At 53.9% G+C, this 57,671-nt stretch carries 52 protein-coding genes and 1 tRNA gene (1 of these 53 running past the window's edge); 41 read left to right on the top strand and 12 right to left on the bottom strand.

The annotated features are described in order from the left end of the window. From ACFSW5_RS21960 to ACFSW5_RS21935, 6 genes are all read left to right on the top strand, one after another. Positions 1 to 261: the 3' end of an ABC transporter ATP-binding protein gene (locus tag ACFSW5_RS21960; RefSeq protein WP_379277999.1), read on the top strand. Its footprint begins 1,248 nt before the window's first position; only the last 261 of its 1,509 coding nucleotides appear in the window; the start codon falls outside the window, past its left edge; the stop codon is at positions 259 to 261. Next, the gene (locus ACFSW5_RS21955) at positions 248 to 1,318 is read left to right on the top strand and encodes an ABC transporter permease (protein ID WP_379277997.1); all 1,071 of its coding nucleotides are present in this window, start codon (positions 248 to 250) and stop codon (positions 1,316 to 1,318) included. The genes ACFSW5_RS21960 and ACFSW5_RS21955 overlap by 14 nt, the downstream gene beginning before the upstream one ends. Beyond that, positions 1,302 to 2,219: an ABC transporter permease gene (locus tag ACFSW5_RS21950; RefSeq protein ID WP_379277995.1), complete on the top strand. Its 918-nt coding sequence runs from the start codon at positions 1,302 to 1,304 to the stop codon at positions 2,217 to 2,219. Before ACFSW5_RS21955 ends, ACFSW5_RS21950 begins: the two co-directional genes overlap by 17 nt. Before the next feature lie 27 nt (positions 2,220 to 2,246). Next, the gene (locus ACFSW5_RS21945; protein WP_379277993.1) at positions 2,247 to 2,981 is read left to right on the top strand and encodes a phosphorylase family protein; all 735 of its coding nucleotides are present in this window, start codon (positions 2,247 to 2,249) and stop codon (positions 2,979 to 2,981) included. Between the two features lie 397 nt (positions 2,982 to 3,378). Then, a complete protein-coding gene (locus ACFSW5_RS21940; protein ID WP_379277991.1) occupies positions 3,379 to 4,218 on the top strand; it encodes a hypothetical protein in 840 nt (279 codons plus the stop codon). A gap of 130 nt (positions 4,219 to 4,348) precedes the next feature. Beyond that, positions 4,349 to 4,588, top strand: a complete 240-nt coding sequence (locus ACFSW5_RS21935) for a cold-inducible protein YdjO-related protein (protein WP_379277988.1) — start codon at positions 4,349 to 4,351, stop codon at positions 4,586 to 4,588. Positions 4,589 to 4,748: 160 nt separating this feature from the next. On the opposite strand, the gene ACFSW5_RS21930 is transcribed toward ACFSW5_RS21935, so the two are convergent. After that, positions 4,749 to 5,081, bottom strand: coding sequence for a hypothetical protein (locus ACFSW5_RS21930; protein ID WP_379277985.1), 333 nt, complete (start codon positions 5,079 to 5,081; stop codon positions 4,749 to 4,751). Positions 5,082 to 5,352: 271 nt separating this feature from the next. Here ACFSW5_RS21930 and ACFSW5_RS21925 point away from each other — a divergent pair, with 271 nt between their 5' ends. Continuing rightward, the gene (locus ACFSW5_RS21925; RefSeq protein ID WP_379277983.1) at positions 5,353 to 5,724 is read left to right on the top strand and encodes a zinc ribbon domain-containing protein; all 372 of its coding nucleotides are present in this window, start codon (positions 5,353 to 5,355) and stop codon (positions 5,722 to 5,724) included. 93 nt (positions 5,725 to 5,817) lie between these two features. On the opposite strand, the gene ACFSW5_RS21920 is transcribed toward ACFSW5_RS21925, so the two are convergent. Then, positions 5,818 to 6,996: a GGDEF domain-containing protein gene (locus tag ACFSW5_RS21920; protein ID WP_379277980.1), complete on the bottom strand. Its 1,179-nt coding sequence runs from the start codon at positions 6,994 to 6,996 to the stop codon at positions 5,818 to 5,820. A gap of 134 nt (positions 6,997 to 7,130) precedes the next feature. Between ACFSW5_RS21920 and ACFSW5_RS21915 the strand changes: the two genes are divergently transcribed. Further along, the gene (locus ACFSW5_RS21915; protein WP_379277978.1) at positions 7,131 to 8,294 is read left to right on the top strand and encodes a glycosyltransferase family 4 protein; all 1,164 of its coding nucleotides are present in this window, start codon (positions 7,131 to 7,133) and stop codon (positions 8,292 to 8,294) included. Positions 8,295 to 8,507: 213 nt separating this feature from the next. Here the strand turns inward: ACFSW5_RS21915 and ACFSW5_RS21910 are convergent, their stop codons facing one another. Further along, positions 8,508 to 9,548 (bottom strand): YkvI family membrane protein, encoded by a 1,041-nt coding sequence (locus ACFSW5_RS21910; protein WP_379278032.1) that lies wholly within the window; start codon positions 9,546 to 9,548, stop codon positions 8,508 to 8,510. Between the two features lie 260 nt (positions 9,549 to 9,808). Here ACFSW5_RS21910 and ACFSW5_RS21905 point away from each other — a divergent pair, with 260 nt between their 5' ends. From ACFSW5_RS21905 to ACFSW5_RS21895, 3 genes are all read left to right on the top strand, one after another. Next, positions 9,809 to 10,378: a xanthine phosphoribosyltransferase gene (locus tag ACFSW5_RS21905; protein WP_379277975.1), complete on the top strand. Its 570-nt coding sequence runs from the start codon at positions 9,809 to 9,811 to the stop codon at positions 10,376 to 10,378. 81 nt (positions 10,379 to 10,459) lie between these two features. Next, a complete protein-coding gene (locus ACFSW5_RS21900) occupies positions 10,460 to 10,786 on the top strand; it encodes a hypothetical protein (protein WP_379277972.1) in 327 nt (108 codons plus the stop codon). Positions 10,787 to 10,869: 83 nt separating this feature from the next. Further along, positions 10,870 to 11,061 carry a hypothetical protein gene (locus ACFSW5_RS21895; protein WP_379277970.1) on the top strand — a complete coding sequence of 64 codons (192 nt, stop codon included), beginning with the start codon at positions 10,870 to 10,872 and terminating at the stop codon, positions 11,059 to 11,061. Between the two features lie 73 nt (positions 11,062 to 11,134). On the opposite strand, the gene ACFSW5_RS21890 is transcribed toward ACFSW5_RS21895, so the two are convergent. Then, positions 11,135 to 11,221: transfer RNA gene (locus ACFSW5_RS21890), tRNA-Leu, on the bottom strand. Positions 11,222 to 11,373: 152 nt separating this feature from the next. Between ACFSW5_RS21890 and ACFSW5_RS21885 the strand changes: the two genes are divergently transcribed. Beyond that, the gene (locus tag ACFSW5_RS21885; protein WP_379278029.1) at positions 11,374 to 11,790 is read left to right on the top strand and encodes an Rrf2 family transcriptional regulator; all 417 of its coding nucleotides are present in this window, start codon (positions 11,374 to 11,376) and stop codon (positions 11,788 to 11,790) included. A 150-nt stretch (positions 11,791 to 11,940) separates the two neighbouring features. Next, entirely contained in the window at positions 11,941 to 12,771 is an 831-nt protein-coding gene (locus ACFSW5_RS21880; RefSeq protein ID WP_379277968.1) for a divergent polysaccharide deacetylase family protein, read from the top strand. On the opposite strand, the gene ACFSW5_RS21875 is transcribed toward ACFSW5_RS21880, so the two are convergent. Then, entirely contained in the window at positions 12,736 to 13,467 is a 732-nt protein-coding gene (locus tag ACFSW5_RS21875) for an N-acetylmuramoyl-L-alanine amidase family protein (protein WP_379277962.1), read from the bottom strand. The genes ACFSW5_RS21880 and ACFSW5_RS21875 overlap by 36 nt on opposite strands. A 152-nt stretch (positions 13,468 to 13,619) precedes the next feature. Between ACFSW5_RS21875 and ACFSW5_RS21870 the strand changes: the two genes are divergently transcribed. After that, positions 13,620 to 13,835 carry a YqzE family protein gene (locus ACFSW5_RS21870; RefSeq protein WP_379277960.1) on the top strand — a complete coding sequence of 72 codons (216 nt, stop codon included), beginning with the start codon at positions 13,620 to 13,622 and terminating at the stop codon, positions 13,833 to 13,835. A gap of 11 nt (positions 13,836 to 13,846) precedes the next feature. On the opposite strand, the gene ACFSW5_RS21865 is transcribed toward ACFSW5_RS21870, so the two are convergent. The 3 genes from ACFSW5_RS21865 to ACFSW5_RS21855 form a co-directional block, all read right to left on the bottom strand. After that, a complete protein-coding gene (locus ACFSW5_RS21865; protein WP_379277957.1) occupies positions 13,847 to 14,770 on the bottom strand; it encodes a hypothetical protein in 924 nt (307 codons plus the stop codon). Between the two features lie 170 nt (positions 14,771 to 14,940). Then, complete coding sequence (locus tag ACFSW5_RS21860) at positions 14,941 to 15,888, bottom strand: YqhG family protein (protein ID WP_379277955.1); 948 nt, start codon at positions 15,886 to 15,888, stop codon at positions 14,941 to 14,943. After that, a complete protein-coding gene (locus ACFSW5_RS21855; RefSeq protein WP_379277952.1) occupies positions 15,885 to 17,699 on the bottom strand; it encodes a DEAD/DEAH box helicase in 1,815 nt (604 codons plus the stop codon). Before ACFSW5_RS21855 ends, ACFSW5_RS21860 begins: the two co-directional genes overlap by 4 nt. 408 nt (positions 17,700 to 18,107) lie before the next feature. Here ACFSW5_RS21855 and ACFSW5_RS21850 point away from each other — a divergent pair, with 408 nt between their 5' ends. The 7 genes from ACFSW5_RS21850 (at position 18,108) to ACFSW5_RS21820 (ending at position 28,521) form a co-directional block, all read left to right on the top strand. After that, positions 18,108 to 21,878, top strand: coding sequence for an LAGLIDADG family homing endonuclease (locus ACFSW5_RS21850; RefSeq protein ID WP_379277947.1), 3,771 nt, complete (start codon positions 18,108 to 18,110; stop codon positions 21,876 to 21,878). Between the two features lie 234 nt (positions 21,879 to 22,112). Continuing rightward, positions 22,113 to 22,721 carry a hypothetical protein gene (locus tag ACFSW5_RS21845; protein WP_379277944.1) on the top strand — a complete coding sequence of 203 codons (609 nt, stop codon included), beginning with the start codon at positions 22,113 to 22,115 and terminating at the stop codon, positions 22,719 to 22,721. A gap of 847 nt (positions 22,722 to 23,568) precedes the next feature. Further along, a complete protein-coding gene (locus tag ACFSW5_RS21840; protein WP_379277942.1) occupies positions 23,569 to 23,910 on the top strand; it encodes a DoxX family protein in 342 nt (113 codons plus the stop codon). Between the two features lie 37 nt (positions 23,911 to 23,947). Continuing rightward, the gene (locus ACFSW5_RS21835) at positions 23,948 to 24,715 is read left to right on the top strand and encodes a pirin family protein (protein ID WP_379277940.1); all 768 of its coding nucleotides are present in this window, start codon (positions 23,948 to 23,950) and stop codon (positions 24,713 to 24,715) included. Between the two features lie 37 nt (positions 24,716 to 24,752). Further along, the gene (locus tag ACFSW5_RS21830) at positions 24,753 to 25,202 is read left to right on the top strand and encodes a MarR family winged helix-turn-helix transcriptional regulator (protein ID WP_379277938.1); all 450 of its coding nucleotides are present in this window, start codon (positions 24,753 to 24,755) and stop codon (positions 25,200 to 25,202) included. 224 nt (positions 25,203 to 25,426) lie between these two features. Next, complete coding sequence (locus tag ACFSW5_RS21825; protein ID WP_379277935.1) at positions 25,427 to 27,505, top strand: GDSL-type esterase/lipase family protein; 2,079 nt, start codon at positions 25,427 to 25,429, stop codon at positions 27,503 to 27,505. Beyond that, a complete protein-coding gene (locus tag ACFSW5_RS21820; RefSeq protein ID WP_379277933.1) occupies positions 27,502 to 28,521 on the top strand; it encodes a dienelactone hydrolase family protein in 1,020 nt (339 codons plus the stop codon). Before ACFSW5_RS21825 ends, ACFSW5_RS21820 begins: the two co-directional genes overlap by 4 nt. A gap of 100 nt (positions 28,522 to 28,621) precedes the next feature. Here the strand turns inward: ACFSW5_RS21820 and ACFSW5_RS21815 are convergent, their stop codons facing one another. Together ACFSW5_RS21815 and ACFSW5_RS21810 are read right to left on the bottom strand one after the other, a co-directional pair. Next, entirely contained in the window at positions 28,622 to 29,536 is a 915-nt protein-coding gene (locus ACFSW5_RS21815) for a pectinesterase family protein (protein WP_379277931.1), read from the bottom strand. A gap of 206 nt (positions 29,537 to 29,742) precedes the next feature. Then, positions 29,743 to 30,495: an NAD-dependent epimerase/dehydratase family protein gene (locus ACFSW5_RS21810; protein WP_379277928.1), complete on the bottom strand. Its 753-nt coding sequence runs from the start codon at positions 30,493 to 30,495 to the stop codon at positions 29,743 to 29,745. Between the two features lie 205 nt (positions 30,496 to 30,700). Here ACFSW5_RS21810 and ACFSW5_RS21805 point away from each other — a divergent pair, with 205 nt between their 5' ends. From ACFSW5_RS21805 to ACFSW5_RS21790, 4 genes are read left to right on the top strand one after another with little or no spacing between them, the layout of a single operon-like run. Next, entirely contained in the window at positions 30,701 to 32,263 is a 1,563-nt protein-coding gene (locus tag ACFSW5_RS21805) for a glycoside hydrolase family 43 protein (RefSeq protein WP_379277925.1), read from the top strand. A gap of 29 nt (positions 32,264 to 32,292) precedes the next feature. Then, positions 32,293 to 33,447 carry a hypothetical protein gene (locus tag ACFSW5_RS21800; protein WP_379277923.1) on the top strand — a complete coding sequence of 385 codons (1,155 nt, stop codon included), beginning with the start codon at positions 32,293 to 32,295 and terminating at the stop codon, positions 33,445 to 33,447. Further along, a complete protein-coding gene (locus ACFSW5_RS21795) occupies positions 33,444 to 34,430 on the top strand; it encodes a glycoside hydrolase family 43 protein (protein ID WP_379277920.1) in 987 nt (328 codons plus the stop codon). The genes ACFSW5_RS21800 and ACFSW5_RS21795 overlap by 4 nt, the downstream gene beginning before the upstream one ends. Next, the gene (locus tag ACFSW5_RS21790; RefSeq protein WP_379277915.1) at positions 34,427 to 34,972 is read left to right on the top strand and encodes a beta-xylosidase family glycoside hydrolase; all 546 of its coding nucleotides are present in this window, start codon (positions 34,427 to 34,429) and stop codon (positions 34,970 to 34,972) included. Before ACFSW5_RS21795 ends, ACFSW5_RS21790 begins: the two co-directional genes overlap by 4 nt. Positions 34,973 to 35,048: 76 nt before the next feature. On the opposite strand, the gene ACFSW5_RS21785 is transcribed toward ACFSW5_RS21790, so the two are convergent. Then, positions 35,049 to 36,950 (bottom strand): ABC transporter ATP-binding protein, encoded by a 1,902-nt coding sequence (locus ACFSW5_RS21785; RefSeq protein WP_379277913.1) that lies wholly within the window; start codon positions 36,948 to 36,950, stop codon positions 35,049 to 35,051. Positions 36,951 to 37,166: 216 nt separating this feature from the next. Between ACFSW5_RS21785 and ACFSW5_RS21780 the strand changes: the two genes are divergently transcribed. The 15 genes from ACFSW5_RS21780 (at position 37,167) to ACFSW5_RS21710 (ending at position 55,997) form a co-directional block, all read left to right on the top strand. Next, positions 37,167 to 38,288, top strand: coding sequence for an ABC transporter ATP-binding protein (locus ACFSW5_RS21780; RefSeq protein ID WP_379277910.1), 1,122 nt, complete (start codon positions 37,167 to 37,169; stop codon positions 38,286 to 38,288). A gap of 31 nt (positions 38,289 to 38,319) precedes the next feature. Then, positions 38,320 to 41,310, top strand: a complete 2,991-nt coding sequence (locus tag ACFSW5_RS21775; RefSeq protein WP_379277906.1) for an extracellular solute-binding protein — start codon at positions 38,320 to 38,322, stop codon at positions 41,308 to 41,310. Continuing rightward, positions 41,300 to 42,277 (top strand): carbohydrate ABC transporter permease, encoded by a 978-nt coding sequence (locus tag ACFSW5_RS21770; RefSeq protein ID WP_379277904.1) that lies wholly within the window; start codon positions 41,300 to 41,302, stop codon positions 42,275 to 42,277. The genes ACFSW5_RS21775 and ACFSW5_RS21770 overlap by 11 nt, the downstream gene beginning before the upstream one ends. Continuing rightward, on the top strand, positions 42,274 to 43,164 hold the full coding sequence (locus ACFSW5_RS21765; RefSeq protein WP_379277901.1) for a carbohydrate ABC transporter permease: 891 nt from the start codon (positions 42,274 to 42,276) through the stop codon (positions 43,162 to 43,164). Before ACFSW5_RS21770 ends, ACFSW5_RS21765 begins: the two co-directional genes overlap by 4 nt. 19 nt (positions 43,165 to 43,183) lie before the next feature. Continuing rightward, positions 43,184 to 45,337, top strand: coding sequence for an SMP-30/gluconolactonase/LRE family protein (locus tag ACFSW5_RS21760; RefSeq protein ID WP_379277899.1), 2,154 nt, complete (start codon positions 43,184 to 43,186; stop codon positions 45,335 to 45,337). Beyond that, positions 45,334 to 47,583, top strand: coding sequence for a DUF5696 domain-containing protein (locus ACFSW5_RS21755; RefSeq protein ID WP_379277896.1), 2,250 nt, complete (start codon positions 45,334 to 45,336; stop codon positions 47,581 to 47,583). Before ACFSW5_RS21760 ends, ACFSW5_RS21755 begins: the two co-directional genes overlap by 4 nt. Further along, positions 47,580 to 48,446, top strand: coding sequence for a carbohydrate ABC transporter permease (locus tag ACFSW5_RS21750; protein WP_379277894.1), 867 nt, complete (start codon positions 47,580 to 47,582; stop codon positions 48,444 to 48,446). Before ACFSW5_RS21755 ends, ACFSW5_RS21750 begins: the two co-directional genes overlap by 4 nt. Before the next feature lie 20 nt (positions 48,447 to 48,466). Then, positions 48,467 to 49,435, top strand: coding sequence for a carbohydrate ABC transporter permease (locus ACFSW5_RS21745; RefSeq protein ID WP_379277891.1), 969 nt, complete (start codon positions 48,467 to 48,469; stop codon positions 49,433 to 49,435). A gap of 71 nt (positions 49,436 to 49,506) precedes the next feature. Continuing rightward, a complete protein-coding gene (locus ACFSW5_RS21740) occupies positions 49,507 to 50,199 on the top strand; it encodes a response regulator transcription factor (protein WP_379277888.1) in 693 nt (230 codons plus the stop codon). A gap of 14 nt (positions 50,200 to 50,213) precedes the next feature. Continuing rightward, positions 50,214 to 51,581: a HAMP domain-containing sensor histidine kinase gene (locus ACFSW5_RS21735; protein WP_379277883.1), complete on the top strand. Its 1,368-nt coding sequence runs from the start codon at positions 50,214 to 50,216 to the stop codon at positions 51,579 to 51,581. A gap of 147 nt (positions 51,582 to 51,728) precedes the next feature. Next, entirely contained in the window at positions 51,729 to 53,114 is a 1,386-nt protein-coding gene (locus ACFSW5_RS21730) for an ABC transporter substrate-binding protein (protein ID WP_379277880.1), read from the top strand. Between the two features lie 25 nt (positions 53,115 to 53,139). Next, positions 53,140 to 54,510, top strand: coding sequence for an ABC transporter substrate-binding protein (locus tag ACFSW5_RS21725; protein ID WP_379277878.1), 1,371 nt, complete (start codon positions 53,140 to 53,142; stop codon positions 54,508 to 54,510). Positions 54,511 to 54,590: 80 nt separating this feature from the next. Beyond that, positions 54,591 to 54,989: a hypothetical protein gene (locus ACFSW5_RS21720; protein ID WP_379277875.1), complete on the top strand. Its 399-nt coding sequence runs from the start codon at positions 54,591 to 54,593 to the stop codon at positions 54,987 to 54,989. Then, the gene (locus ACFSW5_RS21715) at positions 54,986 to 55,276 is read left to right on the top strand and encodes a hypothetical protein (protein ID WP_379277873.1); all 291 of its coding nucleotides are present in this window, start codon (positions 54,986 to 54,988) and stop codon (positions 55,274 to 55,276) included. The genes ACFSW5_RS21720 and ACFSW5_RS21715 overlap by 4 nt, the downstream gene beginning before the upstream one ends. Positions 55,277 to 55,604: 328 nt before the next feature. Further along, positions 55,605 to 55,997 (top strand): hypothetical protein, encoded by a 393-nt coding sequence (locus tag ACFSW5_RS21710; protein ID WP_379277870.1) that lies wholly within the window; start codon positions 55,605 to 55,607, stop codon positions 55,995 to 55,997. Here the strand turns inward: ACFSW5_RS21710 and ACFSW5_RS21705 are convergent. Further along, positions 55,960 to 56,811, bottom strand: coding sequence for an AraC family transcriptional regulator (locus ACFSW5_RS21705; RefSeq protein WP_379277868.1), 852 nt, complete (start codon positions 56,809 to 56,811; stop codon positions 55,960 to 55,962). The genes ACFSW5_RS21710 and ACFSW5_RS21705 overlap by 38 nt on opposite strands. A 170-nt stretch (positions 56,812 to 56,981) precedes the next feature. Between ACFSW5_RS21705 and ACFSW5_RS21700 the strand changes: the two genes are divergently transcribed. Further along, on the top strand, positions 56,982 to 57,626 hold the full coding sequence (locus ACFSW5_RS21700; RefSeq protein WP_379277866.1) for a glycosyl hydrolase family 28-related protein: 645 nt from the start codon (positions 56,982 to 56,984) through the stop codon (positions 57,624 to 57,626). Positions 57,627 to 57,671: the final 45 nt, after the last annotated feature.

The raw sequence follows: 57,671 nt of genomic DNA, 5'->3' as shown, positions 1-57,671 counted from the left end.
TCTTTCGTTATTGCCGCCGAGCCGACGCGAGGCGTCGACGTCGGGGCGATGGAGATCATTCACGACGCGCTGCTGAAGCGCCGGGCGGACCGCGGCGCGATTCTGCTCGTATCGTCGGAGCTGACCGAAATTTTAAAGCTGTCGGACCGGATTCTCGTCATGTACGAAGGGAAAATATCGGGCGAGCTGAAGGCCGAAGAGGCCACGGAAGAGAAAATAAGCCTTTTGATGGCAGGAGGTTCGGCTCATGAAACGGCTTAATTGGCTGAATGTTTGGAAGCCGCTGCTCAGCCCGCTGATCGCGGTCGTGCTGGGCCTTGCGGTCGGCGCGATCGCCATATGGACGGTCGGAGGCTCGGTAACGGAAACGTACGCCGAGCTGTGGAAGGGCGCCTTCGGCAGCTTTTATTTCACGACGTCCACGCTGACCCGGGCGACGCCGATTATATTGGCCGGGCTTGGGGTATCGCTTGCGTTCCGCGCCGGATTTTTTAACCTGGGCGTCGAAGGCCAGATGGTGCTTGGCGCGTTGTCGGCCGCTCTTGCGGCGCTTTACGTGCCGGGGCCGGCGGCTGTCAAAATCTCAGCCGCTATCGTTGCCGGCATGCTCGCCGGCGGCTTGTGGTCCGCGCTGGCCGGCTGGATGGACACAAAATTCCGGATGAACCTGCTTATTACGACGCTTCTGCTGAACTATATCGCATCTTTGTTCGCGAGCTATATGGTTACTTATCCGTTTAAGGCGAAAGGCGGGACGGGCGGCGCGCAGACGGAAATGCTGGACAAGTCGGTCTGGCTGCCGAAGCTGTTCTCCGGCATGACGCTGCATGCGGGGTTTATCGTCGCGATCGTCGCCGCCGCCCTGCTTGCGCTGTTCCTTCGCTACACGGCGAAAGGCTACGAAATCCGGATGCTCGGCAGCAATCCGCTGTTTGCGGCATACGGCGGCATCCGCCGCGGCGGCCTCGTATTTCTCAGCATGATGCTGAGCGGCGCGCTCGCGGGGCTGGCGGGCGCTTTCGAAGTCATGGGCAACCAGTACCGCTACATGGACAACATGATTACTTCGCCGGGTTACGGCTGGTCGGCCATTACGGCAACGCTGCTGGCGGGCTCCAATCCGATCGGCACGGTCGCCGCCGCGATATTGCTGGCCGCGCTTCAGACGGGCGGCTCCGGCGTCGAGCGGAACACGGACGTGCCGCTCGAAATCTCGAGCGTCATTCAGGCGTCGATTATATTGTTCGTTTCGGCGCGCATTACGTGGTCTTTTTTGAAACGGAGGAAAGCGAGGGCTGCAGATGGAAACGTTTCTTGATTGGACGCTGCTGACTTCGACGATCCGCAGCGTCGCGCCGCTGCTGCTGGCCGCTCTCGGCGGCGCTTTGTGCGCGAGGGTCGGCATTTTTAACGTGGCATTGGAAGGGATGATGCTGACCGGCGCGTTTACCGCCATCGTCGGCAATTATTTGTTTCACAACGTGCTTCTGGCCATCTTGTTCGCTTGCGCATGCGTAGCCGTCGTTGCGCTGCTGTTCGGCTATTTAAGCATCCACTTGCAGGCGAACGCCATCGTGGCGGGCGTCGCGATCAACATGCTGGCCGCAGGGCTTACGGCGTTCTGCCTGTTTGCGATCTTTGACGTCAAAGGCCAGTATTACGATACGGCGATGAAAGGCTTGTCCGAATGGAACATCCCTGTCGTCAAGGACATCCCGGTGCTCGGAGAGCTGCTGTCCGGCTACACGCCGCTCGTTTATTTGGCTTTCGTCCTTATTTTCGCGCTTCAGTTTATCGTATACAAAACGGTGCTCGGCTTCCGCATGACCGCCGTCGGCGAAAACCCGGCCGCGGCGCAAAGCTTGGGGCTGCGCGTCAAGCAATATCAATACGGCGCTGTCATCGCCAGCGGCGTCATGTGCGCGCTGGCCGGCGCGCAGCTGTCGCTCGGCCAGGTGACGCTGTTCACCGAAAACATGACCTCGGGCCGCGGCTTTATTGCACTGGTCGCAACGATGCTGGGGCAAAACAACCCGTTTGGCGTCGCCGCCTCCAGCCTGCTATTCGGCTTTATGGACGCGGTCAGCACGCGTTTGCAGGGCTTTTCGATGCCGACGCATTTTACGTCGATGCTGCCGTACGTCATGACGATTATCGCGATGTTTTTCTTCAAAGACAAAGCTTACCTGCGCCAATCCGGGCGGATCGGCGGGAAGTAAGCGAAACGATAAAGGAGCTTGATCGAAATGTCCGAACTGCTGCCCATCCTGCGGGTGAATCCCGCCGATATGCCGGAAACCGCGATCGTCGTCGGCGATCCGTTCCGCGCCGAAGCGATATCGCATAAGCTCGCGAACGCGAAGGAGCTGGCTCATGCGCGGGAATACCGCACGTTCGTCGGCGAATACGAAAGCGTTCGCCTTGCCGTCGTCAGCCATGGCGTCGGCTCTCCGGGCGCGGCGGTCTGCTTCGAGGAGCTGGCGAAAGCCGGCGTCAAGACGGTCATTCGCGTCGGTACGGCCGGTTCGCTGTCCGGCGATTACAAGGCCGGCAGCCTGATCGTCAGCACGGCGGCCGCGCGCGAGGAAGGATTGACGCGCCAGCTCGTGCCGGACGGTTATCCGGCCGTGGCGGACGGAGCTGTCGCGGCCGCGCTGTATGAAGCGGCGCTGGAAGCGGGAGCGCCGGGCCTGGTCGGCAAAGGCATCACGGTAACGGTGGATGCCTTCTTCAGCGGCGTCGTCGAGCTGCCGCACGAAGCGTACCGCAAGGCGGGCGCCGTCGCGGTGGAGATGGAGATCGCCGCGCTGTATGTCATCGCTTCGCTGCGCGGCATGCGCGCGGGCGCGATCGTGGCGCTGGACGGCGATTCGACGGCCGTCGACGAAGGGTACGATCCGCATCGCAACGTCGTTGCGGAGGCGGTCGAAGCCGAAATTAACGCGGCGCTCAAAGCCGTTGTAAAGCTCGCGCGTCCGTAACGAGGACGCGCTCGGAGCCGCGAGGGCCGTCGGCAATATCGGAAAAGCCGCCCGTTTCTTTTTCGGAGGAACGAGCGGCTTTTTTTTCTTTTGGGCAGACAAGGGTTGTCAAGGCGCCGATAATCCATTATAATCATAGCAATTTCAGTTGAAGGAGATTTATGCCATGATTCGAAGTACGCTCCAACAACATCATTATTACTTCAGTAAGCGTTAGCACGCCCGATTACGATCAGGGCGGGCTAACGCTCTTCGCGTTGGCCTCCCTGCGGCATATAAACGCGCAGGACCAAGAGGTCCGGCGCGTTTTTTATTTTGCCGCCAAATGGCTGCCGCTGGCGCCCTAAGGGCAAGGGAACCGTTTGTCGGTTATCCATTCAAAAAAAGGAGAGATCGAATGAACACATGGGGACCAATCTGGAATCTGAAATCGGCGGAACGAATGCTGACAACGCTTCAAACCGTCTTTAAGCGTTACGGATACGAGCCGGACGGCGTATGCGGGACGCAAAGCTCGTCCGCCCGTTCGCATCGGACTTACGCTTTAAGAGAGTCGGCTTCCGGGGACGGAGGCTTCGAATGCGTCGCAGCTTCGACGAACGTCCCTTCGCCGCTTGCCGAAATCGAGCTGCTTCTGCTCGCGGTCAGCTGCTTTCGGGAGTTTAATATCACCGTCCGGATCGGATGGAATAACCCGGACGGCCTCGTAGCCGAAGCGCAGCGCGTGCTGCTTCGGGAACTGGGGCTGGAAGAGACGTGCTTCTTCGACCCGGCCTTGGGGAACGGCGATTCCGCAAATCCGAGGTTTGTTTTTGAAATCGCCGGTTTGAATTCATCGGACGTAACCGGTCTAGGTTACGGCGAGCGGATCGCGGACGGCGGAGAGCGGGGCGGCCCTGCGGCAACCTTGACGCTGCTGCTGAAGCCGATTATGGAGCGGCTTGGCTCCGCCGGTACCGCGTCTTCGGAGGTTGCGATCTACAGCTCTGCGCAAAACCTCGCCGTTGCGCTGCTGGCGGCCGAGGAGCTGCGCGGATGCGGCATCGCGGCGCGTCTGGACATCGGCCTCAGCGGAAGGAAACCGTCTAAGGAGGGCGCATCGGAACGGTTTCATATCGTCGTCGGCGCCGATGGACGAGGAGCCGATGCCGTAACCGTCGTGGATGCAAGGAACAAGTCGGAAGCCGTGTGGCAGCTGGACGAAGCGCTGCATCGGCTGGCGCAGGCGATTCTTTAGCCGGGGCGTTTGAATATGCGCGCCTCTTGAACCGAACGGCGGGCGGCCTCCGGACCGGCCCGCTCTTCCATTCCGTCCGGCATTGACTTCGCCGGGCTCGAAATGATATATTTTTTCGGTATCATTTTGCGTGAACGAAAGGATTGTTAAGCGAGTGGCAGCAAAGGAAGACACACCGGTAAAGTTAATTGCTACAAAAATTTGGAGATGCAAAAACCAAGAATGCAAAGCCTGGGTTAGGGACGAGTTCAGCAGCGACAATCCGTCCTGTCCGATGTGCAAAGGACCGATGGGCCGCAGCATACGGCATTTGCCTGCCGTTCAAAACAAAGTGAAGTCCAAACCCCGCAAGCCGAAGCAGGAATGGTAAGACTCGGAGCCGTTCCGTCATTTGCCCGAAAAAAGCAGATGACGGAACGGTTATTTTTGTCGAGAAAAATGATCTTGTCGATTCCGAAACGGCTCTGGTGCACGATCTTTCGGGCTGTTTTCGAAAGGCGAGATTAGAGTCTTTTATGATAATAGCATCCTTAGTTTATATAGATCCTGCCTGCCGAAGCGGCAGACGGAGGCCGCAAAGTCGGCGCGTTCTTCTCCGTTTGCGGGGCTATGAGCTTCCGTTTCCGCTGCAACCGGGCATTCGCGCGCTCGCGCCATAAATGGAGCGCCAGCCGGATGGCCATCGGCCCGGCAATGCTGCCGAGAAAAGCGACCGGCTCCGGCAGCAGCGCTTTCCGTATCGCCCAATAGCAGGTCGTGCTACCTACGTAGTCGATCACGACCGCTTCTCTTACCTTGGACAAGTCGATGGCGACGAACACATAGCCGATGCGGCTTCTGGGGCTGTTGTTCCGGTAAAGCACGGTATTCTTCCCTCCATCATCATCCTTATGCGTCGGGCTGCTTGTTCTACGCCTGCCGCCTTCGCTTGCGGAAACCGTTCAAGCCGTTCGCTAAGATACGTTTTGCCGAAGTGTCTCAAAGTGGCACGACGGCTTTTGGCAACAGTTTTTTATGCCGAACAGACAGTCGGACCGCTCCAAGCTGTCAATATGCCGGCCGGGACGCAATACAATATAGGGAAGAGAAAGGCGAAAGCGATGCCTGGGATGGTCGGAAAGGAGCGGATTGCTTGTGAAGTGCCCCTGGTGTCATGAACATATTGCGATGAAGCGGGACGGTACGTGTCCTGCCTGCAAAAACGATATCGCCGGCTATGCTTCGGAAGACGAAATCGCGGCGGACGGCTATGGGGAAATTAGTCTGGAGGAGCTTATCGCGGATAAATTCCGGTGCTCGAAGTGCAGGGGCAACGCTTGCGGGGTGAAGGAAGTTGCGGTTACAGGATCGGGCTTGGCGAAGCCTCTTGACGCGAATCATCATCATTACTTGTTCGTCTCATGCCTTAGCTGCGGCTTCGTCGAAATTTACGACGCCGAAGTGCTGGGGGAGAGCAGGAGCATAGGAGCGGTGCTGGACGTTCTGTTTTATGACGGCGGTTTTTGAGAGCGGTAAAGGATAGACGGGCACCTTGCGCGCGGCGCAGGTGCCCGTAATCGTCGGAAGCGGAAGATGGAGCGGAAGCCTCCGGCAGCCGCGTTATACCGGAACGGAGGCGGAGCGCTGCTTCGGCATTTTGCCGTATAACGTCACTTTGTTTTTGCCGGTCGTCTTGGAGTGGTACATCGCCTGGTCCGCAAGCTTGACGATATCCTGCACGCTGGCGCCGTCCTTCGAAGTTCCGACGCCTACGCTTACGGTTACGATCGTCTCCGATTCGACCCGTTTGCGGATCGTTTCGGCCACCTCCTGCGCCTTGACCTTATCGAGCGAAATGCAAGCAAGCAGCTCTTCTCCGCCGTAGCGTCCCGCCGAGCCGATGCCGCTTGCTTCTTCTTTAATAATTTCCGCCACCTGTTTCAAAACGCCGTCCGCTTTATGATGGCCTTGCGTATCGTTAAGCTTCTTGAAATTGTCGATATCGCAGAAGATGATCGCCATCCCTTTCGGCTTGCGCAGCAGCTGCTCGGCCTTGAGCTGGAAGTAGCGGCGGTTGTACAATCCGGTCAGACCGTCCGTTATCGAAGATTGATAGGTGACGAGCAGACGCTCGATGACCCATTCGAACAAAAGCAGGAACAGCAGCCCGAAGTAAACGACCGGCAGAAGGTTCGTCAGAACGAGAAGCCACTCCACCGTGTCGCGGAACACGTATTCGGCAGCCAGCCTCGCAAGCCCGAAGACGAAATAAACGATGAGCGACGCGGAATATTTAATATTGAGCTCCGCCCCTCTCGTATCCAGCAGGATCATGAACGTGGCGATCAGCCCGTAAAAGTCCAGCGCCAGAAAATGAAGATCGTCCGCCGCTTTCTCCGTCAGCCCGTTGCTTACGACGAAGACGACTTGAACGGCCGCGATGACAAACGCGGTTACGGTCATAAAGACGAAGGGCAGCCCTCTGGGGCGGACGGAGCGCTGGGCGTACAGCTTCAGGAAAACGAAATTGATGATGATGAACGATACGATCTGAAGCAGCGTTGCCGCCTGGTTCATCCAGGGCCGTACTTGTCCGCCTGCGTAAGGGGCGTATACCAGCGCCGCGTGCTGAAGCAGAAAAAGCGGGATGGACAAGATAAGCAGCCGGTATATTTTTTTGTTCTTGTAGCTGGCGTATAACCGGACGGCCATAAACAGCATAAGCACCAATATGGTCATAACGGCGGCCGAGCAAAAAATTTGGCCATTTGGACCGGCCAGCCATGTTATAATTGTCATTAGCAACCACCATCGTTTACAATAATAAAATAACGGAAACGTATGTTCTACTATATCATGTTTTGGCTGCGGCTGCCAATCGATAACCGAGCCAAGCCGCGGGTCTAAAGCCCGAATCAAGGAGGTCAGGACGAATGAATATATTGCAAGCGTTGTTTTTTCCCCCGGAGCAGCCGGGCGGCGTGTCCTCCATGGTCCCGTATATTCAAGACCGCTTCAACAAGCTGGGCTGGAATATGGAGTTGTTCTCCTTGCCGAAGCGCGTACGGGGAAAGGGACAAGAAGAGGTCGCGTTCGAAACGTTCGACCATACCCCTTTTATCGGCAGCAGCCCGATAATCGATAAATATTTGCAGACTTACAAAGATTACGTCTGGTGGACGAAGCTCCGGATTAAGAAACAATACGATATTATCCATGCGCATCATCCGATCGCGGCGCTTGTGATGAAGCAGCTTTATCCGGATACGCCGCTCGTCATGACGATACACTCCAGCTACGAGACCGAGCTGATGCTGAACGGCAAAATCCAGCCGGGCGGCCCCGAGCACCGGTTTCTTACCTCGCTTTACGGGGAGCTGGAAGCGAAGGTCGACCGGCTGCTGACGGTGTCCGGGTCGTTCCGCAATTATATCGCCCCGTATGTGCGCGAGCCGGAGAAGATTAAAGTGATTCCGAACGGCTTCGACGAGAAGCGGTTTAAGCCGAGCCCGCACGAAAACGCGGTGCCCCAGTTCATTACGGTATGCCGCCTCGTTCCCGCGAAGGGCATCGATATTTTGCTGAAGGCAAGCGCGGAGCTGAAGAAACGGGGATATCCGTTCGTGCTCCATATTATCGGCGACGGACCGATCCGCCGCGACCTGGAGCAAATGGCGATCGAGCTCGATTTGTACGACGACATCATTTTTTACGGGTATATGCTTCATCCCGAAGAATTCATGCCGTTCTTCGACATCTTCGTCTTGCCGTCAAGAGCGGAGGCGTTCGGCTCCGTCTTCGCGGAAGCGGCATTGTGCTGGCTCGCTTTGATCGGAACGAACGTCGGGGGGATCGCGGAGCAGATCGAAGACGGAGTGAACGGATTGCTCGTCCCGCCGGAGGATCCGGTCGCCTTGGCCGACGCGATGGAGAAGATGGTCGCCGATCCGTCCTACCGGTACAATCTGGCGCGGGCCGGCTGGGACAAGGCGAAGAAGGACTACTCGCTCCAGCGCGTCATCTCGCAGCTGAAGAGGGTGTACTTGTCGCTCCAAGCGCCGTCCGAGGAAGAGGCGGTGTCCGAAGCGGAGCGATAAAGGGGCGGCAGGCCCTGACATGACGGAACCCGCTCGAATGAGAATCGCTTGGATCGAATTTCTTTCGATGACGACGGAATCATATCTATTTTATTGCAGTCAAAAGGCAACCTTAAGCCGTCTAGCGGCCTTTAGGTTGCCTTTTGACTTTGCCGGCGATACCGCGCCGCGCCGTGCGGTTATCGCTTCTGTGCTGCCGGGCTAAGGGAAGCGCTACGGGATTTGCAGTTTTTTCTGCCGGGCGATCAAATACAGCCATCCGATGCTGACGAAGCCGAACAGCGGATATAGGGTCGACAGCAATGGGCCGAAGCCGATCTGGCTTGTGAAGTAGCAGAACGCAAGAATAAGGAGAATGATAAGCGTCCGCGGGCCGTTCGTTCTTTGCTGCAGCTGAAGCGTCAAGCCGTAGATGTCGGCAATAAGCGTCGTGAAAATTTCCGCGAAAATAAGGAACGTATAGACCAGCTGGACGCCGCTGCCGAGCTGTCTTGCGATGCCGCCCATCGGGATCGCGTATTGCGTCACGCCCGGCATATGGGCCGACAGCGCGATATGTCCCGCCAGCAGCAGCAAGCCGATGCCGATTCCGCCGACCCAAGCGCCGAGAACGATGGATTTGCGGTCCTTAATTTCCGCTCCGAGCGGCACGAGGACGGCTTGGGACATGGACAGATTGAAAGCCGTATACAGAAGCGGGGCGGCCAGCGCGGACCAGAGCGGACGGTCGGTCGGCAGCGTGAGGAAACGGTCCGCTTCGGGCAGTTGAAACGTCTGGGACATGACCAGGACGGAAAACAGCACCATTAGAGGGACAATGACGGCGTTCACCGCCAAAATCGCCTTCATCCCTTTGCGGAGAAGCAGGAAGGAGCCGAACATCGTGATCAGCAGCCCGGCTTGATAAGAGATATTCCAGTTTTCATAGAAGATCGTTCCCGCGCCGGCCAGCATGACGGCGGTAACCCCCAGCAGCACTACGAGCATGAAATGGCTGACCCAGCGGCCGTAACGCTCCCCGAACAGCACCTTGTTCAAATCCTCGTAGGACTTGGCGTTAATTTCGCTTGCGAGCAGCATCATCTTTACGCCGAGCCAGACGAACAACACGGTCGCGGCCGCGATCATGGCGGTTCCCCAATAGCCGAAGCGGGTGAAAAACTGCAGTATTTCCTGCCCGGTCGCAAATCCGGCGCCGACGATCGTTCCCATATAGGTGGCCGCGATTTGCAGCACGTTAACCGTTCGTTTCATCATGGAAGGGCCTCCCCGGGATTGTCTTCGAGCATAAAAATTTATAAATATGCTCGTCCTTTGACAAGGACATAAGAAATCGTTCCTGCTTGTTTACAGTTATATGTCGCCGGGCGGACGGGCATGACAAGGTTGGCTGGCCGGGCCGGCCTCAGGCGGCGAAGAGCGCTTGCGGAGCGCAATAGTTTCGGTTGCGCATCCCGCCGTTCGTATGGTAAGTTATCGAAAAGGAAATTGTAGTCGAAGGGAATTGAATAGCGATGGACAAGCTGAAAAATAAAATCTTGGAACACGGCAACGTGTTGTCGAACGACGTACTGCTGCTGGACGGCATAATCAACCACCGGGTCGAGCCTAAATTGATGATGGAGATCGGCAAGGAATTCGCCCGCATCTTTGCCGGCGAACGCATTACGAAGGTGATTACGATCGAATCCTCGGGCATACCGGCGGCGTTCGCGACCGCCTACGAGCTGGACGTCCCGATGGTGTTCGCCCGCCGCAAAAAAACGCTCATCGCCGATCCGGACGCTTATTGCGAACGGGTTCCGTCGTTTACGAAGGGGATCGTCACCGACCTGCTCGTTTCCAAGCAATATTTGTCGCCGGACGACAGCGTGCTGTTTATCGACGATATTATCGCCAACGGCGATGCGGCGCGCGGCTTGGTCAAAATTATCGAGCGTTCGGGTGCGAAGCTTGTCGGGCTTGGCGTTATCGTGGAAAAAACGTTCCAAAACGGCGGGAAATTGCTCCGCGAGCAAGGCGTCCGGCTCGAGCCGCTCGTTCGGATTTCGTCGCTTCATAACGGGCAAATTACGTTCGAGTAACAAGTACCAATAGAAACGCCCTTTTCCCATCCGCCTTTATGGCTTATAATAAAGGCAGTGACGAGGGGAGGCAGAAAAGATATGGGGAACATGTCTGCTGAATTTATGAAAGACAAATTGTCAGATGCCAAGATCCATTTCGAGCGGGCGCTCGATTGCAAGCATACGGAGTTCGACGATTTGTATCCTTATATGATCGAGCATCCGCAATTTTTCTGGTACAAACGTTATGTCGCATGGTCCGAGCTGCTTACCATCGTCAAGCTTTGCGACGAGCTGGAGATGGAGTGGCGTTCCGTGTTTACGGCCCGTCAAGCGGAGTATATCGAGAAACGGGTTATGTCTTCGCGCGTATTGGACGAATGGTACGAGACCGAAACGAACGATACGAAAGAGCATGTCGGTTAAGCCGGACTTTAGCATAATGGCCCTCTCTCGCGCCTGAACGGGCCGGGAGGGGGGTTTTTATTTTCGACAGAGGAGGGCAACGCATGATATCCGAGGAAGAGTTGGACCAATTCCGCCAAAGCGGAGAGCGGGTCCGGATTATCCGTGACGGCATCGAAGCGAACGACGTGTACGGCATCATCGTCGCCTGGGACGACGAGTCCGTACTTGTGCGCAAACCAAGCAAGCGGGTCGTCAAGCTTAGCCGAAGCTATACGTTCGTGAGAGCCGAATGATGAGAAAAATATAATGAAGCAACGAAAAAAGAAAAGCACCGGCTCTCGCGCCGGTGCTTCAACATATGAAATATGGTGCGGTCGAGAGGACTCGAACCTCCACGGTATTGCTACCACTAGAACCTGAATCTAGCGCGTCTGCCAATTCCGCCACGACCGCATGTTATTAACTTCAACATTCATTAATATATCACTGGCTTGGGCATCCAGTCAAGCCTTCGCTTCCCAGCGCATATACGCTTCGTTGACAGCGGTATAATCGACTCCCTATAATGGGAGCATCATTCCGTCATGGTCCAAAGGAGGGTGTTCATCATGACGAACAACCGTTTCGCCGTGGCCATTCACATTTTGTCTCTTATCGAACTATTTAAAGACCGGCCGGTAACCTCGGAGTTTATTGCCGGAAGCGTCAATACGAACGCGGTGGTCATTCGGCGCATCATGGGCTCCTTGAACAAGGCCGGCATTATCCGTACAAGCCCGGGCGTTCCCGGAGCGGAGCTCGCGCGCCCCGCGGATGAAATTACGCTGCTCGACGTGTATAAAGCGATCGCTGCCGACAAGCTGTTTGCCGTTCACGAGAAGCCGAGCCCGGCTTGTCCGGTCGGCCGAAACATTCAGTCCTCGCTCGAGGCGGCTTTCGACCAAGCGCAATCGGCCATGGAGCAGCGGCTTGCGGACATGACTTTGGAACATATTGCGGCGGATTTAAAGGCAAAGCTATAGCCTAATCTGAACCGCCAATTCGAGAAACCAACCTGCGGAAACGCACGGTTGGTTTTTTCAGTAGCTAAGAAAGGAATACTTTTCCTCCCGATCACAAACAATGAAGACGATGGAAAAAGCTACACAGCCGAAAGAGGTGCTTTAAGTTTGATGGAGCGAATCATAGAATGGATTGGCGGCTGCAGCCGCCGGGCTATCGCTGTCGGATTCATCGCGGCGCTGTGCTTCGGCGGCGGGGCGGCTGCAGCCGGCCGGGAAGAGCCGGCCGTATCGGCGAAGCGGCATGTCGCCATCGTCATCGACGACTTCGGCAACCGGATGGACGGCACGGAGGATATGTTGAAGCTTCCGGTTAAAATTACGGCCGCCGTCATGCCCTTTATGCCAACGACGAAAGAGGACGCGGAGCTTGCGCACAAGCTTGGCCACGACGTAATCGTACATATGCCGATGGAGCCCAAAAGCGGTTTGAAATCGTGGCTGGGGCCGGGGGCGATCATGACCGGCATGTCCGACGACGAAATCCGCAAGCGGGTCGAGGCCGCGATCGACAACGTTCCGCATGCGATCGGAATGAACAATCATATGGGATCCAAAGCGACCGCCGACGAGCGCGTCATGCGCGTCGTGCTCACCGTTTGCAAGGAACGAGGGCTGTTTTTCCTGGACAGCCGAACGACGTGGAAGAGCGTTATTCCGAAAGTTGCCGCGGAGCTTGGGGTACCGCTTGTGTCGAACGAAATTTTTTTGGACGATGTTTATTCCGAAAAACATATTGCCGGACAGCTCGCATTGGTCCGAAAATTTTTGGAAACGCACGACGCTTGCGTCATGATCGGCCATGTGGGCGTACCGGGCAAAAAGACGGCCGGCGTTCTTCAACGGTCGATACCCGCAATGCAAAGCTCGATCGAATTCGTCAAGCTGAAGACGATGGTTTCGCCTTTACCGAGTGATCCACTTATACTGCCGGATGCCTGAAGCGATCGCAGCGGCGATGCGGTTCTGCATAAGCGGGTCGGTCAGCATCGCTTTGTCCCGCTCGTTGCTCAAAAATCCCATCTCGACGATAACCGCCGGCTGATGGACTCTGCGCAGCAGGTAAAACGGTTTTCCTTCTTTGGGGAAATAAGCGGTCTGCTGCAGCCGGTTTAATGCGTCCTGGATGCAGAACGCCAGCAGCGCGCTTTCTCCTTTCTCCTGATGAAGCACGAGCGGACCGTGCTCGCTCCGGTCTTTCGTCCAGTTGACATGAAGACTGACGAGCAAATCCGTCCGAACCTCCTCCGTCAGCTGACGCCGCTGGGACAGGTCGCGCCGATGCCTGGAACCGCTAATATGCCAGCGGTTATCGTCGCTGAGCGCGTAGTCGCCCGTCCGGTTCAAGATGGCCGGAATGCCTTGGCTGCGAAGTAATAAATAAAGCTTTTTGGCAACGGCAAGGTTGATGTCTTTCTCCACAATCTCGCCGCTGAAGGTTCCTCCGTCGATGCCGCCGTGACCTGCGTCGATCAGAATGCCCGCATGGGGCAGATGGATTCGATCCATCGTCTGGACGCGCGCGGAACCGTCGGCTTCCGGCGTGGCTAAGACAGGAGAAGGATTGATCCAGCCGGCCGCGCAGAACGCGATAAAACCTGCAAGCGCATAACTCCCTAACTTCCGATACCGTTTCATCGCACTACCCTCCGCTATTAGACTCAACGGTTGTAGAGTGGCTTATAACAGCCAAACTCATACATGTTTACGGCCGGCCGGATGCGGGAAAACTTGAATTAAACCAAACGGATTGCAATCCGCGATTCAGGAAAGAAAGGGGAGTTCTTTCGATGGCGGGAGAAAACGAATATATTAAATATTTGACGCAGCGTTTTGTCACCTATATCGATACGCCGCGCGACGAACGCAAGCAGCATAAAGAACGGGAAAAAAACCAGCGCGAGCATTGGATGTCGCGCTGGTTCGGCTGGGGCGGCTACGGCATCGTCCTGTGGTGGCGCAAGATTGCCGGCCGTCAGCGGTATAGCGGGGAGACGGAGCAATAGCCTTAACGTTCTTAACGATAAAATGAACCAAGCTTGTGAAGCAGCTGCAGAGGGACATATCTGCGGCTGCCTTCCGTTTCGTCGGCTTCCAGCGCGATGAAGACGAGGTCGCCGTTCCAACGGTGGTACCCCGTAACGGACCAGACCTGCCTCAAGGCGCGGTCGAACCGTTCCGCCGTATAACGGAGCGGTTCTCCGTCGTCCAGCCGCGCTTCGATCGAAGCCGCGCCCGAGCCGTCGGGGAAGGATAACGGCTGACCGGTTAACCAAGGCAGCGTATTATAAGGATAAAACGAAGGATTGCTTGTTGCCCGCTTAATGTCTGCGGCAACGAGGGACGGCATTTCGTCCAAAATCGATTTCCATAAGGAGGCTTCGGCGGTAGCTTTCGTCCAGACGGCTTCGTCGACGGGAAGCGATTCGCCGCTGCTTGCATCCGCAAATTTACCGTTAAACGACCAAGCGGCCAACAAGGGATGAACGTACATTTCCCGCTGCTTCAGTTTCCCCGCTTTGAACAAAGACTCCAGCTCCAAGCGCCGCAGAGCCAAATCCCGTGCGGATGAATCAAACGGCGGCCTGCCGAGGCCATACTCGCCAAGCCGGTAAACCCGGCGTTCGTCCCCTTCTTCTGCGGCCTCGAGCGCATGGACGACCAAATACCCTAGAACCGTTCCGTCCCCGCCTTTAACGAGCACAAGCCAGCCGTGCGTCCCCGGACCAAGCGCGCTTGCTTCCAGCGACGCATTCTTCCAGCTTTCGAAGCCCGGCTGCTTCGAGATGGACTCCGCCCATGCTTCGGCTTGGTCAAGCATCGCAGAAGCTCCTTCTCCTTCGGCATGAACGACCGGCTTCGTTTCCAGCGTATAAGCAAGCAGCATCGCGGCCGCCAGAACGGCCGACGTCAATATACGAATCCTTTTTGAAATCACCATGGGGATCCCACCTCCTGGGCAAGGCTTGTCTATGTAAACCCTCTCATGGCTTTCATTGTAGCGGCAGCCCGCGAAAAAAGCTGTTGCAAGCTGTCAACGGAAAGCCGGAGAGGGTTGTACTATTTTTGTTGGATCGGTGCGAATAAAGTCTGTATACGTCTTATTGCGGCTTATTCGATCCCTTCCAGATGGAAGATGCCGCAATTAATGGCGGATGCGGTCACGCGCGGCTCGTATTGCCACCGGATTTCGGACTCGCGCTGGGCGAATTGCTCTTGAATCGCATTCTTTCGGTCCGCTTCGGCATGCTTCAGCAGCGGCTCGTAATAGGATCGCAGCTGCCGCAGCTCCTCCTCCAGCCGGGCGACGGCGCTTTCCGCCCAGCTATAGTCGTAATCCTTCAGCTTGCGCTCCAGCGATTGTTCGACGATCGACAACGCTTTGCCGTAGGAGAGGCCGTTTTTCGTAATATATACGTTGGCAGGCAATCGAGGCGTCAGCTTCAGCCCGAGCAACCGGTCGTGGAACTGCTCGACGATGCGTCCAGTCGCCAGCGAAACGCCGAAGGAATGAATTTCTTCCCGCTTCCGGTCGCAGGCAAACTGAACCCGCATGTTGACCCCGAGCCACGCCGTATAAGGCGTGGATTGGAACGGATTCAGACGGCGCTTGTCCGGCTCCTGGAACATGTACACGTAGCTTCCTTGCGAGCGGGCCGCGCCGAACATCTGTTCCAGCTTGCGCGAGCCGAAGTACAAATCCTCTCGCGGCATGCGCATGCCGGATGCTGCAGACGGATTCAGAAAGCCAAGCGAACGCGCCAGGGCCGAATCCGCAGCGGCGGTATCGGGATCGGCTGCCGGCCGCTGCGCTTCCCGGGCCTCTTTCGTTTGAGCGGCATCATATTTGTTTTTGTCGGTTACGAACAGAAAGGTCATCGTTTCGGGCGGGGTGCCGGTCCGGTCGACAAAGCTCCAATAATACGGCCGGTTCGTCAGCTCCCGGTCCGCTTGCGGCGACAGCTTGGCGACAAAATGGGAAGGCGATTTTTCGACGATTTGGCATTCGGTCGCCTCCAGGTATCGCTGCACGAACTTGTGCACCTGCTTCTCGTTCACGGCTGCACCTCCACCGTCTGTCCGAGCCCGTCAAACGCCCGGAAGGTTGACGAGTTAAAGCCGGCGTTGCTGGCCGCCGGATTCGCTTCACTGCCGCGCAGCTGGCTAATGTCCGAGCCTAGCTGGCTGATGCGCTCCCGCAGCTCGATAGGGCTGCCCGATTCCAGCATCGCCCTGGCCAGCCGCTGCTCCAGCGTTTCTTCGCCTTTCTTCTCCAGTCTTTCGAGAATATGGTCCAGCTCGCCGATAACCGTTTCGAACAAGTTGATCTTCTCGTGAAGCAAATGGACGATATGCTCTTCGATCGTGCCGAGCGTGCACAGGTTGTAAATTTTCACATCCTCCGTCTGGCCGAGCCGATGGACGCGGCCGATTCGCTGCTCGACCCGCATCGGGTTCCACGGCAGGTCGAAGTTGATCATATGGTGGCAGAATTGCAGGTTGATCCCTTCGCCGCCGGCTTCTGTCGCGATCAGCACTTGGGCCCGCCCGCGGAACAGGTCCATCATCCAATCTTTTTTGCCGCGGTTCATGCCGCCCCGGTACGGAACGGCCGTCATGCCGTTATCCCGGAAAAACTGCAGCAAATATTCCTGGGTCGCCCGGTACTCGGTGAAAATGATGACTTTCTCGTTCATCTCTTGAACGAGCTCCATCGCTTTCTCCGCCTTCGTATTCGCCTTGATCTGACGGATAAATTCGACGAGCTCCCATATGCGCGGGCGGACCGGGGAATCTTCCGCCGTCTTCTTGAACAAGTTGACAAGGGTGACGAAGACGGCGTCCCGGCTGCTGCACACCTCGCGCTGAAGCGTAACGAGAGACAGCATGCTGCTCAGATCGCCGCCGCTTTCGTCGAACCGCTCTTTGACAAAGCCGGTGACGGCGTCGTACAACGCCTGCTCCTCCGCCGAAAGCGTCAGCGGCACGTTTTTGACGTAGCGCTTCGTGAAATGGATGTCGCCGTCGCCGCGCCGGTTGCGGATCATGACGCCCGAAAGGGCTTCCTGAAGCTGATCCTCGTTTTTGGACAGCCGCTTGTCGACGACGAAGTTGGCGGCAAATTCGCTTTGTCCGCCAAGCTGTCCCGGCTTGAGCAGCGTGATCAGATTGAACAGCTCGTCCAGATCGTTTTGCATCGGCGTGGCGGTCAGCAGCAGGCAATATTTTTTGCGAAGCTGGCAGGCGAACTGGTAATTGGTCGTTTTTTTGTTTTTCAGCTTGTGCGCCTCGTCGATAATGATCATGTCGTAGTCTTGGCCAAGGACGATGTCCCGGTGAGGGTCCCGCTTGGCCGTGTCGATGGAGGCGACGACGATATCGTTCTGCCACGTATGTTCCCGCTTCTGGGCGATGGCGGGTATGCCGAGCTTTTGGTTCAGCTCGCGCACCCATTGCAGCACCAATGAAGCGGGTACAAGAACGAGGGCACGCTTGACGAGCCCTCTCACCATATATTCTTTCAGCACGAGACCGGCTTCGATCGTCTTGCCGAGGCCGACTTCGTCGGCCAGTATCGCGCGCCCGCCCATTTCGTGCACGACTTTGCGCGCGGTGCTGATCTGATGGGGCATCGGCTCCAGCGAAGGAAGGGTTCGCAGGCATTGGAGCTGGTCGAAGCTTTCGATCCGTTTCGCCTGCTCGGCTTCCATGCACAGCTGATAGAGATTCCAGTCGTCCCAGGGACCGTTCTTCGCGAGCCGGCTTTGCAGCTCCTCGAACCAGCTGCGGTCGAACTGCAGGTCGACCTCCGGGTGCAGCTTGCGTTTCGCGTTCTGCGGAGCCGGGGGAGGCGCTGAAGATAATGTCATCGTTGATGCTCTCCTTTCGCGCGGTTCGTAGGTTCATAATATGTGCCTTTTCATCCATTCTTACTAACAATGAGCCATATTAAACGTAACCGGACGAACTTCGAAACGGAGAACGACGGACGGGAGAAATGCGCAAAAGAATCCGCAAAATGAATCGCAACACCTTTTATCCGAAGCTGCCGGAAGAACGAAATTTTCTGGCAATCAAACACACTTGATTAGCGGTCGCGCGACCGAAAATGCTTCGATAAATTGTTTTTCTTATCAATATATAGTGTATAATAGAATACACGGACACGATATATAGTTATAGCTTGCAGGGAATTGAGTATTTCACCGCGAAACGTAAGCTCTGCCGCTAGAGGACGGCGAAGCCGTATACGCTTATGGGAACGGAGGTTGAAGCGAATGGAAGGACGGAAGGGAACGAAACGGCTTGAAGGGTTAAGCGAAAAAATTTTTTTGGACCGGTACGCGCTTAAAGCGGCGAACGGCGGCGGGGCAATGCCGGGCGACGTCGTATTGGTCACGACGAAAGAGGACACGAAGTTCCCGTCGAAGGAAGTCGGCGAAGTGATTGCGAGGGAAGGCGAACGCGTCCGCGTCCGTCTTCGAAGCGGGGAAATCGTCGACGTCGAGTCGTCGGCGAGCCGGATTCAGCTCACCGCGGAGACGGAGCCGGAGCAAATGTGGGACCGTCTCGCCGGCGTTATGGCCGCCGTCGAACGCGAGCCGGACAAGGTCCGGCTATGGAAGGAGCGGTTCCGATACGCGCTGGACGACTGGAAGCTGGTCCCTGGCGGACGCATTGCGGCGGGAGCCGGAGCGGGCGACGAGCTGACGCTTTTTAACTGCTACGTCATTCCGTCGCCGGAGGACAGCAGGGGCGGCATTATGCGGACGCTTAGCGAAATGACGGAAATTATGTCCCGCGGCGGCGGCGTCGGCATCAATCTGTCCACGCTTCGCCCTCGCCATACGATCGTGGCCGGCGTCAACGGCAAATCGAGCGGCGCCGTCTCGTGGGGGGGCTTGTTCAGCTACGCGACAGGGCTTATCGAGCAGGGCGGAAGCCGGCGCGGCGCTTTGATGCTTATGCTGAACGACTGGCACCCGGATTTGCTCGAGTTCGTTACGGTGAAGCAGCAAATGGGCGAGGTGACGAACGCCAACCTGTCCGTTTGCGTCAGCAACGGCTTCATGAAGGCGGTGAAGGAGGATCTGGACTGGGAGCTCGTATTCCCGGACACGAAAGATCCGGAATACGACGAGCTGTGGCGGGGCGATCTGGCGGATTGGAGAAACCGCGGCAAACGGGTCGTCACCCATCAAACGATGAAAGCCCGCGACATCTGGCATACGATAATCGAATCGGCCTGGAAATCGGCGGAGCCCGGCGTCGTATTCATGGAACGGTACAACGAGATGTCGAACAGCTGGTATTTTAATCCGATTATTTCGACCAATCCTTGCTTCCACCCGGATACTCGCATTTCGACAGAATATGGCTTGATCCGTATTGAAGACTTGGCTGGCAAAGTCGGAGAGGCACGTTTTCTTACGGCTACGGACAATCGGTTGGTGGAGGCGGCGAGAATCGTAGGCGGACGTTCGTATGAAATTCCCGGCGTTCAATACCGCTCGGCGACCGTTTTTGCGACGGGGAAAAAAACTACGGTTGCGGTTGTTTTGAAAAACGGCATGGAAATAAAAGTAACTGCGGATCATCGATTATACACGGACTCGGGTTGGAAAGAAGCCGGAAAACTTCAGAAGGAAGATATGGTCTATATTCAGTCCGGCAAAGGCGTTTTTGCAATGGAGGATGAGCTTGGCGAGCAATGGGGCTTGTTTCTGGGTTGGTTAACCGGCGACGGATGGATTTCGAAACGGGGCGACATCGGAATGGTCTTCGGTAAAGATGATCAGGATGCGCTCCGGCATATCTTGGATGCCGCCGAGGCGATAACCGGAACAAAAGCAAAAGTGTACGAGCGGGAAAATGGGACGAAGCAGGTATTGTGGTGGAAGAAATCTTTCCTTGCCAAGTTGCTTGAGATAGGCGTTAAACCAGTTAAGGCGGCTGAAAAAAGGGTTCCTTCAACAATATTTACTTCCACCGAGAGGACGGTTACCGCATTTCTGCAAGCTTTGTTCAGCTCAGACGGGACGGTATATGAAGGGGATGAGATGCATCGAACCGTTCGGTTAACGTCCGTTTCAAAAGGTTTACTGCAGGATGTTCAATTGCTGCTGTTGAACTACGGCGTTCATGGCCGGATTTATGCCCGTAAGAAAACGAATCAGCGCTTATTCGAATATGTTCGCAAGTCGGATGGACAGAAAAAGACTCATAACAGCCAGCCGTTATACGAGCTTATTATTAGCGGTAACAATCTTGTCGTTTTCAAGGAGCAAATAGGATTTAAGCTTGTAAGCAGAAAACAGGAAGCGTTAAAGCGGATTGCAAGGCCATCGAGGAAACAAGAAAAATTCGTTAGCCAGGTCGAATCCGTTGTACCAAACGAGACCGTTATGGTTTACGATATTTCGGAGCCGGTAACCCATTCGCTCATCGCGTCGGGTTTTGTGGCCCACAACTGCGGCGAACAAGGCTTGCCTGCCTGGGGCGTTTGCAATTTATCGGCGATCAACTTGTCCAAGTTTTACGACGAAAAAGCTGATGACGTCAATTGGGAGGAGCTGGCGAAGGTAACGAGGTGGGGCGTTCGCTTCCTCGACAACGTCATTGATGCGACGCCTTACCATTTCGAGGAAAACGAGCGGAACCAGAAGCGGGAGCGCCGGATCGGGCTTGGCTCCATGGGACTCGCCGAGCTGATGATCAAGCTCGGCATTCGGTACGGCAGCGCGGAGTCGCTGCAGTTTCTGGATAAGCTGTACGGCTTTATCGCCCGGGAGGCCTATCTGGCTTCCGCGGAAATCGCGGCGGAGAAAGGCTCGTTCGAAGCGTTCGACAAGAAGCTGTTCGTGCAGAGCGGCTTCATGCGGAACATGCTTGAACGGTTCCCCGAGGTCGGCGAGGCGATAGAGGCAAACGGCATGCGGAACGTGACGGTATTGACGCAAGCGCCGACGGGAAGCACCGGAACGATGGTCGGCACGTCGACGGGCATCGAGCCATACTTCGCCTTCGAATATTACAGGCAAAGCCGGCTTGGCTTCGACAAGCAGCTGGTGCCGATCGCGGCCGAGTGGCTGGCCGAGCACCCGGGCGAAGAGCTTCCGGAATACTTCGTCACCGCTATGGATTTGTCGGCACAGGATCACATCCGCGTGCAGGCGGCGATCCAGCGTTGGGTTGACAGCTCGATCTCGAAGACGGCGAACGCGCCGCACGAATTTACCGTCGAGGAGACGAAAGAGCTGTACGAGCTGGCTTACGAGCTTGGATGCAAAGGCGTCACGATTTACCGAGACGGCAGTCGGGATGTGCAGGTGTTAACGGCGAAGAAGGAAGACAGTACGGAAGAGGAAAAGGCGTCGCTGCCGGCCGAGAAGTCGTCCGTTGCGATCGAAGCCGCAGCGGGCGAGGCATTGGCCGGGCCGGGAGGGCCCGGCGGAGCTGCCGGAGAAAGCCATGACGGCTCGCAGTCCGGCAAGGTGATCGACAATGAATACAAGCGCCGCCCGCAAGTGCTGCGAGGCGCGACTTATAAGCTGAACACACCGTTTGGGATGGCGTATATTACGATCAACGATATCGACGGAACGCCGGGCGAAATTTTCCTGAACGTAGGCAAAGCGGGCTCGGACGTGTTCGCGATGGCGGAGGCGCTTGGACGCGTATGTTCGCTGTTCCTCCGCTACGGCAACCACGGCAATAAGGTAAAGCTGCTTATTAAGCATTTGAAAGGGATCGGCGGCACCGGCGCGATCGGCTTTGGCGCCAATCGGGTCGAGTCGATCGCCGACGCGGTCGCCAAGGCGCTGGAGATGCATACGGAAGCGGGCAGCGGAGATTCCGCCGCGTATGCTTCGGCAGCTGTCGGAGGAGATGGGAACGGGACGCCGGCAGCACCGGCTGGGGTGTCGCAAGGGCATGCAAGCGGCGGCAGAGCTTCGCTTGACCTATGCCCGTCCTGCGGAGCCGCGTCATTGATCAATATCGAGGGCTGCAAGCAATGTACAAATTGCGGCTATAGCAGGTGTAACTAAGGAGCGTGTCCGCGCTCCTTTTTTTGTGAGAAATGTCGGAAATTGTACTTGCAAAAGAAGGAATTACGAAGTTAGTGTTGCACCTGAACCGACAATGGTTCGAGCGTACGAGGAAATAGAATATCACGCAGAGCTATCGAGTTTTCCTGAAAGCTCGGCTTTGTAATAAGATTGAGATTATGCAGCTATTTAAGTGATAAAGCGATGAAAGTGAACTATGTCGAGTATAGAGTAATGGAAACGGAAATTGTCCCGTATGAGTTGTCTTTGACGTTGGAAGCGGGACAAAAGCAGGCTTTTGCACATAGCACCGTTAATATTGCCGAGGTTTTCTATGAGAATAATGTTGAATACGGTTTTTGGGGCAGAGCGGTGAAGAGCATAGAGACCGACGGAGTAGTAACGATGAGCATGAACTTTGATCACTTCGATGCTATGTACCAATCAGATTCCTTTATAGCTTCTTACTTAAAAGCACTCGATGACGAAAGAAAACGCTTATTCGTTGAAAACAATTATGTACCACTCAAAGTCAAGAAATCAGAAGTGCTGAATAATGGTTACTATCCAGAAGTTAAAGTATACTTTATGAACCTCTCCGAGAAAAATATTGCCTATTTTGAAGTTGCTTTCAATTGCTACGATGCGAATGGCAAGACTTTAGTCAATCCTTACACCGGCAGAAATCGTTTTTATGGCAATACCGATTATATGGATCTAACGTCGGGAGGAACGATGTATATTCACTGGGACCTTAGCGATTTTTCGCTTGCCAAATCGGTTGGGAACTTTAAAATTGTAAGAGTGATTTATACTGACGGCACTTCATGGACTAACGAATAAGATCTTCATCTGTTCTTGTCTAGTAGAAACCGCCCAACTATCTAAACGCAGCATAATAATCAGCCGTTCCGAGATTCGGGCGGCTTTTTTTGCATTTCGTAGGGAAGTCAAACGTTACTTTTATCATCTAAATTGGGCCAAATCTGAACAAACCTAAACGGAACAAATAAATGGTTTCGTTATCCTCTGTCCAGACGGATCTCATCCTTAAACTCTTCAGGGTTTTCTTCAAACATCTAATTTTCTCTCTCCCATGCCACTCGATGATATTTACATGGTTTAATTATCGGATTTATAGTTCATAAGTTGTAGACATATCCAATAAACAAACCTTATTAATGTAGATGGTAAATCACGTCTGTTCCGATTTGGTAACTAATGGTATGATTATTAATTATTGTGTGGGAGGCCGTGAAGCCAATTCTATGCTCAGCTAATTCCCCTATGTACTGGAGGTTGTACCTCTATTCGAACTTAAGCGAAACGACTTTTGTCTCGCGGGAAAGTTCCACGACCTCATTCATCAACTCAACGTTTATACTCGGGAAAAGCTCCGCTTTGTTAATCCATTTAAGATCCATTGTTGTTTCCTCGCCTTCGGTTATTTGAATGTTAAAAAGGCCTTTTTTCCTTCAAAGACTCCGCGACAGAGAGATGAGAGAGAGAAAGTAGTCAATATTGGCAAGGAAGGATTGGATTTTTCAGAATTGATGAGATGCCGTTTTATACGAAATGGGCACTGGACGCCCGCGACACGGGCCATTAAATTATCCTATTGACATATATCCTAAGTATAGGATATATAATAATAGGGAATACACAAACTAAGAAAAAGAGGAGAAGTGAAATGAGTATTTTATCCATCGTTCTTCAAGCTATTTTGGGGTTAGGTTTTCTGATGTTCGGGTTCATGAAGTTCGGATCGAAGCAAATGGTCGAAGGTTTCAAGCATTATGGCTATCCCGCAGCGTTTCGATACTTCACGGGAATAGTGGAGTTTATTGCAGCAGCTTTAATGATTGCGGGCATCTGGAATCAGACCTATGCCGTTTGGGGCGGGCTGGTCATCGCTGCAACGATGATTGGAGCGATTCTTACTCACATCAAAATGAAAGATTCGGCCAAACAAATGATGATGCCGATTATTTTGCTGGTATTGGGATTGGCAGTGTTCGGTATAAACTTTTAACTCTTGTTTTATCCATTGCTCTTGAGGAGGGTGCAAGATGGACATTCAAATTATTAAACCTCAGGATCAGGCGATTGGTGAGTTTGACGGAGGAAAAATAAAAGAGCAAAAGCCGATTGGCTTTCCGAGAGAAGGATCCTTAATCAATAGGCTTGGTCCTTTATTCTATTGGGCCTGGGCAAGCTCCCAGGAACCCGCAGAGATTGATCTGCATCCTCATCAAGGATTTGAAATCATCACTTATGTGATCAAGGGTAAAGGTTATCATCGGGACACGCTTGGCACGGAGAGCGTTGTATCCGAAGGGGGAGCCCAACTTATGCAAACAGGCTCCGGCGTGTATCATGGAGAAGCTTTAAAAGAACCGACCGAAGCTTTTCAAATCTGGTTTGAACCGCATTTAAGCCAGGCGGTAAAGCGTACGCCTACTTATGCGCAATATAATTCCGATGATTTTCCCGTTTTCGTTAAAGATGGCATGAAAATTAAAACCGTTCTAGGCAACGATTCGCCAATGAAAATTGTCACTGACGCGGCGATGTGGGACGTCTCCATTCCAAATGGAACAGAATATACCTATAGGCTTCTGCCCAACCGAACATTAGCCGGTTTAGCGATAAGAGGCGGCGGAACAGTATCGCCGGACACAACTGGTTCAACTCGTTTTGAACATAAAGATTTTGTTGTCGTCCAAACCGACGAGGGCGGAGAAGTTAAGATTAATGCGTCAGAAAAGGAACTTAGAATCTTTATCATTGATATTCCGTCCCAAGTTGACTATCCTTTATTCAGAAAACAAAGATAATCGAGGTTTCTGGCTGAAGGTATAGGAGGTTTAGCAAGTGCATCAAAACGATGAGGAAAGTCAAGTTGATCTAAGGCTGTTTCGGGTTTGGCTTAAGGCCAGCAGAACGATTTTTGACCATGTCGTAAAAGATATACAAAGACACGGAATTAGTCCTGAAAATTTTATGATTCTGGAGCTCCTTTATAATAAAGGGCCCCATGGGATTCAAAAAATTAGCGAGAAATTATCCATCCCCAGCGGAAGCATTACTTATGTGGTGGATAAGCTTGAAAAAAATGATTATGTAAAAAGGGAGCCGAGTCCAACCGATCGCAGAGCTTCAGTTGTGGTTCTAACCGAGAAAGGACATCAATTATTTACAGAAATTTTTCCTCAACATGTCGAAGTTATTTCCAAAAATTTGTCTTTCTTAAGTATGGAGGAAAAAATTCAGTTAACGGAACTTCTCAAAAGACTTGGACTGGGCGCCAGTGAACTTAAATAGTTAACACTTGCAGTATCTCAACAGGCCGGGAACACCCAATAGGGTGTTCTTTTTTATTCGATTCCTTCCGTCATAGCAAGCTCAACTGACTTCATTTGGGCAAAGATGTTCAATTTTCATCCCAAGAAGTCAAAAACATAAGAAGAAACCACCATTATAATGTACTAATATTAGGTTATACAATTAGCCCTAGACTGGAGGCCGCTGACGAATTGGGGATGAGGATGGAAAAGAACGGAATGGTTTCGTATAATTTTACCGCGGACCAAAAACCGGGTGAGACGAGCGTGGAGCTCGATGAGAACCGGCGTGCGCCGTTATATAACGATTCGGCAGGTTATGGCTTTGTAAACCGGACCTGCGCGTTTCCCGGCAGAGAAGTGCATACCGCGCAGATCGTATCGGACGATAACGGCTTCTTTATAACCGAACCGGATTTTTTCGAGGAGAAGGGCTTTGAACAAGAGAATTACAACAACTTCGGCATGGCGTTTCGCATTCAGGTCCCTCCCGGCGCTTATCGTATTTACGTTCAAACCGCGACTCCGGCCGACCAGACGGCCGTATCGGTTTCAGCCATGCGGGCAAGCCGGTTGCTCGAAGGCGGGTTCTGGGATGCAGCGGGGCTTATTCCAGTGAAGACGACCGCCTTGCTGAAGAACGACTGCGAATGGTCGTTCACTTACGCGAACGGCCGGGAATATATCGATGTCGAAGTCGAACCTAAGGAACGAGGGGTGCCTGTCGGCCTTAAACGGATTACGTTGGAACCGCTTGCACGGAATCTTCGCCGCGAAGGGGAACGACCCGCTATCTATCTGTTGGGAGATTCGACGGTCAAGTCGTACACGTTCGACGAAGCGCCAATGAGCGGATGGGGTCAGATTTTCTACAAAATGTTTGATGAAAACAAGGTCAAGGTACTGAATTATTCCATGGGAGGAAGGTCTTTTAAAAATGCTTACTGGGAAGGACGCTTAAACGATATTCTCATATCCGCCCGCGAAGGCGATTATCTGTTTATCCAATTCGGCCATAATGACGAAAGTGCGGACGAGTTTAGGCGCTACGGAAGGGGATCGACGGAGGAAACGTACGAAACATTTATCCGTGAAGTTTATTTGCCCGCTATACGTGCCAGAGGCCTCATTCCCGTATTTGTGACCCCGATGTCCAGAGTGAACGGAGAAGCGGCGGACGGACAAGTTTACGAGAACTCTTTTCGAGAGCGAAGGTTCCCTGATCTGTTAAAGAGAGTTGGCGCTGAACAAGGTATTACGGTGCTCGATCTGAATTCGGAAAGTTTAAGGTACTATAACCGGATCGGCGTTGAAGCAACGACGGCAATGTTTATGTCCATTGAAGCGGGAGAATCGCCCGGCAAAACGAATGACGGCACTTATGCAAACGGCCATCCGGCGAATAAAATAGACGGCACGCATTTTAAAGAAGCATTGTCCAAGCAATTCGTGAAAATCATGGTGACCGAACTGGCAGCCAAGGGGAGAGACGGGGATGGCATTGCCCACGGTCTCGCTTCTTATTTTAAGAAAGACGTGAAAGATGCCGTCGTATCCGGCGACTGGTCCCGGGTTTTCCCCGAAACGGTTAACGATGCGGCAAGCGGGCAAGGCGCTTATTACCGGAACCAGATCGAAAAGATGGTGCAGCTTGGGTGCATGGCCAAGGATCATGAAGGCAATTTTCATCCGGATGCGGTGATGTCGGTTCAGGATTACATAACGGCCGTTTGTAAACTGGCGAAGCTGAATTCCGGTCTTTTGAAGGGATACCCGGACGGCGGTTTGACTCGCGAAGTGATGGGGGCGATCCTGGCGGACGTCTATCATGCTTTGTTCCGCGAGAAACCTATCTATATGACGGATTACAATGGAAAGGTCAGGATACCTGGGAATTCCCAATACGATCCGAACCTGGATTCGGGAGCGCAAGGGTTGTCGTACGATCCGATCGTTCCGTTCGGGAATCTGAAGGATGCGGACGAAGCGGATCCGCAATGGGCGGAGAAGCTGAAGGACGCATACGAGCTCGGGCTTATTCGTTCCGAGAAAAACATTCAAAGGGGAAAACTGCGGAACGGAACGGAGCTGGAGCCCAAAGCGGCGGTTACCCGAGCAAAGGCGGCAAAATCTTTATATTTCATGTGGGTTTTGTTCAATCCGGCAAAAGCGGAGAACCATGCGCTCTTATCCGATGTTCCGGCATCGGTTCTGTCCGATCGGGAAGAACATTCGGGACAAATAAACCCCCTCTTTATGGAAAGGAGCAGGCCATCTTCATGAAACTCGAACATTATTTGGACTTTCTGGTCAGCCAGGCGGCTGGAGAAAGAGAGGCTGCGGCGGTAAGAGACGGACACGCGAGACGCCTTAAAGTTGCTGCGGATTTTCGGCGTCTTCTCGGGGAATTTCGAGCGGAAAAGCGGGAAACGGAGCCGCTTTTAATCGAGAGGGCCGAATACGACGGTTACGTGCGCGAGCATATCGAAATCGAAACGGTGGAAGGCCTTAGGATGAGGTTATACGTGCTTATTCCGGCACGCTCGCAAGATCGGCCATGTCCTGCGGTTATTGCCCTTCACGGCCATGGCTACGGCAGCCGTCAGATCGTCGGGCTGGAGCCGGATGGAACGGAGCGTACGGCCGATCCGGGGCTTCATCGCGATTTTGCGGTATCGCTTGTCAAGGAGGGATTCGTCGTCGCCGCTCCGGAGCTGATCGGCTTCGGCGACCGGAGGCTGGAGGAGGATCGGAAAGAAGATCCCGGGAAAAGCTCCTGCTTCAGACTTGCCGCACATTTGCTTATGACCGGTAGGACGCTGGCCGGACTCCGCATTGCCGAAACATCGAGGGTCGTTGATTATTTAGTAAGCCGCAGTGACGTCGATGCCGGCCGCATCGGCATGATGGGCATATCCGGAGGCGGACTCGTGGCGGGATTCACGGCGGCTCTCGACGAAAGAATCCGGTGCTCGGTCGTGAGCGGATACGCCAGCCTGTTCGCAGAGAGTATATTAAGCCGCAACCATTGCTTGGACAACTATATCCCCGGAGTGCTGACGATTGCGGAAATGCCGGAACTGCTGGGGTTGATCGCGCCAAGAGGGCTTTTTTTGGAATCCGGAGACGCCGACCGGGTATTCCCTCGCGAACCGGCCGTGAAGGCTTATCGTTATCTAAAAGAGATCTACGCTTCCGCGGGAGCTCCAAACGGCGTACAGGCGGATTTTTTTGCCGGGGGCCACGAAATAAACGGCGGACCGGCGTTCAGATGGCTTCGCGACCAACTTCAAAGGTAAAAAGGCAGCTTATCCTGAAGTGCCCCTCCATTGTTAGCTGTGTCTAACAATAGGGGGCACTTCATCCGATGGCTGCTTTTTTCCGTTGGGGCACAATAACTTATGCCTTCATGATGCTGGCAAAGGAAGGAGTCCATCCGTCTTGGCCGCCAAGAACTTCATTAACGGTGTATCGCATCGCCTCTTCATCCGACAGCCGTTTAGCCCAAGACGCTCTTGCTTCCGGATTAGCTCCTGCCCCCCGGCTGCCGAATTCGGCGTACCTCGAGGTCGCTTCCCTTTCCGGCTTGCCCCAGTTGTGCCAGCCTTCGGGGATGACCGACGCATCCATGTCGGTCCGGATAAACGCGACGGCGGCGAAATCCCTCCATGGACGGCCCAAAAAGACGCGTTCGACGTCCTTGCCGCCTCTTACGAAGCAATCCAGAAACACAAAACCGTACGGCTCGTTTTCCGGTGTGTTGGCGGCGGTCAAATATCCGCCCGTTCGCTTGCAAACGATCGTGCAGCCGTTAAAGACGGCGGTGGCCGGACCGAATATAAAGTCTACGTCCCCTTCGATGCAGCAGTTCTCAAAATATTGACGCCCGCCAGCAATATAAAGCGTATCTTGATCGCCTTCAAACCGTACGTTGCGGAAAGCCGCCCTATCGGCTTCGATGAACGCGGCTACCGCCTGACCCGTGCGCGGGCCGGAATCGTTGCGGATCGTCAAGTTCTCGGCAATAAAATCGTCGGCATAATTATAGAAGCTTCCGCTGCGGAACGTGCCGAGAGGCTGTCCGTCCGAACCGAGCGTATGCGCATTGTTTGAAAATACCAAAACGGTGCTTTCCGGCGATTCCCCGATCAAACGGATGCCCCTCTTGTTGCGGCCGATCGTAATCTTTTCCCGATATACGCCGTTTCCGATTTCGATAATGACCGTTTCCGGACTATGGTCGGGTACGGCGTCAACGGCCTCCTGCACGGCTCGATAATGGCCGCCGCCGTTACGGTCTACGATTACCTTCAATGATAACGCCCTCCTCGCGCTTTCCTGATTTTGAGACCCGAACCCGCACAAAAGCCGTATTTCGCATCAGGCTCGCGCAGGCTGGTTGTTCTTGTTAAGAATAGCGGAAACAGGACGGGAAATGTTTCGTTTATTTGCCGAAATAAACGGAATCCTTTGCTTTATTTGCTCTCGTTCATCTAATAGACCGATTCCATTCGAGTGTTTTATTCATCGTCCAAGGATGACGCGATATCCTCCGCATTCCGTACCGATACGAACCCGAGCTCGCTCCGCGCGTTCGCCGTGTCCCATGGCTTGCCGGGATTATCCGAAACGCCGTAATAGGTGCCGCATCGCACATTCGCTTCGATGGCCGCCTGGAACAACGCGGCAACGTCGGAGCGCGTCAGCAGCGTACGCCGCATCCGCCTATTGTCCTTAAGGGCTTGTCTCTCGTCCCGCGGCACCGAACCGATGCGGATGTTCAGGACGGACAGCCCTTTTTTCGCGGAAACCATATACCCGACATTCTCCGACGCCAGCTTCAGAATGCCGTACATCGACATGGAATAAGGATAGTCGCGCACATGGATAGGCCGGCCAAGGAGAGACTCGCCTTCTTGTTCATAGGCGTCGGTTACATGATTGCTGCTCGCGAAGATAACTTTGGGGATACCGAGTTCGGCCGCGGCGTACAAAATATGGACGGAGGCTTTCAAATAGACGTCGATCATTCGGTCGAGATGCCCGATCTCGTCTCCGGTATCGATTTTTAACAGATTGACGACGGCATCCGCGTCTTGCGGGAGCTTGCCGCGAATGTCCCCGTAGTTTGCGGCGTCTGCCCGAATATAGCGGCAAGGCCGTTCCGGTTCTTTTAAATCGATGACGGTTATGCGATACCTGCTCTGCAATTCCTCGGCAAGAATCGAGCCGATAAGTCCGGAACCGCCGACGAGCACGATATGTTTATTCATCTTGTACTCCTTCGTTTGTTTTCTACCTAATTTAACCATCTAGTTCGGCCATCAAACTTTGAAAGACAAGAAAGAACAATTTTTGCGGGTAAGTGAGCATGAAGGGAGAAAATTTTAAATGTTTTCATCTCTATAATAGGGGGGAACGATGTTTTTTTGCTTCGTGCTTGAAAGGGAGAAATCGAAACGAAGGGGAGAGAAGGTTATGGAAACAGCCGCTTTAACCGCCGCATGGGTCGCCGACCAAGGAGACGGAACGTTTATTAACCCCGTGCTCCACGCGGATTATTCGGACCCGGACGTCATTCGCGTCGAGGACGATTTTTATATGACGGCCTCCAGCTTCGGGCATATTCCGGGGCTGCCTGTTCTTCATTCCAAAGACTTGGTCAATTGGAAAATCATTAATCACGTCATTCCGCATATGGGCTTGCCCGGTTATGACAAGCCCCAGCACGGCAACGGCGTATGGGCTCCGTCTTTGCGATACCATGACGGGAAGTATTGGATTTTTTACGGCGATCCGGACGTCGGCATCTTGATGAGCACGGCGGAAGATCCCGCCGGAGAGTGGACGCCTCTCCATCTGGTTCAGGAAGGCAAAGGATTGATCGACACTTGCCCGTTCTGGGACGACGACGGCAGCGCCTATCTGGTGCACGCGTTCGCCAGAAGCCGCTGCGGCATCAAGCATCTGCTGAGGTTATGCCGCATGTCCCCGGACGGCACGCGGCTGCTGGACGAAGGGCAAATCATCTTTGACGGAACCTCCGATCATCCGACGATGGAAGGCCCCAAAATGTATAAGCGCAACGGCTACTATTATATTTTTGCCCCAGCGGGCGGGGTGGCGAAGGGATGGCAGACGGTGCTGCGCTCCAGATCGATTTACGGCCCATACGAGGATAAAATCGTGCTTCATCAAGGCGATACGCCGATCAACGGTCCGCATCAAGGCGGTCTCGTGGAATTAAAGTCGGGCGAAAGCTGGTTTATGCATTTCCAAGATAAAGACGCCTACGGCCGAATCGTCCATTTGCAGCCGGTTCGATGGTCCGACGATTGGCCGATGATGGGCGAGGACGCAAACGGCGACGGCATCGGCGAACCGGTGCTTCGTTATCCCAAGCCGGACGTCGGCAAGGTCTACCCGATCGAAACGCCGCAAACCTCCGACGAATTCGAGACGGAGCGGCTGGGGCTGCAGTGGCAATGGCAAGCGAATCCGTCCGCGGAATGGTATTCGTGCCAAGCCAAGCCGGGTTATTTGCGCCTGTTTGCGAGGCCGATGCCGGAAGAGGCGGCAACGTTATATGGGGCGCCGCAGCTGCTGCTGCAGAAGTTCCCGGCTCTCGCATTCGCGGCGTCGGCCAGCGTAGATTTTGGCTCGCTGGCAGCCGGAGACCGGGCAGGACTAATCGTATTCGGATACCAATACAGCTTCCTCGGCGCGGAGATTGGAGCGTCGGGCGAACGGTCGCTCGTCTTGGCATCCGGCGACAAAGACAAGGAATCGGAGCTTAGACGGATAAACCTGCCTTCGGATCGGCTTGTCCTTCGGGTTTCCGTCAATGAAGAAGCGAAGTGCCTGTTTGAGTACAGTCTGGACGGCGAGCGCTTCGAAGCGCTCGTTCACGAGCGGTTCCAAGCGACAAAGGGACATTGGGTGGGAGCGAAGGTCGGGTTGTTCGCGGCACGTTCTTCCCGCGAAGATTCCGGCGGTTATATGGATGCGGACTGGTTCCGCGTGCAAGCGCTTCAAGCTTGAATGATACGCATCCGCAGGAGGCGACCCTAATGGCTACGAACGCGATACCCGGCATTTTGGCCGGCTTCGACGAATTGTTTGCGGGCTATTACCTATGGCTGGCGGGCCAATACGACCGCCGCTCGGGCGGGTTTTATTACGCCCGCAGCTCCTTTGACATGCCGAATTTTCGGCACGATATCGAATCGAGCGCGATGGCTCTCAACATTTTGGACCGCTCCGGACTGCTTGGCGGCATGCCGGAAGCCGTCCGCGGCCGAATGATTTCTTTTTTTCAGAGCAAGCAGGACGAAAAGAGCGGATTTTTCTACGACGAGGACCCGAACATGCGTCTGGACGAAGTGATGGTGATGCGGGCTTTCGGCTATTGCACCGGCTCGCTTCGCAAGCTGGGGGCGTCTCCTCTGCACCCGCTCCCGACCGGTACCCACTCCGCTCCGGATTATTTGGCTTCGCCGGACAGCTATGCCGCTTGGCTTAGAAGCGTCGACCTGCGGAACAGCTGGCGGGGCTGCGATTTAATGGGAACGCCCAATCATCATTTGCTTCGAATGGCGGAAAGCGAGCGCAAGCCCTATGTGGAAGCGGCCTACCGTTATTTCGCGTCGATTCAGGACCCGGAAACCGGCTTGTGGGGGAACGGCAATCTTTACGTGCGAATTTCCGGCACCTTTAAGCTGCGCAGTTTCTTCCGCACGTTCCGCCTGCCGGTGCCGAACGTCGAGCGGATCTATCGGTCGCTGCTGGAATGTCTGCGCGGCGAGGAGGCGATCGACATGTGCTGGGTTCGGAATCCGATGGACCTGCTGCATTCCTTCCGCGGAGAACTAACGATACCGGACGGCGAATGGCGGGAAATTCTCGAGATTACGTACGGGAACATGAAGCGATTTCTCAAACCGGACGGAGGGTTCTCGCGCGAGCGGCTCTTTTCCCCTCCGGCTCCGAACGTCGCACAGGTGAAAACGGGCGAATATTACCCGTATATGCCGGCTCCGGTACGAATCGGCGGGGGACGGGCCGAAGGCGACATGAACGCCGGAACCCAAGCGCTGTGGATACGCGAAATCGCTTATCAGCTTTCCGGAGTCCGAAGCGAGCCGCTCGCAAGGTTTAGCGGGGATTTCTGGGAGCGCGCCGCAAGGATTGAACATGAACGGATAAGAGAAGAGGGGGAATTATGACGGCAAGAACGTATGCCAATCCGGTCCTTTCCGGTTTCCATCCGGACCCTTCCGTCGTGCGCGTCGGCGACAACTATTATATGGTAAACTCCACGTTTCAATATTTTCCGGCTATCGTCATTTCCCATTCGAAGGATTTGGTTCACTGGCGGTACATCGGGCACGCCATACAATCGAGCGACTTTCTCGATTTAACGGGCCTGCCCGACTCGTACGGCATATGGGCGCCGGATATTTCGTATCATGACGGGACGTTCTATATTTGCGCGACGCTGAGGCTGAACGGCTCGGGCAGGGCGAACCTGATGATGAGGTCGGAGCGGCCCGAAGGCCCTTATTCCAAGCCGGTCGTCATTAACGAGGAAGGAATCGATCCTTCGCATTTCGTGGACGACGACGGGAGCCATTACATGCTGTACGGCAGCAAAGGGACGAAAATCGTCAAGCTGAACGAGGACTGCACCGCCGCCGCGGGCGAGCCCGTCCAGTTATGGGAAGGAACCGGGAGAGCCGCGCCGGAAGGTCCCCATATTCTGAAGCGGGACGGCTATTATTACATCGTCATGGCCGAAGGCGGCACGGAGTACGGGCATTGCGTTACGGCGGCGAGATCCCCGAATTTGTTCGGCTCTTATGAGCCTTGTCCGTTTAATCCCGTGCATACGCAAAGCGATCCGAAAGCTACGATCCAAAGAGCCGGCCACGGCAAGCTCGTAGAAACCCAAAGCGGTGAATGGTGGATGGTATATTTGGCCGGTCGCCCGCTGGAAGGCGGATTTTGCACGCTTGGCCGAGAGACGTATTTGGATCCGGTACGCTGGCGGGAGGACGGCTGGTTTGAGGTGAACGAGGGGCGCGGGCCAAGCGTGATTCAGCAAGCGCCGCTGCTGCCCGAATTCCCGTACGCGGAGCCGCAGGCGGATCACTTCTGCCCCTGCACTGGCAGTTCGTACGGAATCCCGATCCCCGGCATTGGTCTTTGACGGACAGGCCGGGTCATGTGCGGATATGGACGGGCGACGCGGATTTATCGTCGACGGAAGCGCGGAACGTGCTTGTCCGCAGAGAAAGGCATCATGTATACACGGCTCGTATGAAGCTGGATTTTCGTCCCGAACGAAACGGGGAGCAGGCCGGCTTGATATGTTATTACGACAGCCGCTGTTATATTAAGCTGTGCCTAATCTATGAGAACGGGCTTAAGCTTAAAGTGCAGGGGAATCGGGCCAGGGAGCCGTTTACGATCGCGGAGCGCGGCGTGAAACAAGAGGACGGCATCTATTTGCGGGTCGACGTCGATCATGAGGCCAGACGTTTCTTCTACAGCCCGGACGGTCTGGCATGGATGGAAGCCGGCGTCGTGCAGGACGCGCGTTTCTTGAGCGATGAGGGGACGCGGGAGAAAAAAGCGTTCACCGGCACGATGGTCGGTTTTTACGCCAACAACGGCGGCTCCGGGCGCCGGATTCCGGCCGATATCGATTGGTTCGCCTATGAGGGGCAAGCGGGGGATGCGCCTGGCTGAACCGCGGAAAACGAGAAGGGCTGGTCGCGGCGACCGGCCCTTTCGTTCTCGCTTTTTGCCGTCGCGGCTTTCCGCGCTAAGCCTTCAGCAACTGTTCGGGCCGCATCGCCTTCAGCTGCTTTTCGTACAGCTTGCGGTACAAGCCGTTCAGCTCCAGCAGCTCCCGGTGCGTGCCGCGTTCGACGATTTGACCCCGGTCCATGACCAGAATCTGATCCGCCCGGACGACTGTGGCTAACCGGTGCGCGATGACGAACGTCGTGCGGTTTTTCATCAATCGCTCCAACGCTTCCGTGACGAGATGCTCCGATTCCGCGTCCAGCGCGGAGGTGGCTTCGTCCAAAATTAATATCTGCGGATCGATGAGCAATGACCTGGCGATGGCGATCCGCTGCTTCTGACCGCCGGAGAGCCTGACGCCCCGCTCGCCGATAACGGTATCGAAACCGTGTTCCAGCTGCATGATGAAGTCGTAGGCGTTTGCGGCTTTGGCCGCTTCCTCGACATCGCGTTTGTCCGCCTTGAAGCTCCCGTAAGCGATGTTATCGTACATCGTGCCGGAGAACAAAATATGATCCTGCAGCACGACGGCGATTTGCCTGCGGACATCCGCCAGCCGGTAATGGGGAAGCGGGATTCCGTCGAGCAACACGCGTCCTTCGTCCGGGTCGTAAAAGCGGGGAATGAAGTGGATCAGCGTCGATTTGCCCGCGCCGCTCGGGCCGACCAAGGCGATAACCTCGCCGGGCTTTGCATGCAGACTGATATGGCGAAGCGCGACGTTCGACTCTTTGATCATCGGGGGCGGCGCCGGCTTCGTACGCGGAGGCAGCAGGTAGAACTTTTTCCTTGCGGGCATCGTATATTTCAAATCCGTCTTGGCCGGGTCCGGCCGCTCCGATACATAAGTAAAGCCGACATTCTCGAACACGATGTCTCCTTTGCATTTTTCGATGGCAATCGGGTCTTTGCCGTCCTTGATTTCGGGCTCCATGTCGAATATTTCGAAAATGCGCTCTACGTTCGCCATCGAATTTTGAATCGTAATATTCACTTGCGAGAATCGGCGGATCGGATCGTACAGCTGCGACAAGTAAGCCTGGAAGGCGATGAGGCTGCCGAGGCTGAGGCTTCCGTTCAGAACGGCGTATCCGCCGGCCAGCCATATGAGGATCGTCCCCGCGTGGTTGAACGATTGCACGATCGCGCCAAGCGTATTGGACAGCACGTTCGCGGACATCGAATGCTTGTAATGGTTGATCGCTTGTTTCTCGTAGCGGTCCAATTCGGCTTTTTCTTTGCCGAACGCCTGCACGATCTTTATGCCTCCGATACGTTCGACCAGCAGGCCCGATATTTTCTCGAGCTCGCGATGCACGTAACGATAGGCGAACCGGATGCGCACGTTGAGATTCGTGAAGGTCAAATAAAAGAGCGGAAGAAGCCATAGCGACAACAACGCAAGCTTCATATCCAGCGCAAATAGCATGGCCGCGGCAAAAACGACCATAAACACGTCGATGACGAGGTTGATGACGCCGCCGCCGATCATATTTTGAGCGCCGTTGACGTCGTTCAGCACTCTGGAGACGATGCTGCCGGTTTGCCGGCTTTCAAAAAAACGTTGTGACAGCGTTTGCATATGTTGGTACAGCTTGTACCGGAGATCGACGACGATACGGTTGCCGAGCTTGGCCGTATAGTAGTTTCTTAGAAATTGGAGCAGCACCCCGAAGATTTGGGCGGCAACGAGAACGAGCACGACGGATTCGAGCGTCCATTTGCCGTCGCGGCCGGGCAATACGTCGTCGATCAATATTTTGGTCATCCACGGAATGACAAGAGGGACGCAGTAGCTTAACATGCCGAGGGCGATAATCCATAAAATTCCGTACGTATAAGGCTTCAAAAAGGACATGTAGCGCTTGAAGAGGTGATACTTGGAAGGTAAATCGGGCTCGGAACGGTTCGATTTCATCGTCGGACCTCTCTTCGTTTATTTTGGTTCATCTATATTGCCTCTAGTTTTCGAAAAACGCAAGACCGGCGGGGAACTCTTTACACCGTCTTTACACGGACGCAAGCTTTGCCGGCGCGGGGAGCCGCATGACAATCTTTACACGGCGTTTAGATGGGCCCCTTTATAATTTTATAAAAAGTAACCGCTTTCAAATTTATGGCCAGGAGGAAGGTCATGTCGAACATTTTATTCAATCATGTCTATAAAACGTATGGCAAGGAGAAGAAGCCGGTCGTGCAAGATTTCAACTTGAGCGTGGACAACAAAGAATTCATCGTCTTCGTAGGCCCTTCGGGCTGCGGCAAATCGACGACCTTGCGGATGATCGCGGGCCTCGAGGATATCAGCGAAGGCGAAATTTTCATCAACGACCGGAAAGTAAACGATTTGCCGCCGAAAAACCGCGATATCGCGATGGTGTTTCAAAACTACGCCTTATACCCGAACATGAGCATTTACGAAAACATCGCTTTTGGGCTAAGGCTTCGCAAAATGCCGAAAAGCGATATCGACCTTGCCGTGAAACGGGCCGCGAGAGTACTCGAAATCGAAAATTATTTGAATCGCAAGCCCAGGCAGCTGTCGGGCGGTCAACGCCAACGGGTCGCCCTCGGGCGCGCGATCGTCAGGGAGCCGCAAGTATTCCTCATGGATGAGCCGCTCTCGAATCTCGACGCCAAGCTACGCGTGCAGATGAGAACGGAAATTATCCGCCTGCAGAAGCAGCTTGGCGTGACGACGATCTACGTGACGCATGACCAGACGGAAGCGATGACGATGGGAGACCGGATCGTCGTCATGAACGACGGCGTCATTCAACAGGTGGATACGCCGGAGCGCATTTACAATAACCCGGTCAACCGGTTCGTCGCCAGCTTCGTCGGTTCCCCGCCGATGAATTTTATCGACGGCTCGATGCTGACGGAGAACGGCAAGCTTTATTTCCAGACCCGCAGATTCGCTTTGGAGGTTCCCGAAGGGAAAGCGAAGGGACTCATAGCCGAAGGGTATTCGAACAAATCGATCGTGCTCGGCATTCGTCCGGAGAACGTAAGCGTCGATCCGATCATGTTCGAAATGTACCCGGGGGCCGTGATCCAAGGCGTTTACAAGCTGGATGAGCTGATGGGAGCGGACCGTTATTTGTATGTCGATATCGGAACGAAGCAAGACCTGGTCGTTCGGGTCAATCCAAGAAACTTTTTCCAACCGGATGAGAAAATCCGATTCGCGGTCGATATGAACAGCGCGTTGTTTTTTGATGCGAAAACGTCGCTTAGCGTCGGCGGATCTTGAGACGTTAAGCAGTTTAAGGAGGTAGGAGCGGGTGACACGGAAACAACGCTACCCGGGAACGATACAGAAGCTCTGCGGCATTGCGATCGCCGCCGTTATAGCGACGGCGTTATCCAGCTGCGGCGGCGGCACAAGCGCTTCGGTCGGGCCGGTTCAGGAAGACGAGGCGGAAGTGCAGCGGTTGCTGGGCGAATTGACGGCGGCCAGCAACGACTTCGAGCCGTATTTCTCCGAGAAGCTGAAGGCTTGGACGGAACAAGGCGCGAAGCCGGCGTCTCGGACGATTACCGTACCCGGAACGGACGTGGCGGGCCATTCGGAGCAATCGCTTCACCGCGCGGGCCGTTATGCGGGCAAGGATAACGTTCTGATCTGGGACAATTCGTCGACGAATTGGATCGAATACGAGGTGGAGATCGGGGAAGCGGGGTTATACCAAATCGACTTAAGCTACCATGCTTACGATTCCTCTAACGGAAACGCCAAAAATTACCGCCCGGCGGTTTTTGCCGTCACCGTAGACGGCGAGTTCCCGTTCATGGAAGCGAGATCGATCGGCTTCCCGAGGCTATTCCGGGACGCGATGCCGATCCGGAAGGATGAATATGGAGACGATATCCGTCCCCGGCCGGAAGAAATCGACGCGTGGATCGATCGGCCCTTCCGAGACAATTCCGGCTCATATGCCGCGCCGCTGCAATGGTATCTGGACGAAGGCAAGCATACGATCCGCCTTCAAACGCACGGCTCCATCGTCATCGACAAGCTCGTATTGGGACCTCCCCAATCGGCTCCGGACTATGAGCCCGTCTCGGGAACGGATGAACGTTCCGCCGGAAAGACGGCCGGAGAAGCCATCGTGGTCGAGGCCGAAATGATGCACGAGAAGAACGACGTCTCGCTGCAGATGGATGTCGATCAAGACGCGATGACGACGCCTAAAGCGGGAGGAAGGCAAATTTTCAACGCGGTGGGCGGCAACCGCTGGGAAACCGGAGGAGAAGCCATCACGTGGAAGTTCTCCGTGCCGGAGGACGGATACTACAAGATCGGAGCGCGCGTCTTCCAAGGTTATCAGCTCAATAAGCGAGTATTCCGGACGATTTACATCGACGGCCAAGTGCCGTTCCAGCCATTTTACGAGTATCCGTTTGAATACGCCTCCTCTTGGCAAGGCACCGTCCTTCGGGACGGCAACAGGGAGCCTTATCGCATGTACCTGACGAAGGGCGAGCACACGATAACGATGGAAGTGACGATTGCGCCTTTTGCCGACGTTTTAAACGATTTGAACGATGCGATTTTAATCTTTTCGGGCGTATCCCAAGATCTTTACAAGCTGGTTGGAACGGAAGAGGACCAGAACCGGACTTGGGACGTCGAGAACAACTTCCCGGAAATTCCGAAGAAGCTGAAGGTCGTTCTTAGCCTGTTGAAACGGATGGAGCAGAACCTGCTCGGCATTAACGGAGGGGACGACAACAATTCCCAGACGATTAGCGGAGCAATCCGCGATATCGAGGATATTCTCGAATATGCGAACGACATTCCGTATAAGCGAAAAAGCATCTCGACGGTTCAGCAAAGATTGGCTTCGATCCAGCAGCCGTTAATGCAAGCGCCGCTGATGATCGACAAATTGTACATCGTGCCGGCGGACGGGGATTTTCCGAAAATGGAAGCGGGGTTCGCGGAAAGCGTAGCGAACAATGTCAAGCAGTTTTTCTTTTCGTTTGACGAAAGGGCGCGTCTAAGCGGGGACGACGAGGAAGTCGTGAACGTGTGGATGAATTACGGGCGCGACTACGTCAACGTCCTGCAGGATTTGGCGGATCAATATTTTACGCCGGAAACGGGCATTAAGGTGCGGGTCGACCTATTGCCGAACGAAGACTTGATCGTAATGGCGAATGCCGCAGGGAAGGCGCCGGACGTCGCCATCGGCCTGACGGAAGGGAGACCGATCGAGCTCGCGATTCGCGGCGCGGCGCTGGAGCTTAACCAATTCGAGGATTTCGCCCGGCTGTCGGAGCAATATGCGCCGGGGGCGATCGTGCCGTATTATTTCGACGGGAATTATTACGCCCTGCCGGAATCGCAGAAGTTCAACATTTTGTTCTACCGGAAAGACATTATGGACCGTTTAGGCTTAAAGGTTCCCCAGACGTGGGATGAAGTGATGGACATTTTGCCGACGCTTCAGCAGAACGGCTACGATTTCAATATTCCGCAAGATTATTTGACGTTCTTCTTCCAGAACGGGGCGGAATTTTACACGAAGGACGGCCTCGCCACCGGACTGGATAGCCCCGAAGGCTTCCAAGCCTTCAAGCAATATACCGACTTTTATTCGGTGTACGGGATCGAACGGCAAATTACGAGCTTCTACCAACATTTCCGCGACGGAGACATGCCGATCGGCATCGGGGATTTCAATATGTATTTGCAGCTCGCGGTCGCCGCGCCGGAAATTAACGGCTGGTGGGGGATCGCGCCGCTGCCGGGGCTGCAACGCGAGGACGGGACGATCCAGCGCTGGTCGGGCGGGGGACAGCAAGCGTCGATGATTTTCGAGAAATCGAAAAACAAGGAAGAAGCTTGGCAATTTATGAAATGGTGGCTGTCCGCGGAAACGCAGGAAAGGTTCGGTTCCGACCTGGAAGGGTTCTACGGCATCACGTTCCGCTGGAATACCGCCAACGTCGAGGCATTCAGCCATTTGCCGTGGACGCCGGAAGAGCTGAACGTCTATCTCGAGCAATGGCGCTGGTACAAGGATATGGCGAACGTGCCGGGCTCCTATTTCATACCGCGCGAGATCAATAACGCATGGAACCGTACGGTGCTCGACGGGCAAAATTACCGCGCCGCTTTGGAGGAAGCCGTCTTGAACATTAACCGCGAAATCAGGCGTAAAGCGATCGAATTCGAATATATCGACAAAGCCGGCAATGTGCTGAAAACCTACGATCCGCCGGTCATCGATAAGCCGTGGGAAGGAGCGAGTAAATATGTCCGATGAATTGCAGCTTTCCCATAAACCGGAGGTCAGACCTTTGGCGCTAACGGGCGGAAAGCTCCGGCTGCTGCTGACCGGAATATGGCAATACCGACTTAGTTATTTGTTTATCGCCCCGTTCCTGACGGCCTTTATACTTTTCATCCTGATTCCGGTGCTGGCGGCGTTCGGCTTAAGCTTTACGTATTTCAACACGATCGAAACGCCGCGGTTCTCGGGATGGGACAATTATCAATATTTGTTCTCGCAGGACATTCTCTTCCTAAAATACGCGTTGCCGAACACGTTGACGTTTGCCTTAATCGTCGGACCGGGCGGATATATCGCCGCGTTTGTTCTCGCGTGGCTGATCGCGCAAATTCCCGATCGCTGGAGGCTCCTGTTCGTTCTGGCCTTTTACGCGCCTTCGCTGACCGGCGGCGTCGTCATGAACATCATTTGGCAGCCGATGCTGTCCGGCGACCGGATCGGCTACTTGAACAGCGTGTTATTAAAGCTCGGCTGGATCGACGAACCCCAGCTGTGGGTAACGGACCCCGCGTATTTGATGGGCTCCATGGTCGTCGTGACGATGTGGTCGAGCATGGGCGTCGGGTTTCTGGCGATGCTGGCGGGCATTTTGAACGTGGATAAGCAGCTGTACGAAGCGGCCAGAATCGACGGTGTCAAAAGCCGGCTTCAAGAAATCTGGTATATCACGATTCCGTATATGAAGCCACAGATGCTGTTCGCTTCCGTCATGGCGATCGTCGGCGCGTTCAAGGCCGGCGATATCGGCGAGCAGCTGTCCGGCATGAAGCCGACGCCGGAATACGCCGGCCATACGATCCAAAGCCATATTTCGGATTACGGCTTAATCCGTTACGAGATGGGCTACGCCGCCGCGTTATCCGTCATGCTGCTGCTCATGATCTATTTCTTCAACCGGCTCAGCTGGCGGCTATTCGGAACGAAGGGGGACGACCAATGAAGGCGCTCGCAACGCGGCTTAGATGGAGAAGAAAGTCGAGGCTGTTTCGCATGGACCGGACGCAAATCGTATTGACGATTCTGCTCGCCGCCGGCGGTTATTTCATGCTTATGCCATTAATTTATATCTTCAATCATTCGCTGAAGCCCTATTCCGAGCTGTTTCTGTTCCCGCCGAAAATATTCGTCCAGGAGCCGACTTTATCCAATTTCACGGAATTTTTTGTCGTCATCCAGGATTCGACCGTGCCGGTGACGAGATATTTGTTCAACAGCGTCGTCGTCACCGGCCTCGGGACGTTGTGCGTGGTCGTCATCAGCGCATTATGCGCCTATCCGCTTGCCAAGCATAAATTTCCCGGCCATAATCTCGTTTTTGCCGGTATCCTACTATCGCTAATGTTCGTTCCGGAGGCGATGCAAATTCCGAGATACGTGGTCGTGGCGAATTTGGGCATTATGGACACGTATTGGGGCCATATTTTGCCGCATGTCGCGGCTCCGGTCAACGTGTTTCTGATCAAGCAGTTCATGGATCAAGTTCCGAACGAGCTGCTGGAAGCGGGCAAGCTGGACGGCGCGAGGGAGTGGACGATTTTCAGCCGGATCGTCATTCCAATCTGCATGCCGGCCATTGCGACGACGGCCATTCTTTCGTTTCAATCGATATGGAACGATGCTTCGACATCGGTATTGTTCATGCAGAACGACGCCATGAAGACGTTTCCGTATTTCCTGAGCACCATCACGAACAATCTCGCCAACCAAGTGGCCCGCCAAGGGGCGGCGGCCGCGGCCGGTCTGGTCACGTTTTTGCCGACGCTCATATTTTTCTTGGCGTTCCAGCGCAAGGTGATCTCGACCATGGCGCATTCGGGCATTAAGTAGCAGGATCGGAGGATTGGTAATGAAGCACTTAAGGTCGATCTTAACCATGCTGCTGTTCCTCGCGGTAACGGCCGTCGGCATGTCCGCCGCGCCTCGCCACACCTACGCGGACGTCATGTATAACACGTTTACGCGCGACGGGTTCGGAAAGCTGGTGTGGGGGATACAGCCTTCCTATACGCCGGAAAAAATTATCGGCCACGACCTGTTCGCGCCGGACCCGAACGACCCGAACAAGCTTGCCGCTTCGCCCATGAGGGGGCCGCAGGACGTATTCGTAGCGGGCAACGACGAGATTTACGTCGCGGACACGGGTAATAACCGGATCGTGCATTTTGCCGCGGACGGAGCGTTCATTCGTTTCATCGCGCCGGAGGACGATCCGCTGAGCAATCCGCAGGGCGTATTCGTAACCGAGGACGGGCATATTTATGTCGCGGACACGGGAAACAAAAGAATCGTCAAGCTGGACCCGGAAGGACGTTTGCTGCAAACGTTCGGCGTGCCCGATTCCAGATATATTCCTTCCGACTTGAAATTCGATCCGATCAAGCTGGTCGTCGATAAACGCGGATATATTTACGTGGTGACGCTGGGCGGTTACTACGGCGCCATTCAATTGGACGCGAACGGGCAGTTTGCTAAATTTTACGGCATGAACGCAGCCCCTTTCTCGGCGATCGACGCGATCAAAAAAGCTTTATATACGAGAGAAATGTACGAGAACGAGCTTAGCAAGCTGCCGCCGCCGATCAACAATATCGCGGTCGACGCGAACGGTTTCGTGTATACGGTGACGAGCGGGGAAGGAGTATCGAGCGATCAAATTAAAAAGCTGAATTTCGAGGGGCAAAATATTTTGTCGAAGTACAATTCGCTCGGGCAGCAGAACAGCTCGTTCGGCGAATACACGTCCAGAGATTTCAGCGCCAGCAAAGGCTTGCCCGTAAACCTGGTCGACGTAGCCGTGGACTATCAAGGCAATTTCGTCGTGATCGACAAACAGTATAAATACGTAAGCCAATACGACGCGAACGGGGAGCTTCTGTTTTTCTGGGGTGGCCAATCCGCGAGCAGCATTACGCAGCTCGGACTCGTCAAAAGCCCGGTCTCGATCGCGATCAATTCCAAGCAGGATCTTTTCATTCTGGACGATCAGGAAGGCGTGCTGCAAAAGTTTCGGTTATCGGAGTTCGGCGCTTTAGTTTACGAAGCGAACGGATTGACGCTGCAAGGCAAATACTTGGAGAGCGAGCGGTCGTGGGAGGAAGTGATCAAGCTAAACGCGTTTTATACGCCCGCGTTGCGGGGGCTGGCCAAAGCCGCTTATAAAAAAGGCGATTATGAAAAAGCAGCGGAGCTGTACCATCAAAGCGGCAACGAAATCGGATATTCGGAGTCGTTCTGGCAAATTCGGCTGCTCTGGATGCAAAAAAATTTCTCCGCGCTCGCTACCGGTCTGGTCGTCGCCGCGGTTGCCTTGATCGCGCTCAAAAAAGGATGGCGGTTGGTCCGTAAACGATTGAACGTTCAGCCCCGGAAGCGAAAATCCAGCCCATACGCGGAGCAATTAAAGCATGCCTTCTATGTATTGAAGCATCCGCTCGACGGGTTGAGCGCTTTGCGGTTCGAGTATAAAGGCAGCGTTCGGAGCGCGCTCACGATCTATTTTGCCGGTTATTTGGCCATCGTCGTAACGGTGTTGTACACGAGCTTCTCCTTTAACAAAATCAATTTGAGAGAAATCAATATTTACATGATTTTGCTGCAGTACATCGTTGCGATCGGAGCTTGGGTCGTCTGCAATTATTTGATCAGCTCCATTTACCGGGGGGAAGGACGATTCCGCGATACGTTTATCGGTTCGGCTTATGCCTTGGTGCCGCTCATCGTGATCGGCGTCCCGCTCGCTCTTTTATCGAACGTCATGACGTTGTCCGAAGCGCCGATTTTCTATTATATCCGGCTGGCGATGTACGTATGGATCGCGGCGCTGTTTTTTTGGAAAGTGCAGTCGCTGCAAAATTACAGCGTAGGCGAAACCGCGATCAATATTTTTTTAACGGTTTTCGCGATCGCGGTGTTGGCCGTATTGGCGTTGATTATGGTCGGGCTGACCAATGAGCTTCGAATATTCCTTTATGAAGTGTACCAGGAGGTGACCTTGCGATGAATTGGATATGGCGGCATAAGAAAGCGGCCGTTTATGCTTTGGTGGCATTCGGAATTCTCCTCCTGGTCAGCCAGGCCAAAATTACGTTCAAGCAGGACAGCGCCTATGCGGAGATGCCGTCCGGGCAGGAGCGACAGGGCGGCAGCAAATCGAAGGCTTTGCCGGACGAATCGAATTTCAAGCTCATCCAAGAAAACGATACGCTTCGGTTAAAGTTCGACGAGAGTTCCGGACATTTTATCGTAGAGGATAAGCGAAGCGGGAACGTATGGCGTTCTTATCCGAATCCGGACGATTGGGACAATCCCGGAATCGCCGGAAGCTGGATCGAGCATATGCAGTCGCCCGTCATGCTTCAGCATATCGATTTTTATAACCCAAACGCGAAGCCCAAAGAAACCAATTTCGCCAAAGAACAAGGAACCGTTGTCAAGGCGGCTCCCACCGAAAACGGGATCGAATTCGTGCTGGAGCTGCCGACGCTTGGCTTTCAAATTCCGGTCCGGTTAAGCTTGCACGACGACTATGTCGAAACCGCGATCATCGACGAAGGCATTCAGGAAACCGGGACGGAAAGCCTGCTATGGCTCAGACTGTATCCGTTCTTCTCGGCCGAGCAATCAGGGAACGAGGAAGGATATTTATTTATTCCGGACGGCTCCGGGGCTCTTATCTCCTTTCAGAAGCAGGAATCCGCCATCAAGCAGCTTTATCAGGAACGGATATACGGTTCGGATGCTTCTTTCATCAACAATCCGTCAAGCCGGTACAACATTTCCATGCCGGTATACGGGATGAAAATCGGGAAGAAGGCTTTCCTGGCGGTTGTCTCCGGAGGGGCCGGGTATAGCGATATCGTCGCTTCGCCGGCCGGCGTATACGGCAATTACAACTGGATCGGCACGCAGCAGCATTACCGGATGAAGTTTATGCAGATTACGAACCGCGCCAAAAACAACGGGTTCGAGACGTATACGAAGGACAGCCGGTTCGGAGACGACCGGGTGACGCGCTATTATTTTCTGAACGAGGATGCGGCCGATTACGTCGGGATGGCTTCGCGTTACCGCCAATATTTGATGCAGGAACAGGGACTGAAGCGTATTTCTCCGCGCGACTCGAATATTCCGTTGTTCTTGTCCATTCTGGGCGCTGACCGGCATAACGGCGTGCTGACGGACCGGTACGTGAAAGCGACGACGTTCCCGGAAGCGATGCAGATGGTTCAAGAGCTGTACGGGCTCGGCATTATGAACATGGATATCACCTTGTACGGCTGGCAAGAGAACGGCTATAGCTCGCTTGGCGGCTATCTTCCCGTCGACCGGAGAATCGGAGGCGAAAGCGGCTTGAAAAACTTTATCGAGTTTGCCCATTCGCTTGAAATTCCGGTATCGCTTGAAGTCAATTACGAGTTGAATAATTCGGGCATGAACGGCTTCGTCGGACGGTATCACGGCGTAAGGGATTTGGCCGGCTCTCTGATGAGCTTTACAGCCAACAGCGGGGACCAGATTACGGCCGCCAGCCGGAAGTTTATCGAGAAAGCGGTGCGGGACGATATGGTCCGGTTCAAGAAGCTGGGCATCGACGGATTGCTGATGGAAGGAATCGGACGGTACGTCAATACCGATTACAACACGAAATACGGCGGAACGCGTTCCGAAGTCGTTCAATCCGATTTGAACATTCTCGGCGAGGTCAAAGAGGCGGTAGGCTCTGTCCGGGTCAACAACGCCGGCTTCTACGCGATAGGCCGATCGGATCACGTCGACCGGCTGATCGACGATCATTCCTACGATTTGTTCTCCACGGGACCGATACCGTTTGCGCAAATTGCGCTTCACGGCTTGAAAACGTATACGTCATTGCCGGAAAACGCCAGGAGCCAATACCAAATCGAATTTTTGCGCGATATCGAATACGGCTCGTACCCGTCCTTTGATTTTACGATGGCCGAAACGTCGGAATTAACGGGCGCCTATTGGTATACGCCAAGAAGCTCGGCCTTTGACGATTGGAAGATGGAGGCCGTCGAACAATACCAACAATACAACGAAATATTCGGCGAGCTGCAGGATCAGTTTATCGTCGGCCACCGCCGGCTGGACGCGGGCGTATACGAAACCGTCTATGAAAACGGCACGAAGGTGTACGTGAATTATAACCGGGAAGATTACGACCGGGACGGAATCCGCGTGAGCGCGATGGATTATGCGGTGGCGAAAGGGGGGAGGGACCGTTGATCAAGACGAGAAAGCTGAAAGCGTCGACCTTGCGCAATATCGAAGGCACGATCTTTCTTTTGCCGTGGCTGTTCGGGCTGTTGGTATTTATGGCGTTCCCGATTGGGTTTTCGTTCTACATGAGCTTCAATCAAGTGAAGATCGTGCCGGAAGGATTGGATATTCAATATAAAGGCCTTTCCTATTACAAGCTCATCTTGTTCGAGCAGGGAAGCATTTTATATAACGATCTGATTCCGTTTTTGCGGCAGGCGCTGTTCATGATCCCGATAATCGTCATCTTCGCCCTGCTGGTGGCGATTATGCTCAACTACAAATTTCCGGGCCGGATGATGTTTCGAACCGTTTTTTTCCTTCCGGTCATCTTCTCCAGCGGGCAAATCATTCAGGAGTTTTACGACCAGGGCGAAGGAACGCTTGGTTTTCTGGAGCAATACAATATCAGCTCGTACGTATCCATGGTGTTTCCGGGAGCGTGGGGAGCGACAATCTCCTCCGTATTGAATTCGTTCGTCTTGATTTTATGGTACTCGGGCGTTCAAATTTTGATTTTCCTGGCCGGCCGGCAGACGATCTCTTCATCCGTATACGAGGCGGCGCGTATCGACGGGGCGAGCCCTTGGGAATCGTTCTGGAAAATTACGCTGCCGGGCATGGTGCCGTTTATTTTTCTGAATACGATCTATACGCTGGTCGATTTGTTTACGTTTCCGAGAAACCCGATCATGCAAAGGGTGAACACGGAGGATTACGGGTTATCGAGCGCCCTCGTATGGATCTACTTCGCCATCGTATTGCTTTTCCTGGCCGTCATTATGCTGGCCTTCGCCAGAATAAGCAGATCCTATCAACAAACCAGATAACCTAAAGGAGGGAATGAGAGATGAACAGATGGATTACGCTTGCCCGAAGGGCCAAAGTGGATCAAGCCGCTTTTACGTCGGCCTTGCTGCGCACGAGGAACGTCATCTTCGGCATTGAGGTCGATAAGGGGCTGTTCTTTAAGTTCTTTCTGTACGTCCTGCTGATCGACACGGCTTTTATTTACATGAATCCGATCTTCAAGATGGTATCGACTATGCTGAAAAACGCCGAAGATCTGTCGAATCCGTCCGTCATATGGATTCCGAACGAAATATACCTCGGCGTTCTGCAGGATGCCTGGAGCAAGCTCCAATATTCGGAAAGCTTCTGGGTTAGCGCCGCGCTGTCGACGACCGTCGCTTTGCTGCAGACCGTTTCCTGCGCGATAGCCGGTTACGCCTTCGCCAGACTGCACATTCCGTTTAAAAACTTTTGGTTCTTTTGTTTGCTACTCTCCTTTATCGTGCCGCCGCAGGTTACGATACTGCCGAACATTATCGCCTCGAACCAGCTCGGCTTGATGCAGACGTATTGGCCGATCGTGCTGCCGGCCGTTTTCGGCCACGGCTTGAAAGGCGCTTTGTTCGTTATTATTTACCGGCAGTTTTTTATGTCCCAGCCCAAAGAATTGGAGGAGTCGGCCAGGATCGACGGCGCGAGCGTGTTCAAAATCTTTTTCAAAGTGATGTTTCCGCTTGCACGCCCGGCCATGGTTGTCGTGTTTTTGTTCGCCTTCGTCTGGACATGGAACGATTCCTATTTGCCGAGCATGTTTTTGTACAACAGCGACCTGAAGCCTCTTTCGCAGGGGATGTCGATCATCGCGGCCGATCTGACGGCGGAAGCGGAGCTTAGCGGGCCGAGCGTATTCCAGGATTCCATCAAAATGGCGACCGGCTTCCTTATGATCATGCCTTTATTGATCCTGTACATGTTTACGCAAAGATGGTTCGTGGAAAGCGTCGAACGGACGGGTCTCGTGGAATAAGCGGATGTTCCATCCATACGGTCAGTCGATATAATAGAGGAAAATTTAGTAAGGACAGGGGTTTGATTCCTATGCGAATTTTGCTCGTGGAGGATGAGACGGAAATTCGGGAAGTTCTGGCCGCCTATTTGCGCAAGGAGGGATGGGAGGTCGATATGACTCCTAACGGCTTTGAAGCTTTTCAAAAATACGATTATATGAAACACAACCTCATTATATTGGATTTGAAGCTGGAAGGGATGCCGGGCGAACAGGTATGCCAATTAATAAGAGAGAAATCGAACGTCCCCGTCATTATTCTGACCTCGAAGTCTTTGGAAAGCGATGTCGTGAGCGGTTTCGACATGGGGGCGGACGATTATGTCGTGAAGCCGTTCCGCGTCAAAGAGCTCGTCGCACGGGTGAAAGCGCTCATGCGGCGGACTTCGCAGGACGGGGGCAAAGCGGGGACGTTGTCTTTCAATAACGGAGCCTTGATCATCGATCCGGCTTCGGCCGCAGTGTTCGTCGACGGGAAGCGGGCGAGCTTGACGTCCACGGAGTTCAAGCTATTGTCGGTATTGACCAGCAAGCCGATGAAGCTGTTCAGCCGAAGCGACCTGCTCTATCAAGCGTTAGGCTACCGGTTTCAAGAGGAAGGCAACCGTTCCTTGGACGTTCATATTAAAAATTTGCGCAAAAAAATAGACAACAAGCATCCGCAATATATCCAAACGGTCATCGGCATGGGGTACCGATTCGGATACGAAGCGGATCCGAGTTAAGCGGGAAAAAGCGCATGATTGGGCTGGCGTTCCGGTTTCTCAACAGAATGTATGTCGTATTATTCGTGAGCTTTTCCTTGTTCTCTCTATTTTTTATCGTGCTGATTTCCATGGTTTATAACATTTATTGGGACGGTTTATTTAAAGATTATCACGTGCAGACAATTAAGTCCCATGCTTACAAGCTGCTGGACGATATGAGGGAACGCGGCATTCGGACCGGTCCGCTGACGGTCGAAGATGCGGAATGGCTGGAGCGAAGAACACGGCTGTACGGCTTATTGGTCGAATTTACGGATGGATCGGGTACGGGCGTATGGTACAACTCGATTGACCGTACCGGCAGCGAGTCGACGATGATCGAGGAAGTTCCGTATATCGTGGGCGGCGAACCGGCAGGCCGTCTGCGGGTTGCGTTTCTGGAAGCGTCGAAGGAACTGAATCCGGCGATGGTCAATTTCCGCGAAACGCTTGAGACCCGCTCCAAATATTTATTCGGAATCATTCTGATTCTATCCGTTGCCATCAGTTTCTGCCTGGCGTTCATGCTGACCAAGCAATTAAAACGATTGGACCAATACGCGCAAAGCATCCGCCAGGGGAAGTGGGTTAAGCATATTCCGAAGAAAGGCACCGAGGAGATCCGCTGCTTGGCGCTGACGTTAAGCGAGTTGTCCGCGGAATTGCAAAAGCAGGAAGAATGGCGCAAAAACTTGATGGAGGATATTACCCATGAGCTGCGAACGCCGATTACCTCGATCATGACGAAGCTCGAAGCGATTATTGACGGCGTATACGAAGCGGATCAGAAGCATCTGGACAAAATGTACGAGGAATTGGAGCGGCTGTCGAGGCTGGTAAGCGATTTGCAAAGGCTCTCCGAGGCCAAAGGCGCACAATTCGCCATGAACAAGAAGTGCACCGACATGACGAAGCTGGCCAAGCAAGTGTACGTCAATTATCATCCGCTCGCCTTGAAAGCCGGCATACGGATGAGCTTCGAGCCCGCCCATACGCCTGCATATGCCAACGCCGATTTCGACAAAATGTATCAGGTCATCGCCAATATCGTCTCGAACGCCATTAAATATACGTCTCCCGGCGGGAAGGTTAGCCTTAAAGTGAAATGGACGAAATCGCATATCCTGATTTTATGCCAAGACGACGGCATCGGAATCGGAGAAGAAGATTTGCCGTACATCTTCAACCGGTTATACCGCGCGGATAAATCAAGGTCCCGGTTTACTGGCGGAGTAGGCTTGGGACTAAGCATTGCGAAGGCGTTGATCGAAGCCCATGAAGGCTTCATCGAAGTGGAAAGCAGGCTGGGGGAAGGCTCGACGTTCGTCGTTGTCGTTCCTAACTTTACTCAGGCGAATTAAGAACAAAAAAGGAAAAGAATAAAGCGGATTCGAACAAACGCAAGCATAGAACTGCTCGTAATTTGCGGATACGATAAAGATGTAAGCGCTAGCATGAAATCTTTTTTTATAGTCTTTTATCCATTAGAGATGGGGAGGCATTGAAACGTGAAAAAGGGTTTGGTCATCTTGCCCGCAATCGTCTTCGTATTCGCATTGGCCTTGTCGGCTTGTTCGGGCGGCGGCAGCGGCACCCCCCCGGCCGAAAGTGCAGCGCCGAGCAGCAGCGCCGGAGGCAACACGGGAGAGGGGAACGGGAATGAAGGGAACGCCGGAACGGAGACCGCTTCGGAGTACGATATTCCGGACGGAACGACGATTACGATCGTCAACGGCGGAGGAAGCAGCGTCGAACAGCAAATGGCCATGTACGGGGACTTGTTGGTCGAGAAATTCCCTAACGTGAACTTCGTGTTCAAAGGAACGACCAGCGAATTGAAGATCGACAAGATGATTCTCGGCGGCGAAAAGTTCGATATTTATCTTCGTTCCGTCGGTTACTTCTTTCAAGAGGTTCCGGACAACGGATTTGAGTACGATATGACGGAACTCATGAGCAAGCATCAAGTGGACCTCAGCGGTATCGACCCTGTCCTTATGAAATCGATGACGGATAACGCCGGGGGCAAATTATGGGGCGTCCCGGTCCTTAACTCTACGATCGTGATGTACTACAACAAAGATCTGTTCGATAACTTCGGCGTCGATTACCCGACGGACGGTATGACGTGGGATCAGGTGTTTGAAATCGCCAAAAGCTTCAATCAAACGAAAGACGGCGTGAACTACGTAGGACTGGCGGTGTCCGACCATCATATGACGAAGCTGAACAACTTCGGCCTCTCGTACGTGGATTCGGCAACGAATCTATCCACTTACGACGACGAGCGCTGGAAAGCGATCGCGGAAATTTTCCGCAAACCTGCGGAGGATCCGGGCTATCGGGATTTTATGGCGAAATACGAAAACAAAATCGCGGATTCGAAAGTGTTTTATGAAGGAAGAGCCGCTATGTTTGCGGCTTTGGTGCACCATACCGGCAACGAAAATTTCGAACGCGCCGATTTCAACTGGGATATGGTGTCCATTCCGACCTTTAAAGAAAACCCGGGGATCGGCGGTCAGGCCTATCCGGAGTATGCGGCGGTCGCGTCGTTCTCCGAAAACAAGGACGCGGCGGTCAATGTCATCAAGTATATGATTTCCGAAGAATTCCAAATGAAATACGCCAAGAAAGGGATCATGCCCGTCTTGACGAGCAAGGACGTGCAGGCCGCGTACGGCTCCGAATCTTACAAGGATAAAAACAATTTGGCCGTGTTCTACAATCCGTTCGCGCCGGTAATGGTCAAGACGAAGTTCGACGGCGACGTGGAACGCGCGTTTACGGGCCAGAAAAACGATCTGGCCTTGGGCAAGATCGACGTGAATACGATGCTGCGCACGGCGAAGGAAGAAGCGGACAAAAAAATCGCCGAAAAGAACGGCAACTGAACTAAAAAACAAAGGAGGAATACCGTTGAAAAAGAAATTTAATTTGGCCGTCGCGCTTGTCCTGCTGTTTGCGTCGCTGTTGTCGGCATGCTCGGGCGGCACCGGCGGCAGTACTCCTCCGGCCGAGAGCAGCTCTGCTCCAAGCGCCGGCGCCGGTTCAAACGAAGGCGAACAGCAAGCGGGAGGCGAAGCTTCCGCATACGAGATTCCGGAAGGAACGACGATTACGCTTGTCAATGGCGGCGGCACCTCGGTAGAGAAGCAGATGGAAATGTACGGCAATGCGTTGAAAAAGAAATTTCCGCAGGTCAATTTCGACATCAGAGCCAGCACAAAGGAACTGAATATCGACAAAATGATTTTAAACGGGGATAAATTCGATATTTTTGTCCGCTCTATCGGCTCCATTTTCTATGAGATGCCCAAACACAATATTCAGTACGATATGACGGAGCTGATGAAGCGGCATAATGTCGATCTCGGCGGAATCGATCCCGTGCTTGTCGACTCGATGACGACGAATGCCGGCGGACAGATGTGGGGAATTCCGTTCCTTAACTCCACGCTGGTTCTTTATTACAACAAAGATATGTTCGACGCTTTCGGCGTCGAGTATCCGAAGGACGGCATGACCTGGGACGAAGTTTACGAGACGGCGAAGCAGTTTAACCAAACGAAAGACGGCGTGCAATATATCGGCCTGGAATATTCCAACCATCACATTGTGAAGTTGAATAACCTCGGTTTGTCTTATGTGAATCCGGACACGAATTTGTCCACTTACGACGATGAACGGTGGAAAACGGTGCTGGACGTCTTTTATAAGCCGACGCAGGATCCGGGTTATCAAACCTTCATGGCGCAAAACGAAAACAAGATGGCAAGCGGCCAGTTTTACGAAGGAAGAGCGGCGATGGTCGTAACGCTTGTGCATCATGCCGGCAGCGAGGATTTCGAGAAATTCGATTTCGATTGGGATATGGTTGCCGCCCCGACATTTACGGAAAATCCGGGCGTTGGTGGCCAGGCTTATCCGGAATATGCGGCTATACCGGCGTTCTCCGAAAATAAAGACGCGGCGATGGAAGTCATCAAGTATTTAATTTCCGACGGGTTCCAGCTGGAATTTTCCAAGAACGGGAATATGCCGGTCTCGTTGAACAAAGACGTCCAAGCGGCCTACGGTACCGCCAAATACGAAGGGAAAAACCAAACCGCGGTCTTTTACAACCAATTTGCGCCGGTTATGCGAAAGTCGCCTTACGACAACGACGTCGAGAAGAAATTAACCCAATATATTAACGATCTCGCATTAGGAAATATGAACGTCAACACGCTGCTGCAAAAAGCGAAAGAGGAAGCGGATAAAGTCATTGCGGAGAAAAGCGGACAATAAAACGCCGAAGAAAAGATCGAGGGGTGCCTTATTCGGCCCCCTTTCGTTTTTTCTAATGGCTGAAGGGGAATGCAAAAGGGATGTTAAAGCTAGCTCCATTGCGGGTGGAGAACCCTCATTCTCATGATTATCGAAACGCTCCGGTAAGCTCCGGTTTGCCGGTCCCGCCGGACTACGATTTGCGCGATACGAACCGGCTTCAATTGCTCGACGAGTTGGGGCGGCGGGTTCCGGCCCAGTTCCTGCCGCTGGCATGGTATGCGAATGCCGCATCGATCAAATGGGTGCTGGTCAGTTTTTTGGCCGACGTACCCGCGAATGCGGAGCGGCTATTTTCCCTGCAAATATCGGAAAGCAAGGACTCGGCACATCCGGTACAAAGCCTGATTGCCGAAGCGAGTGAGGCCGCCGGTACGGTAGATACCGGGGTTCTCCGCTTGTCCATCGGTAAGAACGAAGGCTTATTTCCAATGTCATGAAAGCGTCGGGCAGCTATGCGCCGTCCGGCTGCGAAAGCCCCTCCGGTTTTTCTTACGTGCTGCGCATCGAGGCATGGCGCGGAAAATCGGATTTGAAGCTGACCCATACGATCATCAATCAAGGAACGGATGCGGAAATGACGGACCTCGGCCTCGAATGGCGGGTGTCACACCCGGCCGGTTATTCGCTGGGCCATACGGAAGGCTTCGCAATGCCGTTCGCGACGGTTGACGGCGTCGTGCAAGGCGTCCTGTCGGAAAGCTTCGACGATTGCATCGTCGGATAGCTCCTAAAACCCGGCGGACGTCAAGCGTCTGGCCGGCATTTCTGGTGGATATCGTCAAGCATGCACGATTACGCGATAAGCGCAACCGTCAAAGAGTTTAACGAAAAATATCTTAAAAAGCCTGGAGGGAAGCCGCGACCTTCTGCGTATCGGTCTTTTTGCCCGGATTGTCGGAGGTTAAAGATTCTTTTCTCCCGGGCGGCCAAAGGCTGGACTATTATTCGTTCAAAGAAGGGGAAGCCAGAACGCACGAAATGCAGCTTGGCTTGCATGCGTCCGGCATCGGCGCGGCGCCATCGGCCAAACGGCGCTGCCGTTTCATGCGCCTTTGCTGGCGCTGGCGCCATGGGAATGGCATGCGGACAGCCAGGCGCTCGGCGATTTGGCGCCGCGTTCGGAACGGTATCCGGATTACGAGAAGGCGGTTGGCGGGTCGCTGGCGATTTATTTGGAGCGCAGAAACGCAAGACGGCTGTACGGCGACCGCAATTACGCGATGACGAATACGGGCGGGCCGGGACATGGAATAACGGGGAGTACGATTATACCCACGTCGGCATGCTTCATTTTTTCAGGGGAGCCGGGCGGGGCTGGTATGAGCGATTCGCGCGCCCGGGGTCCGCATTCCCGCTCTGCTCGACCGGTGCGGCATGACAAGTTGATTCGTATTGTTATTTTCGATTTTACCTTCGGTTTTGTTTCCGGTATTGCAGCGGCGTGACGGACGTTAATTTTTTGAACGTTTTATTGAAGTGCGCAATATGCTCGAAGCCGACCTGCTCCGAAATGAATTGGACGGAATCCCTGGTCCCGGCCAGCCGTTTTTGCGCTTCCCGGATTCGGACGACCTGCAGGTATTCACGGAAATGAAAGCCGGTCAGCTTCTTGAATATTCGGCTTAAGTACGAAGGACTGATATAAAATTGCTTGGATACCTGTTCAAGCGTAATGGGCTTGTTGAAATTGCGGTTCATATATAAGGCGATTTCCGAAATTTTATGATGCATCGGATGGGCGTATTTGCTCGGCGAATCCGCTTCGCCGGTCAGCCCCGCGCGGTAGACGAGCACCAGCAGTTCGATCAGCAGGGAACGGATGTAGGAAACGTAGTGCGGAGATTCCGATTTGGCTTCTTCGATCATTCTTTTTAAGATCCGCTCCATAACGGGCTGCTCTTTTAACGGGAGGCGGATCAGCCTGGAATCGTCTAACGGGAGCAAAGCGGCGATTTGCTTATCGCCCTCCTCCACGAAGCGGTGGGAGAAATTGAGCAAAATCCGTTCGAATTCCGGCACTTCGGCGGAGCTGGCCGTCGAATGCAGGTCGTCCGGGTTAATGAACATCATCTCGCCTTTTGAAACCGTATACACATTTCCGTTCATAAAATAAACCCGTTCGCCCTCAAGCAAATAATAGATTTCATAAAAATCGTGGGTGTGAGGGCGGCGCATGGCGCTAATTCCTTTGCGATACATGCGCTGAATGGAGAAATCCGTATCGCCGATTACGTATTTAGGCTCGATCCGATCCGTCATTCGTTTCTCCCTTCTTGTCTCGAGGACAAATAAAGCAAAGTTTACTATGAAATCAACAAAGATTCGTGAAGAACTTAGCATAACTATTATATACAATAAACACGTCGTCATAAAGATCGTTCTTCCGATAACGATACGGCTGCGACAACTACGAACAAGAAGGTGAAGCAATGGAACAAGATGCCCGCGTCCGGCAACGGCGGCTTAACGATCGCGCGAAATGGACGATGCCGGAGGTCCTGCTCCCGTCTATTCCCGACAGGTCCGTCAATATAAAAGAGTTCGGAGCGATCGGCGACGGCATGCACGATAATACGCAAGCCATCGACGATGCCATCCGGCACGTTTCCGCGCTTGGAGGAGGCAAAGTCGTCATTCCGGCGGGAGTATGGCTCACCGGTCCGATCGTTTTTCGGAACAAGATCGAACTATATACGGAACCCGGGGCGCTCGTATCGTTCAGCCGGGATTTCGACCGTTACCCGCTTATCCAATCTTACTACGAAGGACGCCAAACGGTAAGATGCAGGTCGCCCCTGGATGCCGAAGGGCTGGAGAATATCGCGATAACCGGACATGGCATATTCGACGGAGGCGGAGACGCATGGCGCCCGGTCAAAAAAGGCAAAACGACGGAACGCCAATGGGAGGAGCTCGTTCGGTCCGGCGGCGCAGTAGACGAGTCGGGCACGTATTGGTGTCCGTCCGAAGCGGCGCTGCACGCCAAGGAATTCGTCGAGCGGCTGCACGGGCAGGGCGTTCATGAACCGGAAGCTTATGCGCCGGTACGGGACTATTTAGGGCTTGCTGAATAATCAAAAAATCCTTATCTCACAAGGGTTTAGAGACACTTTTGTCGA

The organism is Paenibacillus thailandensis, assembly GCF_042685365.1.
Lineage (GTDB): Bacteria > Bacillota > Bacilli > Paenibacillales > Paenibacillaceae > Paenibacillus_AP > Paenibacillus_AP thailandensis.
This window is presented reverse-complemented; position numbering and strand designations above follow the sequence as displayed.

What these genes read in the sequence shown, in the direction of transcription:
- ACFSW5_RS21720 (WP_379277875.1), top strand. Translation starts at nt 54,591, where the DNA reads ATGTTAAAGCTAGCTCCATTGCGGGTGGAGAACCCTCATTCTCATGAT.
- ACFSW5_RS21795 (WP_379277920.1), top strand. Translation starts at nt 33,444, where the DNA reads ATGACGGCAAGAACGTATGCCAATCCGGTCCTTTCCGGTTTCCATCCG.
- ACFSW5_RS21705 (WP_379277868.1), bottom strand. Translation starts at nt 56,811, where the DNA reads ATGACGGATCGGATCGAGCCTAAATACGTAATCGGCGATACGGATTTC.
- ACFSW5_RS21875 (WP_379277962.1), bottom strand. Translation starts at nt 13,467, where the DNA reads ATGAAACGGTATCGGAAGTTAGGGAGTTATGCGCTTGCAGGTTTTATC.
- ACFSW5_RS21805 (WP_379277925.1), top strand. Translation starts at nt 30,701, where the DNA reads ATGGAAACAGCCGCTTTAACCGCCGCATGGGTCGCCGACCAAGGAGAC.
- ACFSW5_RS21895 (WP_379277970.1), top strand. Translation starts at nt 10,870, where the DNA reads ATGATATCCGAGGAAGAGTTGGACCAATTCCGCCAAAGCGGAGAGCGG.
- ACFSW5_RS21745 (WP_379277891.1), top strand. Translation starts at nt 48,467, where the DNA reads ATGAACAGATGGATTACGCTTGCCCGAAGGGCCAAAGTGGATCAAGCC.
- ACFSW5_RS21800 (WP_379277923.1), top strand. Translation starts at nt 32,293, where the DNA reads ATGGCTACGAACGCGATACCCGGCATTTTGGCCGGCTTCGACGAATTG.
- ACFSW5_RS21820 (WP_379277933.1), top strand. Translation starts at nt 27,502, where the DNA reads ATGAAACTCGAACATTATTTGGACTTTCTGGTCAGCCAGGCGGCTGGA.
- ACFSW5_RS21915 (WP_379277978.1), top strand. Translation starts at nt 7,131, where the DNA reads ATGAATATATTGCAAGCGTTGTTTTTTCCCCCGGAGCAGCCGGGCGGC.
- ACFSW5_RS21855 (WP_379277952.1), bottom strand. Translation starts at nt 17,699, where the DNA reads ATGACATTATCTTCAGCGCCTCCCCCGGCTCCGCAGAACGCGAAACGC.
- ACFSW5_RS21835 (WP_379277940.1), top strand. Translation starts at nt 23,948, where the DNA reads ATGGACATTCAAATTATTAAACCTCAGGATCAGGCGATTGGTGAGTTT.
- ACFSW5_RS21850 (WP_379277947.1), top strand. Translation starts at nt 18,108, where the DNA reads ATGGAAGGACGGAAGGGAACGAAACGGCTTGAAGGGTTAAGCGAAAAA.
- ACFSW5_RS21900 (WP_379277972.1), top strand. Translation starts at nt 10,460, where the DNA reads ATGGGGAACATGTCTGCTGAATTTATGAAAGACAAATTGTCAGATGCC.
- ACFSW5_RS21760 (WP_379277899.1), top strand. Translation starts at nt 43,184, where the DNA reads ATGAAGCACTTAAGGTCGATCTTAACCATGCTGCTGTTCCTCGCGGTA.
- ACFSW5_RS21905 (WP_379277975.1), top strand. Translation starts at nt 9,809, where the DNA reads ATGGACAAGCTGAAAAATAAAATCTTGGAACACGGCAACGTGTTGTCG.
- ACFSW5_RS21785 (WP_379277913.1), bottom strand. Translation starts at nt 36,950, where the DNA reads ATGAAATCGAACCGTTCCGAGCCCGATTTACCTTCCAAGTATCACCTC.
- ACFSW5_RS21880 (WP_379277968.1), top strand. Translation starts at nt 11,941, where the DNA reads ATGGAGCGAATCATAGAATGGATTGGCGGCTGCAGCCGCCGGGCTATC.
- ACFSW5_RS21840 (WP_379277942.1), top strand. Translation starts at nt 23,569, where the DNA reads ATGAGTATTTTATCCATCGTTCTTCAAGCTATTTTGGGGTTAGGTTTT.
- ACFSW5_RS21700 (WP_379277866.1), top strand. Translation starts at nt 56,982, where the DNA reads ATGGAACAAGATGCCCGCGTCCGGCAACGGCGGCTTAACGATCGCGCG.
- ACFSW5_RS21945 (WP_379277993.1), top strand. Translation starts at nt 2,247, where the DNA reads ATGTCCGAACTGCTGCCCATCCTGCGGGTGAATCCCGCCGATATGCCG.
- ACFSW5_RS21755 (WP_379277896.1), top strand. Translation starts at nt 45,334, where the DNA reads ATGAATTGGATATGGCGGCATAAGAAAGCGGCCGTTTATGCTTTGGTG.
- ACFSW5_RS21825 (WP_379277935.1), top strand. Translation starts at nt 25,427, where the DNA reads ATGGAAAAGAACGGAATGGTTTCGTATAATTTTACCGCGGACCAAAAA.
- ACFSW5_RS21950 (WP_379277995.1), top strand. Translation starts at nt 1,302, where the DNA reads ATGGAAACGTTTCTTGATTGGACGCTGCTGACTTCGACGATCCGCAGC.
- ACFSW5_RS21810 (WP_379277928.1), bottom strand. Translation starts at nt 30,495, where the DNA reads ATGAATAAACATATCGTGCTCGTCGGCGGTTCCGGACTTATCGGCTCG.
- ACFSW5_RS21715 (WP_379277873.1), top strand. Translation starts at nt 54,986, where the DNA reads ATGAAAGCGTCGGGCAGCTATGCGCCGTCCGGCTGCGAAAGCCCCTCC.
- ACFSW5_RS21740 (WP_379277888.1), top strand. Translation starts at nt 49,507, where the DNA reads ATGCGAATTTTGCTCGTGGAGGATGAGACGGAAATTCGGGAAGTTCTG.
- ACFSW5_RS21870 (WP_379277960.1), top strand. Translation starts at nt 13,620, where the DNA reads ATGGCGGGAGAAAACGAATATATTAAATATTTGACGCAGCGTTTTGTC.
- ACFSW5_RS21780 (WP_379277910.1), top strand. Translation starts at nt 37,167, where the DNA reads ATGTCGAACATTTTATTCAATCATGTCTATAAAACGTATGGCAAGGAG.
- ACFSW5_RS21770 (WP_379277904.1), top strand. Translation starts at nt 41,300, where the DNA reads ATGTCCGATGAATTGCAGCTTTCCCATAAACCGGAGGTCAGACCTTTG.
- ACFSW5_RS21845 (WP_379277944.1), top strand. Translation starts at nt 22,113, where the DNA reads ATGGAAACGGAAATTGTCCCGTATGAGTTGTCTTTGACGTTGGAAGCG.
- ACFSW5_RS21910 (WP_379278032.1), bottom strand. Translation starts at nt 9,548, where the DNA reads ATGAAACGAACGGTTAACGTGCTGCAAATCGCGGCCACCTATATGGGA.
- ACFSW5_RS21765 (WP_379277901.1), top strand. Translation starts at nt 42,274, where the DNA reads ATGAAGGCGCTCGCAACGCGGCTTAGATGGAGAAGAAAGTCGAGGCTG.
- ACFSW5_RS21865 (WP_379277957.1), bottom strand. Translation starts at nt 14,770, where the DNA reads ATGGTGATTTCAAAAAGGATTCGTATATTGACGTCGGCCGTTCTGGCG.
- ACFSW5_RS21940 (WP_379277991.1), top strand. Translation starts at nt 3,379, where the DNA reads ATGAACACATGGGGACCAATCTGGAATCTGAAATCGGCGGAACGAATG.
- ACFSW5_RS21735 (WP_379277883.1), top strand. Translation starts at nt 50,214, where the DNA reads ATGATTGGGCTGGCGTTCCGGTTTCTCAACAGAATGTATGTCGTATTA.
- ACFSW5_RS21955 (WP_379277997.1), top strand. Translation starts at nt 248, where the DNA reads ATGAAACGGCTTAATTGGCTGAATGTTTGGAAGCCGCTGCTCAGCCCG.
- ACFSW5_RS21920 (WP_379277980.1), bottom strand. Translation starts at nt 6,996, where the DNA reads ATGACAATTATAACATGGCTGGCCGGTCCAAATGGCCAAATTTTTTGC.